The following is a 57671-nucleotide window of genomic DNA, read 5'->3' as shown; positions in this document are numbered from 1 at the left end:
GCCATTGCGCTCGGACTGACGCTCAAGGCGGACGCGCATTTCGCAGCGCTCGTGCCCGGTCTGATCGCGGTCAGTATCGGTGATGGCGCGATGTTCACGGCAATCTTCATCGCGGCCGCAACTGGCGTGCCCGATCGGCAACAAGGGGTGGCTTCGGGTATCGTTTCAACCGGGCAGGGCATCGGTGCGTCTGTGGGACTCGCGCTATTGGTTCTCGTCGCCAATACCGATGCGCCCGAGCTTGTCGGCGAGAACCTTCGGGTAACGGCAGCTGAGGGAATCGCCCGGTCCGCCTACGCAATCGCTGGCGGCATCCTTCTTACGCTTGTCCTGGTGCTCATCCTGCGACCGAAAACAAATGAGTAACAGCCAGGTGAGGCACCCGTCCTTCGGTAGGATGATCAAAGGCTCTCGAAACGGTGCCGATCGTGCGAAATCCGATGGTCTCAAGAGGGCGATGGCCGCTCGATTTAACTCCACAACGGCGTTGAACTGAATGGCCGCAAACCCGTGACAGCACGCCCACCCAACAATATGCGCACAAAGTTCGGCGCCAATCCCCCGACTTCGAAATCGCTCTGCAACAATGAAACTCGCTGTCGCGACATGCGCGCGAGGGCTCGGCCGATTTGCGCCCCAACCCCGAAGACCCCTCCTGCGACGAAGGCAAGGATCCGCGACGCGAAAGTTCAAGGTCGGCGGAATCGACTATGACAATGTCGTCCTGGCGCGCCAAGTCTGACTGTTTCACGTAATGACGCCTGGTTAGGAAAAGCTGGCTTGTTCGCCGCGGCAGGTGATCGTCCACCGCGGTCGATCCCTGGGCACGTCGGAGGGGAAAGGCAGTCGTCGGGGCAGGCCGGCGCGTCTGGGCGATGGCTGGACATCCGGCCTTTTAGGAATCCTGATCCGCGAAAACCTCAATGACATGAACCGGACCAGCGAGCCGCAGCCCACTCCGCAAGAAGCACTCGCAGTGCGGACGGATTCCCACATATTGCGGACTAACGCTCCGAATGCTGGCGGCCCATGTCGGAGTCGGTCGCCGCTCCAGAATTGTGCGTGGATTTACGACAAAGATGTGGGAACTTGCTGCGTCGTTGCGAGATTGTCGTCCGCTTTCAATCCTGCAGCGTGAATTGCTGCAATCACACAATCCTCATCGACGTCCGGCGTATCCCCAGACGCCCCGACGGCACCGACGAGTTCACCCCCCTCGCTGAATACGAGACATCCGCCGGCGGCTGGCACAAGACCCTGCAGGTGCATCGATCCCAACGAGGCAATAAACGCCGGACGTTCGAGCGCAATCTCGGCAATGCGTCGCGAGGACATACGAAGGCCGAGTGCGCCTGCGGCCTTTCCCGCTGCTATCGGCACCCTCAAACTGGATGCGCCGTCCTGACGGGCGCACAGTACGACATGGCCGCCAGAATCGAGCACTGCAATGGCCAATGGCCGTGCCTCGCGCATCCTTGCGTTAGCGAAAGCCGCATCAATGATCGTCGCCGCTTCAGAATACGTGATCGTGCTCACGACGCGTAGGCCGGGCGAAATCGTGTGCAGCTCGATCCGGTCATCGGCCGGAACCCTGTGACAGGGCAGTCTCCAGGCTCGTTGCGATCTCGTCGATCGCGTCTCGTCCAGCGGCGATCGTCTTGCCCATGTTGACGAATCCGTGAATCGTGCCAACGTAGCGGTGCAATTTAGTCGGTACCCCCGCCGATTTGAGCAAGCCGGCATAATCCTCACCATCGTCGCGCATGATGTCAAATTCGGGGACTATAATCAGAGCAGGTGGGAGCTTATCAAAACGCTTCGCGAGGATGGGCTGAACCCGCGGGTCGCGGAGTTGGGCCGCATCCTCGACGTATTGCGCATAAATCCAGGCCAATTCCGTTCGACTAAAGAAATAGCCTTGGGCGTACTGATCGACCGAACGACTATTCCCGCGCGTGCCGACGGCGGGGTAGATCAGCACTTGCAGCCGTAATCTGGGTCCGCCTTGGTCTCTCGCCATCTGCGAAATGACCGCTGTCATGTACCCACCCGCAGAATCTCCCGCGACCGCCATTCGGGATACATCCACTCCGAGCGCTGACCCGTGAGCGTGAACCCACAACAATGCGGCATAACTGTCATTCACGCCTTGCGGGAAACGGTGCTCGGGCGCGAGCCGATAGTCGACCGACACAATTGCGGCGCCCGCCTTGCTGCTGATCAACTGAAGCATCGAGTCGTACGTGTCGGTGCTGTTTGTCATCATGCCGCCCCCGTGAAAGTAGACGACCACCGGGAGGTCGGCCGTCTCTTTTCCGATCGGCCGAAAAATGCTGATAGGTATCGGGCCGTTCGGCCCTGGGATCATGCGCCGCTCTCGGCTTGCGACCTTTGGGTCGGGCAAGCTGAACTGCGCGAAGAACGCGTCAAAGCTCTCACGCAGCTGTTTGGGTGGAATCGTCCAGGGAGGCGGCCCCCCCCTTGCGGCAATCCGCTCGAGAACCTCGCGCGATCCGCCGTCGAGAGCAGCTTGCGTGAAAGGGACTAGCTCGGCGCGAGGCGTCGCCCCGCTGACCGGATTCAGCTTGGTAGCCGATTGCCCGAAAGCAATGCTCGAACAGACGACGCCGAGCAACAGCAGCAAGTTTGGAATGCGCATGCGAAGCTCCTCGAGATGAAACAGTCGCTCGAGACGATATTGGGGAATCCGATGCGCGCGCCCGTTCGAAAGTGTTGCTTCGCGACGCCATACTTAATGGCGGCGAGGTCACTCCGATCGTGGTGCACGGTACGTCAACTAACAGAGGAGTCCGAGGTGATCGACCCAATTGCGCTGACAAAATCGCTGCTCGCGTTCGACACTACCAACCCTCCCGGTCGCGAGGGAGAATGCGGGCGTTTCCTGGCTCGCGAACTCGAGGCGCTTGGGTTTGCCATAGAAACGCAGTCCTTTGGCGAAGATCGGTTGAATATCGTTGCGCGGTTGGCCGGAAGTGACGCGGCCGCCGCCCAACTCGTGCTCACGGGTCACATCGACACGGTGCCACTCGGCGATACGCAATGGTCCGTCGATCCATTTGCCGGCGAGATGCATGAAGGTCGGCTCTACGGTCGCGGCGTCACCGACATGAAAGCCGGCGTGGCAGCGATGGTCGCCGCGGCAAGTCGGTTTCTGGGACCGCGGCGGCCGCCGAGTGGACTGACGCTCATCTTCACGAGCGGGGAAGAGACGGGTTGCGCGGGAGCGCTCGCGTTTGCCGAAGAGAAGCTAACCGCTCTGGGAAAGGCGAGCGCGCTTCTTGTCGGCGAACCGACGGGCAACAGGATCTCCACCGCTCACAAAGGGTGCGTCGCTTTGCGTGCGAAGGCCCGTGGCGTGACTGCACATTCGTCGATGCCGGAGATGGGCCGGAATGCCGTGGTCGCCGCGGCCGGTGCGCTGCTGCGTGTGTCGGAATACGTGCCCTCAGGACTTGACCCATTGCTGGGCAGCCCGAGTTTGAACATCGGCATGTTCCACGGGGGGATGAACTACAACTCGGTTCCCGATTCAGCGGAGTTCACGGTCGATGTCCGGACGGTACCCGGAATGGCGCACGACGATGTGGAAGCGGCGTTAGCAGCAATCCTTGGGGAAGAGATTGACCGGGCGCGGTTCGTCGATATGCCCCCTGTAACGACTGACCCGCAGAGCGAGTTCGCCTTGACTGTCGCCGACGCGGTACGTTCTGTGATGGGGGAGGCAGCGGACCTCACGCCACTAGGCACGCCTTTCTTTTCGGACGCCTCGGTCTTTCAGCCACGGCTGCGCTGCCCGACGATTATCCTAGGCCCTGGCGAGCCTTCGCTTGCGCATCAGACGGACGAGTGGTGCTACGAATCCAACATTCGGGCGGCCGCCGATATATATACGGCGATCATCGACCGGTGGCGGCCGGGGTGCCCAGAGCAAACCTAGAACATTCCATTTGAATTGGCGCTTTTCGCGGGGACGTCTTGGATCACGTCCCAATGCTCGACCATCAAGCCATTCTCGAAGCGGAAAATCTCCACGATCGCCCTTCCGCGCGGCACATCCGAACCGTAGCGGTAGTGGCAATGCGCCCAGACCTCGTCGCCCTCCGCGATCACGCGTTTAACCTCAACCCCATAATCATCGAACTGCACGTCGAACTGTTCAACGAGACTCATCAGGCCGTCGAACCCATCCGGCACGACGGCGCTGTGCTGGATGTACTTGGCAGGATTGATCAGTTCCGCCATCCGCGCGCGTTTCTCCGCCGGAGAGCGACCCGGCGTGAAAGCGACCTTCAACAAATCCACGACAGCGCGCTTGTTATCTTCGATGCTCATTGGCGACATCCCCGGAATGCGTTGCGGCTTCGGACGTCGCTCCGCGACGGCCGAGTGACCTCGTAGAACGCGCGAGTTCCATTCGACCCATCCAAAGGTGTGGTGATGCTCGATCAGTTCGGGCGCATCGCGGACGGGTAATGGGTTGCAGGAGCGTCGCGATGATCAAGGTTACCATTCTATATCCGCGCGAGAAGGACAGCTGGTTCGACTTCGACTATTACCTCGGCACGCACATGCCGCTGTCGATTGAGCGATTGGGGTCGGCAATGGCGCGGATCGTAGTCGAGAGGGTGACGACCCCCGGCGTTCCATATCCGGAACCCAATCTCCACGCGATTTGCAGCTTCGAGTGCGAATCACGCGCGGTGTTCGAGACAGCCTTTTTTCCACACATGGAGTTCCTGCAGGGCGACACGCCAAACTACACCAACAGCCAGCAGATCGTACTCTTGAACGAGATAGAGATCGATCATTCGGCGGGGCAACCACATGCGTGACTGTCGACAGCATTACATAGACGGTCAATGGGTGGATCCGATCTCATCGGAGCCGCGAATCCTGGCGCTTATCGACCCAGTGACAGAGACGGCTAGCGGCTCGCTCGCGCTTGGCAGCGCGGAAGACGTCGATCGGGCGGTGCGGGCCGCAAGGCTTGCCTTTCCGGCGTGGTCTCGCACGAGCGCCTCCGAGCGGGCGGACCTGCTGCAGTCGCTCCTTGAGGAATATCGTCGACGCTACAATGACGTCGCAGACGCGATCACAGCCGAGATGGGCGCGCCCGGTGGTCTGGCGCGCGGTGCACAGGCCGGCATCGGAATCTCGCACCTCGAAGCCGCTATCGATGCCTTGGGCAGCTACTCGTTCGAGGAAGTTCGCGGCAGCACCAAGGTCGTTCGCGAGCCGATCGGGGTCTGCGGACTGATCACCCCCTGGAACTGGCCAATCAACCAGATCGTATGCAAGGTAGCGCCGGCATTGGCGTGTGGTTGCACGATGGTGCTCAAGCCGTCGGAGATCGCACCCTATTCGGCGGTGATATGGGCCGAAATCTGCGCGGCGGCGGGCGTGCCGCGTGGCGTGTTCAATCTCGTCGCGGGAGATGGGCCCATCGTGGGCACAGCGATCGCGGCGCATCCGGATATCGATATGGTCAGCTTCACCGGGTCCACTCGTGCCGGCATCGAGGTTGCTCGCGCCGCGGCGCTTACCGTCAAGCGGGTCCACCAAGAGCTCGGCGGTAAATCGGCGCACATCGTACTCGACGACGAGAGATTCGAAGAAGGCGTCCGCTGGGGCGTTGCTGCGATCGGGCTCAACGCGGGTCAAAACTGCAACGCACCGACGCGCATGCTCGTCCCCCGAATCCGACTAGACGATGCGGCAACAATCGCGGCGCAGGTGGCGGACGAACTGACGGTCGGGGCGCCCGCGCTCAACCCCGACATCGGCCCGGTCGTCAGCGAGACGCACTGGCGCCGCATTCAGGAGTTGTTGGAGGTCGGCATCAAGGAAGGCGCCACGATCGCAGCCGGGGGCCTCGGTCGTCCGCCCTTGCTGGGTTCAGGCTATTTCGTCAGGCCGACCATCTTTCGCGACGTCGATAACTCGATGCGCATCGCGCAAGAGGAGGTATTCGGTCCGGTGCTCGTCATCATCGCCTATGACGATTTGGAAGACGCGGTCCTCATCGCCAACGATTCTCCTTACGGCCTCGCGGCGTATGTCTCCGGCGCTGATCAGCGTCAGCTGCGGTGCCTTGCGTCGCAACTCAGGGCTGGTCAGATCGTAATAAACGGCGCCGCCCCCGACTTCGCGGCGCCTTTCGGCGGCTACAAGCGGTCCGGCAACGGTCGCGAGTGGGGCTGCCATGCGTTCGCCGAGTTCCTGGAGACCAAAGCGATGCTGGGGTTCATAGCCAAAAGCTGAATCTTATCGGTCGCTCTCCATACTTTCATACGGTGATAGGCCCCTTCCAACCGCCCATGGATTACTCAGGACCGGCAAAAACAATCTTCAAGCCGCGTCCTCAATGAACCGGTAGGGGAGGTTGATGATGCGACGCGACTATGGCCAATTCGTGTTGGCGGCGGCTTCGATTGCCGCCTTTGCAACTCCAGCGCAGGCGCAGACCGCGGCGTCAGGTCCGGCGGCCGAGGATAGCAACCAGCTTACCGACATCGTGGTGACCGCGCAGAAGCGGAAGCAGAGCGTAAACGACGTTCCGATCTCCATCACGGCTATCGACGGCGATAAACTCTCCGAACAGGGCGTCAGGCGATCGGAGGATCTTGCTAGGGTCGTGCCTGGCCTGTCCTTCACCGAAACGCAGTTCGACGCGCCGATCTTCACCTTGCGCGGTGTCGGGTATAACGAGAACAGCCTCGCGGCGAGCCCGACGGTCAGCGTCTACGTCGACGAGGTGCCCCTTCCCTACCCGGTCATGTCGCGTGGCGGGACGCTCGATCTGGAGCGGGTCGAGGTTTTGAAAGGGCCGCAGGGCACGCTGTTCGGCCAGAATTCCACGGGCGGGGCAATCAACTATGTCGCCGCGAAACCGACCGCGGACATCCATGCGGGTGGCGAGGCGAGTTTCGGCCGCTTTGCGACGTTCGACGGCAACGCGTTCGTCAGCGGCCCGGTCTCGGACACCCTGCGCGCGCGGTTGGCGATCAGCACGACGCAGAGTGGCAACTGGCAGCGAAGCACCACCCGGAACGACGGGTACGGCGCGCAGAATCTCGTCACGGGTCGGTTGCTGCTAGACTGGCGGCCAAGCTCCAACCTGAAGTTCGAGATCAACCTCAACGGCTGGAAAGATCGATCGGACAGTGCGGCCGCGCAGCTCGTCGGCCTCTTCTCGGCAAATGGCGGACCGCTGCCCCCTTCGATCACATCCGCACCGATCGTCCTGGCGCCGCGCGCGGCTGACTGGACGCCGGGCCTGCCGCTTCGCCGCGACAATGACTTCTATCAGGCATCGCTGCGAGGCGATTGGTCGATCTCCAACAGTGTCACGCTGACATCGATAACCGCGTATGAGCGCTTTCGGCGCGACTCGCTGATGGACGCCGACGGTCTCCAAGCGACGGATCTCCACCTGGGTCTCGGCGGCCGGATCAACTCCTTCTCGCAGGAAGTGCGCCTGGGGGGGACCGGATCACGGCTCAACTGGATCCTCGGCGGCAACTATCAGCGGGACAGCGTCCGGGACCTCCAGACCATCTTCCTGCAGGATTCACCAGCGTCCTTCATCGGACCGCTGCAGTTTCGCAGCATCATCAACGATGCCGATAACCAGCTGAGAACTTGGGCCGCATTCGGAAATGCCGAATTGACCGTGCTCCCCGGATTGTCGGTCCAGCTAGGCGCACGCTACACCAAATCGTCAATCGACTACCGCGCTTGCACCAAGGACACGGGCGCGGACGACATAGCGGCGATCATCCGGTTCGTGCAGGGCCTCGTCGGGGCGCCGCCGACTGCGGCCGCAGGCCAATGCGTGACCCTGTTGCCGAACTTCTCAACCGGACTGGTCTCGAACTCACTCGATCAGGACAATCTATCCTGGCGCGCGGGCGTCAACTACAAGCCCACGTCCGGAACGCTCCTCTACGCGAACGTCAGCAGAGGTTTCAAGGCCGGTAGCTTTCCAACGCTATCCGCTCAATCCTCGACACAGCTCGATCCCGTCACCCAGGAACAGTTGATGGCCTATGAGGTGGGTTTCAAGGTGCCATTGTTCGGCCGCTCCCTCCGATTGAACGGAGCCGCATTCTACTACGACTACAAGGACAAGCAGCTTTCTGGCCGCATCCAAACCCTGTTCGGTCAGCTCCAGAACCTGGTCAACATTCCGAGATCCAGCGTGAAGGGGGCCGAGCTGCAGCTTTCCTGGCTCCCGATTCGAGGACTGAACGTGAGCGGCGCGGGCACCTATCTCGATACGAGGATCCGCCGCAATCCGGACGGAACGTCGTTCCAGAACTTCGACCAGTTCGGCAACATCGTATCCTTAAGCGGGAATGCGTTTCCCTATTCGCCGAAATGGCAACTGAGCGGCGATATCCAGTATGACTGGCACCTCACCTCGAGCATGGGGGCCTTCGTCGGCATCGCCGCCAACTACAGAAGCGCGACAAAGGGCGCGCTCGAAGACGACGCGCGATTGGTCATCGGCGCGTATACGCTCGTCGACTTGCGGGCCGGCGTGAAGGGCGCTGGCGATCGCTGGAGCCTATCGCTCTACGGCCGCAACGTGTTCAACCAATATTATTGGAACAACGTGCTCCATATCCAAGACACGATCGTGCGCTACACGGGCCGACCGGCGGAATACGGCCTCTCGGTCGGCTTCCGTTACTAAAATGCCAGGCGGGGAGGAACCGCTCGCGCTGCTAGGATTATCGGGTAGTCTGCGCGTTGCGTCGTCGAACCGCAATCTACTCGATGCGGCGTCGATGCTGGCGCCTGCGCAGACCGTCGTAACGGTGTTCGACGGTCTGCGGGGCCTGCCCCATTTCGATGCCGACCTCGACGACGAGGAGAGGCTGCCGGCCAGCGCCGCAGCGTGGCGGCAGCAAGTCCGCGAATGTGATGGCCTGATCATCTCCTGTCCAGAATATGCAGGAGGCTTGCCGGGCGCGTTCAAGAACGCCCTGGATTGGCTGGTCGGCGAGCCGGGCTTCCAGGCGAAGCCGGTTGCAATCCTGAACGCATCTCCGCGGTCGGTTCTCGCGCAGGAGAGCTTGCGGATCGTCCTTCGCACAATGTCAGCGGATATCGTCGATGCAGCGGCTGTCACGATCCCTATCCTCGGAACCGCGCTAGATGCGCCCGCGATCACGGCGAATCAGACGTTCAGCGGCGCACTATCGAGGGCGCTCGCGGCGTTCGCCGAGCACATCAGAATGAGGAACGCCGACCATACTTTCTAGCGGACGGGGCGGGTGCGCACGGGGGCATGCTCACTCGGGCAATGAGAGGACGTACCTTTGACCGATAATCATGACGACCATGCGGGGATCGCGGACCGGTCGATGCTCGATGCCCAGACGATCGCGATCCTGGCGCGACTAGAGGAATCCCCGTTCCTGGATCCCGCGATGACACCGTTAGAGATGCGCGCGGCGTTCGATGCGTTTTACTCCGGTCTTCCCATTCCATCGGGCCCGATCGCGAGCGCGGACGACATGATGATCGACGGTCCAGCGGGACCACTCGCGCTCCGGATATACACTCCGGAGGGGCGCCCAGGCGCGGCCCGCCCGCTCGTCGCCTTCTATCATGGCGGCGGGGCGATGATGGGCGGGATTGAATCCTACGACGGGGTCTGTCGACGCCTCTGCGCCCAGTCGGGTGCGATCATTGCCGCCACGACCTATCGCCTGGCGCCCGAACACAAGTTTCCCGCAGCGACCGATGACGCCTGGGCGACCTTGAACTGGATCGCCGACAATGCGTTGGCGCTGGGCGCCGACCCGGATAAGCTGGTCATCATGGGGGAGTCCGGCGGCGGCGGTCTGGCGGCGGGCTGCGCGATCAGGGCGCGGGACAGCGGCGGGCCGCAGATCACGCTCCAGATACTGGTAAATCCAGCGCTCGGGACATTGGGTGCGTCCCGTTCGATGAAGCGATATTCCCGGGGCTTCTTCTTTGAGCCAGAGGCGCTCGATTGGATCTACAGCCAGTATCTGGGCGACCCGAACGACCTCTCCGACCCCCTGGTCTCCCCGATCCTGGTGCCGGATGTGGCGGACCTGCCCACCACGTTTCTCGTCATCGCCGGTCATGACATCCTGCGCGACGACATAGTGGGTTTTGCCGAGCGGCTCTCCGCGGCCGGTGTCGCAGTCGCAACGCGTTGCTATGATACGACGATCCACGGCTTCACCGTCATGGCCGGCGCGATCGATGCGGGACTCAACGCGCTTGACGCTTGCGCCGAGCGCATAAGAGCCCTGTGATAGCGGGTTGAGCGGCGCCTCGCGGGCAGAAGGTAGAAATCACCGCAGTCGTGCGTTCAGTGTTCGGGTTAACTCGGGACGGGCTGTCCACCGAGTGAAAGCTCTTCGAGTATCGGTATGATCGCCTCCCCATGGGCAGGATCGAACCGGACGATCAATCGACCGTCCGCCTCGTCCACGCGCCAGCCCGGCGGCGGCACAGACCGGTCGCCGAGGAGGACGCTCAAAACACGTTGCGCCGCGCGCCGACGCAATTCGGGCTTGTAGATTTTGCCCGCGCCGGTGATGGGCATGAAATCCACGACCTCGATGTATTTCGGCACCGCGGGAGGTTCGATATCGACTCGGAATTGAACTTCCAGTTCGCCGAGGTCCAAGGACATCGCAGGCTTGAGCTGCACGTACAGATATGGAATCTCGCCGGCGTAGGCATCCGGCGCCCCGACTGCGGCGGCCGCTTCCACGGCGGGATGCCGCAGCGCGATCTCCTCGATCAGCGCGGCATCGATGTTGTGGCCGCCACGGATAATGACATCCTTTGCCCGACCGGTGAGGAACAAGTTTCCTCCGGCGTCCATAGCGCCGTTGTCGCCGGTTATCAGCCAACTGCCAGGGTTGAACAGCGTCTCGTTGAGGCCACCATCCGTGTAGCCCGGGCCGATCGTCGAGCCGCTCGCCAGGATGTGCCCCTGGTCTCCGACTGGGACCTGCGAGGTTGCATCGGCCGGATCCCTGACGACCCGTATTTCGACGCCAGGGGCCGGCAGACCCACGCAACCGAACGGATAGACCTCTCCCGCAATGCGCGAGGTCAGGAAACCGGCGGTCTCGGTCATTCCGTACACCGCGACCAAGTCGATGTCCCAGCGACGCGAGAGCTCCCGTTCTACCGCCACTGCGAGTGGCGCCCCGCCAACCAGGATGACCCGCAGCGCGGGCGGCCGATCTTCGGGCATGGTAGCGACGGCACCGGCGATTATGGTAGGGACCCCGGCGATGGCGGTGACCCCATGGTGTTCAACCATTGACCAGAAATGGTCCCTGAACCCGGGCGAGCGGCCCCCGGAGGCCGTCGGTAGAAGTTGACAGGACCCACTTAGGATGGAGGCGAGTCCGACGCAGATCGCCCCGGCGACGTGGAAGAGCGGCAATGGGTTCAGGACGACGTCGCCTTCGCCAAGGCCGACACGGCTCGCGCAGGTCAGCGACGCGACCAGCTGATTTTGCTCTCGATGCAGCGCCAGCTTCGGAAGCCCGGTGGTCCCGCCGGTATGGAATGCGGCGACGGCGCGGCCAAGCTCCTGCGGCTGCCCTACTCGGTCATGATCGCGATAGTCGTCGATGTTGCCGAAGAGAGCGTTGTCGCCTTGGTCCAGCGTGAAGACATGACGAAGGATTCCTCGGTGGGCCGCAAGCGCGGCAGCTCTAGCTTCCGCGTCCTGCACAATCAGGATTGAAGCGCCTGCGCTTCTGAGAAGATGGCCGACATGCTGATCCGGTAGCAGCGGGTTGATGGGTACCGCGATGCCTGCAATCTCAGCCGCCAGGAAAGCCGCCTGACCCTTCGGCGTGTTCGGAACGACGAGCGCCACGATCGGGTCATTAGCGAGTGTTGCGAACCGACCGACCGCATGTGCTACATGCCGGTAGAGGTCGGCAAAGGTCATCTCCTCCACCGGCATGGCATCCGCCACGTGAGAAAGCAGCCGTAACGCGGGTCGATCGCCAGTGGCAGTGGCGCGCGCGCGAAGGCGCTCAAACAGGCCGGGCCGGCCGAGTGGATCAGCCGACGGCACGGTCAAGCAATCCTGCCCGTGCTTGTCGGTACTCGCGGCTAAAGCGCTCGACGAGCGCTCGCGCGGGAACGACCGCGTCGATCGGCGCGACACCCTGCCCGCATCCCCAGATGTCCCGCCACGCCTTTGTCGACGTGCTGCCGAAGTCCATCGCATTGGGATCGCTGCGAGGCAAATCGTCGGGATCGTATCCGGCCGCGACGATCGAAGATCGTAAATAGTTTCCATGCACACCGGTGAAGAGATCGGAATAGACGATATCCTTCGCTCTCGCATCAACGACACCTTGCTTGTGGACATCGCTCGCGCGCGCCTCGGCGGTGGCAATGAACGCCGAACCGATGTAAGCGAAATCAGCTCCCATCGCCTGCGCGGCGAGGATCGCACCGCCGCTGGCGATGGCGCCCGAAAGGGCCACGGGCCCGTCGAACCATAGGCGAATCTCCTGCATCAAGGCGAAGGGCGACAGCCGGCCAGCATGTCCACCGGCGCCGGTGGCAACAGGTATAAGGCCCGTCGCGCCCTTCTCAATCGCCTTCCGAGCAAACCTGTCATCGATCACGTCATGAAGCGTCACTCCCCCATAGGAAGCGACCTCGCGGTTCAAATCTTCCCGCGCGCCGAGCGACGTGATTACGATGGGAACCTTGTGTTTCGTGCAGAGCATGATGTCCTGTTCGAGGCGATCGTTCGAGCGGTGCACGATCTGGTTGACCGCGAACGGTGCAGATGGCTGATCAGGATTTCGAGTGTCCCATGCCGCGAGCGCTTCACCTATCTCCGCCAACCATTCGTCGAGCTGGCTGGCGGGACGCGCGTTCAAGGCAGGAAACGATCCGATGATCCCGGCCGTGCACTGCGCGATCACGAGGGCGGGACTCGAAATGATGAAAAGCGGTGCGGCGATTACGGGGAGCCTGAGAGGCCGCGCAAGGGGTCCGTCGGGTAGCATCGTGCTTCTCCGAGATGAGATTGCGGTTGCATGGATCGGCGCCGAATTGTCGCAAGTGCCGACCAGTCATTGGTCGTCCGCGCTGCTACGCGGCACCTGGCCTAAATGGGCCGTTGAAAAGTATGGCCGCACAGCGAGCCCGTTGGTGGCCATACTTTCGTGGGGGTCGGCGCCTCGCGTCCATGCTATCGTGGCGGCAAGGTGGACACGTGAGCAAGATCGTCAGCTTAAAGATTGCGGATCGGATCAAAGCGCCGGAAGCGAGATCTGCTTTCCGTGGGATGTCGCGACCGAGACTGACCGGGATCCTCAATAATGCTGATGCACCCCGCGCGACGCTGCTGCATGCGCCGGCGGGATACGGTAAGTCTTTCCTGCTTCAGCAGATCAAAGATGAGCAAGCGGCCGCAGGGATACAATGCCGGGGGATCACGCTGGGCGAGCACGATCGGGATAGCGGGCGTCTCGAAGCGTGGCTGAGCACTGCCTTTGGCCCGTCAAGCGGATCGGCCGACACGCCTCTGATTGCGCTGGTCGATGGGTTAGAGCGCGTCGGTGGGCACCTTGGCGAAAGAACCATACTGCGTCTGATAGAGACCCTGCCACCCAACACGCGTCTGCTTGTCGCGTCGCGAACGTATCCCTCCCGCGGGACAGCGCGCTTGAGGCTTGGTGCGCACCTTGCGCTCATAGAGGCCGAGGACTTGTGCTTCTCCGCCGCAGAATTACGCGAATGGCTTGAAACAAACGACCTGCACTTTACCTCCTCTGAGATCGCGGAGTTCATGAGGTTAACCAACGGTTGGCCAGCCGCCGTCGGAATGGCGACGATAGCGCTTACAGCTTCGCCAACCAAATCTGCCGACTTCATGGCCGGCGACATCGCGGCTTGGCCGTTGCTCCAGACCTATGTTGCTGAGGAAATACTTGCGCCTCTTCCGAGCGAAGTGCGCGAGTTCGCGCTCGAAGCTGCATCCCTCGTCCGATTTTCCGCGGAACTAGCGGCGACCGTCACCGGAAGGGCGAACGCTCTGGATCTGACCGCCCAACTCGAACGCTCCGGCATCGTTGTGAGAGAATCGAATGAGCATGCGACACGGGGCTGGCTGCGCTACCAGCCTCTGGTAGCGCAGTGCATGGAGCAGGAACTAGCTCATAAAAACCCGACCCGTTGGGCGGAGCTGCACCACGCAGCCATGGTGCATCACAAAGCGGAAGGCCGGCTCAGCGACGCAATACGCCATGCCTTTGCCGCCGCAGATCCAATCGCGGCCTCCGACTTGCTAGATGCCGCAAGCCGCGAGCGTCGCCGGCTCGGTCGAGCAAGTGCCGACCCCGAATGGTCGCGGAGGCTTCCGGACGAAGGTTTCGACCGCAATCCCAGCCTCCACGTAGATGCGGCGTGCTCCCTTGCGTCGCGCTTCGAACTGGAAGCGGCCCGGTCACATCTGGCGACGGCGCGACGGCATTTTCAGGATTTGGAACCGGCAGTTCGCGACGATCTGTACGCCGTTGACGGAATGATCGCACTTTATGGAGATCGGCCGGAGCAATGTCTGGAGACTGCGGAGCGCGGCTTGAGGGAGTGTCACGACGCTTCGCCCTATACGCTGGGTACCCTCCGTTCGATAGCCGCCATCGGATGGATTTCCCGCTCCTCACTTGATAACGGGCGGCGAATGGCTCTCGAAGCCATCGCCGACAACAAGCGCGCCGGCAGTTCGTTCGGCGCTGCGATCGCTCAGGCGCTGGTTGGTCTAACCGACATGATAGGTGGCGGCTGCACCACCGCTCTCGAGACGTGGGCACTGGCCGAGCGAATGATGCAGGGCGAAAAGACCGAGAAAGCGGCGTCAAAGATCGCCTTCGCCTACGTTCCCGCGGCACTCTATGAATCTAATCGGATCGGCGAAGCGGAGGACTACATAGAGCGGTGCCTCAGCGGTCCGATGGAAATCGTGCTTCCAGACATGCTGACCTCATTCATGATCACCGAGGTCCGGTTGGCCTCGTTGAGCAGCAACCCGGTCAGAATAGAGCGCGCGCTTGGACAGGGCGACCGCATCGCCGCCCAAATGGGCTGGCCTAGGCTCGGTGCCGCTATGGCGTGGGAACGTCTGCGAATAGCGGTTCTCGCGGGGGACGGACAGAAGGCAACGCGCCTCCACACCGACATCGTCGGGCAGAAGTTGTTTGAGGAGCCAGCGGGCATAATCACTCACGCGTTGGAAACAGAAGCGAACCTCGTTGGGGAACTAAGATTCCGCACCTATTTCGCCCTCGACCCAAGTATTGTGTCGCGCGCATCTGCGGCCGCTGCAAAAGCATTGGCTTCAAATCGTATGATCCGTGTAATCAAGTTGCTCACGATTGAGGCCATCTGCCGCGACGCGCTTGGGGACAGGTCGGCGGCCATCCGAACAATGCGGCGCGCAGTGCTACACGCCGCGCCCGGCGGGATTGTCCGGTCGATAGCTGACGAAGGGCCGAGAGCGCTTGCCTTGGTGAAAGCAGTCGCGGCAACCACGGCCCTAGATGAGGTACCAAGATCCTATCTCGACGCGCTGTGCGCAGAGGACCCGATGGCGCTGCCGCGGCTTGCCGAAACCCCTGTACAGATAGAGGCGCTGTCAGATCGCGAGCGCGAGATCTTGCGCTTGGTGTTCGATGGACACAGCAATGCGCAAGTCGCCCGCAATGCGAGCTTGTCTGAAAATACCGTAAAATGGCATTTGCAGAATATCTATTCCAAGCTGGGCGTGGGCAACAGGACGAGTGCGGTGGCGGTCGCCCGCAGCCTGGGACTGTTTCGTTAGCAGAATTAGCCCACTCTTTCTGATCGGAGGCGGCGACTGGCGAGGTGACGGCGGTATCGCGCCCCGCCTCAGTCGCCCCGCGGCCTGCGCATATTTCATTGGTTTGAGAAAAAGCGCCCTCGGCTCACTCGTGGCGAGAAGCCGCCAGACCCCAGCGGCCCGATCTTCCGGAGCTATGACCTCTTGGTTACATCGAGAATGTCAGCGGTCGAATGTCCGAAGCCCCCCCCACCGGCGCTTTGGGGGTGGGCGTCCGCGAGATAGGTGAGGATGGCTGGCACCTCGGTCAGTGAACTTCCGGCGAACGCCAGCAGGGGAACGCGGCCCTTGGGATTGATCGCCAGACAGGCGGGCGTGCTGGTCTCACCTTCTAGGACGGAGACGCGGTGGAGTCGGAAAAAAACACTGATCTCGAGCAGCACGGCGTGGACCGCCATGGAGCAGGCGTTGGGCGAGTGGTAGAGGTCGTACATCACGGACTCCCGAGGATCGCCGTTGACGACAGTGTCTGGTCACGACGTTCCCCCGCGCCCAGTCATGCGATCATCGAGGCATGTCGCGCGACCAACGACGTCAAGTGTCCCCACTCCGTTTCGGCGAACGTCGAACCGGCCAGTGGTGCGGCTGCTGTGGACCGCCCAGTGGCTCGCGGCGGGGCGCGCCGCGGATCGACAGTTTGCTCACGACGAATCCGCTCATTGTCGAGAGACGTTACGTTCTTGGGCTCAGGCGCCTCCACGGTAGGGTCTGCCGTCCCGGTGGAGCTCTCCGCCTTCGGGCGTCCAGACGAGGTCGATGTCGCTGTATACGACCTTGGACGTCTCAGGCTTGCTGACCGCCACCAGAACGAGCGGGGCGTCGCTCTCGTTGATGAGCTTATGTCCGTTGCCGTCGCCCTTTGGAAAGACGGCGACGTCGCCGGCCGTCATCGGGTGTCTCCCCACGTCGTCCACGAGGACCGCGTCACCGGACAGGATGACGACGAGCTCATCCTCGCCCTCGTGCCAGTGCCGCTGGGACGACCAGCAGCCCGGTGGCACGGTCACGTGGTTCGCGTTGAAGTCTATCAGGCCGCCGGCCCTCGCCACGCTGCGCGCCTCCCGCCCGGCGAGCGGCAGTTCGAAGGGATGCGGATAATCACTGCCCCGCTTGGGTTCGATCAGGTCGAGGTCGATCTTGGGCACGTCGGTCTCCTGTTTATGCCGTATCGGCGACGAGCTGTGGAAGCTGTCCATTCACGTCGATGAGTGCCACTCCGCTGCGTTGAGCGACGCCTGATGAGCGCCGAACTGCGGTGCGGAGCGACGGACCCTCATTGCACCAGATATGATCACTCAAGGTCGTCCTGAAGCCAGTGGTTCTTTCGCCGCGATCCACCGGGAGAATAGGATCGCAGCTGCAGCGCCCACCGACTGGGCGATGATGAACGGCATCACGTCGCCAAGGGTTATGCCCGCCGCCGTGTCGGTGAATGATCGGGCGATGGTCAGGGTTGGATTGGCGAAGCCTGACGCGGTGAACCAGAACATCGCGCCGACGTACGTGGCGGCGACTGGAGCGGTGGCCGACGGCCGCAGCAGCGACGTCGTCCATATCGCGCTGATTAGGCCGAAGGTCGCAACTGCCTCACCCAGCAGGTGGGCCATTCCACTCCGTTGCACGGCGGCCAGCGTCATCGCCGGATGGCCGCAGAGCTTGTTCGCGACGAGGGCCCCGAGGACAGCGCCTCCGAGCTGCGCGCAACAATACGCGATTGCGCGGCGAGCAGACATTTCCTGTCGCATGGCGAATGCGAAGGTCACCAGTGGATTGAAATGGGCGCCGGAGATGGGCCCGAGCCACTCAATGAGCGCGAATAGCGCGGCAGCGGTGGTCAACGCGCCGATCAGGATCGCAAGCGCTGGCTCCGCGGTCGCGAGATCGCCGGCCAGACCTGCCGACCCGACCACGGCGATCGACAGGAATGCCGATCCGACGACCTCCGCGGCGACGCGGCGCGACATTGAGAAGGCGTGGCGCGTAGTTTCAAGGGGAGCGAGCGAGGCTTCCAACACGCGGGCATCGCTGGGCACTTCGACCAGCACGTCAGTCAACCGAGAACACCTTGTAGGCGATGCCGCGGTCCACGAGATAGCCGATGCCGACGCAGACCACGTCGTTGAGCCACGCATACTTGCTGGAGCCCGTCTCGAAGAGCGGGTTGGTCCGGAAGTAGTATCGCGCGGGATCGACCGCGAGTCGGTCGACGGGATCCGCCAGCGCGGCCTGGACGTCGGCCGGGCGGACGAACCGCCCGCCGTAGGTCATGAATACAAGTTCGCCGTCATCCGTCCTCAGGCTGAGACGCACGTCGAGTGTCATCACCCCGGTAGAACGGAACAGCGTCCAGTCGCCCCCGCCGGGAAGCACCTCGCCGCGCAGGCGCGCGCCCTCGAAGACCCCGCCGGCCGAAGCGAACAGCACCCGGCGGCCATCCGGGCCGTCACCGAAAGATACAGGCTCCTCAAGATTCACTATCATGTCGAACAGCGGGGTCGTGCCGATGCTTCCGACGTCCTTCACGCGTGCGTCCACCACCATGTCCGTATCTCCTGGTTCGAGGTTTCAGGCGGCGATCGCGACGGCGGGTGTTGGGTCGCCGAACAGGCGGCTCCTGACCATATCGGTCGAGATGCCCGACTGGGCGCACAGCTGCGAGAGGTCGAAAACGAAGCGCTCGCTCGCGATGAGGTCGTCGCGGAAGGTGAACTCGATGAAGACCGGAAGCTCGGCGCGTTTGCCGTTGGGTGCCGCGCCGAACCTGTCGCCGGTCATCGTCATTCGCGCGGTGCCCCAGCAGATAAGTGTGGTGCCGTCGTCCGCGTGGCCGTCGAGCTCGACATGGTAGTCCGGGAACGTCGCGAAGAACCGGCCGAGCACCTTCTCGTTCTCTTCGCGACCGCGGGCCTCGGTGCCGAAGGCAGGCGTCACCAGGATCATGTCGGGATGGAGGAGAGGGATCGAGGTGGCGAGATCTTGGCGGCTCTTGGCCTCCGCGAGGTCCGATGCGAGCTGAAACATCCTGTCACCGTCCACCCGAGAATCTCCTTCGTGAAGCTGTTGCCGAGTTGTTATTACGACCGGTCGTGCTTTTATACAAGCGAGTACTTTTCCCTGAGCCTCTGCGATCAATCAAGCGGAAACCTATCTTGATCCGACCGGTCGTGCTATTCCCCGCTGATGAAGGGTTCTGCTACTAAGGACGCGATTGTCGCGGAGACGCTCCGGCAGGTGACGCTTGTGGGCTTCGAGGGGTTGTCCCTCGCGCCGCTCGCGAACTCCCTGGGCCTGTCGAAGAGTGGGCTCTTCGCGCACTTCAAGTCGAAGGATGCGTTGCAGCTCGACGTCTTCGAGGAGGCGACGAAGCGCTTCAGGGCAAGCGTCATCGAGCCAAGCCAAGCCCGACCGGCCGGCGAGGAGCGTCTCGCGTCACTCTTGGAGAACTGGCGCAGATGGCTTCGCGGGTCGCCGGACGACGGCGGCTGCTTGTTCATGGCGATCGCGCAGGAATGCGACGACCAGCCTGGTCCGATGCGGGATCTGCTCGTCGCGTCGCAACGGGAGTGGCGGGCGTTATTGGCGTCGGTGGTGCGCGACGGCGTCGCGCACGGTGCCTTCCGCCCCGAAACGGATGCGATGCAGATAGCCTTCGAGCTGATCGGCGCGGCGCATGCCTATCAGCACGCGCTTCGGCTGCTCGGAGACAATAAGGCGAATGTGCGCGTGCAGGCTATGCTTGAGCGGATTGTCGCCTCCATCCGGATCTGATCTGTTTTCAGACGCAGCGCATCCTGGTCCAGCGCCGGGACGTTGATCCGGTGCCTGGGAGGTTGGCAATCAGGATGGCGAACGGCACGCGTCGATAGGTCAACCGTGTCGTACGCGGTCGTAGAGGAGGCAAAAGCCTTCAGTGAGGCGCCTACCGACTAGGCAACGGACTGCGTCTCTCCGCTCCCCAGCTCAGGATCACTGCCAATCAATTGCTTTCGGAATCGGCCAAGTGAGCCCTAGCAACCGGATTCGGACGCGGAGGAACCGACCGGTGACCTGAGCCAGAAGGCGCTTTCCATAGCGGGATATAAGAGAGAGCGCGCCCGCGCGCGCCCTCCCTCGTCACGCCGCAGCGCCGAACTTTGAAATCAAATCGGTGAGACTCATTGTTCCGCTTAGAGCGCCTGAACCCGGTACCATGTCGCCTGCTTCGATGCTGGTCGCGAACTGGACGGCCAGATCGCCTTCGAGCGCGGACCGCAGCCGGGTAGTCCGAGGCCAACGGCCTGGATCCCCAAGCCCATGGAAATCAACCCATCTCGCAACGCCGATGAAGATGCCGTCGGCGAGGGTGGGTCGGTCGCCGACAGCATATGGCGAATGATCGAGTAGCTGCTCTAGCTGATCATGTCGCTTGCACACGAGCTGCGCCCCAAAGGCTCGTAGGGTTACCTTCTCGGCCTCTGGCATCTGGCCCTCCCACGCGGCCCAGAGCGGCGCGAATGCGCCAGTGAACCCCGTATTGATGAATGCTGCAACTTGCCGCATTCGATCCGCCTCGGCAGATAGTGGATCAAAGCTCACGCGACGTTCGAGGTCGCGCGCTTCGAGCCACCCCGCGATTGCCATAGTTTCAGTAAGCACCCGGCCGCTGTCAGTGACTAGGATGGGCGTCTCGTGCCGCGGGTTCAGCTTTGCGTAGGTAGATTGCTGCATCTCACCAAGCATGTCGACACGCGTTATTTTGTAAGGCTTGCCCAGCCACTCCAGGACCGCGAGCAGGCCCATCGAACTTCCCGCCGGGAAGCCGCAAACAAGGATTGGTTCCATTTTTCATCTCCGACAACAGGTTTGGCTGAACAGTTGGAGATGCCTTACTGCGACTAAGTCAGGCGAGGAATTACGCACATTTTTGTAACCAGGGACTACGCCGGAATCGCGGTGTCCGTCGGCGACGCTCGGCTGATCCACCACTCTCCCATCGCGTCGATGAGCGGCATCAGTCGTTCGCCGGAAAGCGAAAGTTTATAGTCGACGCGGAGCGGATAGCCGTTCGCTTCAAGCCGGTGCACCACGCCTGCCTCTTCAAGCTGCTTCAGGTGGTGGCTAAGGATTCTGTGGGAAATCGCAGGGTTTGCCCGGCGGAGGTCGCTGAATCGCTGGGGTCCTTTTTTTAAATGGTACAGGAGGAGAGCGGGCCAGCGGCCGCTCAGGAGCATCATCGCATTTTCAATCGGACAGGCCGACACCAGGTCCTTCATAGTCGAGCTCCTTGTTCATGGATCGGCGGGGACGCGACTCCTAGCGAGTGTCGCGTGTTTGGTGGCATGGTAGTCGGTTTGATGCCCAGAGACCCCTGATTTACTTCTGCGTGGGACACCAGCAAGCCCCCCATTGGGTTACGGCCCTTCAGCCACAGCCACAGCCGCGACTGCGCCGGCGCAGTGCAAGATGCGATCGACGCACGGGGTTGAATTCAAACCGCCGTCGCACTGCCGACGTTAGGGGCGACGTAAACCGAAGCTGCCATCTCTCACGCGACTGGATTTCTGGGCGGTGGACGGGCAAGGCGGCGCCTCCCATCAGGGTTGGAGTGACATAGAGCATGGCTAAGTGGAACCGGTCGGGCGACAGGACAGCCATCCAACCGCGAAACCAGCGCTCGCACTGGGCCGCGGCGATGAGCATGCTGACCATTCTATGCACCTTCCACGTCCCGCAAGCCTCAGCCTCAGACCGGGCGGCCGTCTCGCTACTACGCGCCGCGATGGAGGCTCAGGGAGGCGAGGCGGTACTCCGGTCCGTGCACTCACTACGAGTGGTCAGTGACGGATATCGCAATATGCTGGAGCAATCGGAGCGACCCGAAGGACCCTTCATCGTCGAGTTTCAACGCGAGACGGTCGAACTGGATACGGTGCAGTATCGCTGGCGTCGCAAGGTGGAGAGTTCGATTCCACCCTTTGCAAACTCCGTGTCTGAAACCGTTGCCGACCGGGCTGCGGCGATGCGCGTCTCCGGAGGCAACCGCGTGGTCGGCACCGCGGAGATGTTGGCGAGTGCGAACGAAGCGATGGCGCTCTCTCCGTCCCGTCTGCTGCTCACTGCGATCAGCACCGACGATGTGCGCCTGGCCCCTCCGACGACCATGCAATCCGTCTCGCAGGATGTCGTCACGTTCACCCTCGATGGGGCGCAGGTGCGCCTCTTTCTGAACCACTACACGCATCTCCCGACGGCGGTCGACTATGGCGGTCCACTGGCGCGAGCGGGTTTCTGGCGTTTCGCGGGGGACACCCCGATGCGCACCTATTTTTCGTCGTGGAAGCTGGGGGAGAGAGGGCTCCGACTCCCCATGCAATCCGACGTCGAGCGCGACGGAGTGCATGAGGCCACCTACATGGTCCGGTCGCTCGTGCTGGATCCCCCGCTCAGTGAAGCCGACACGGTCATCCCGGAAGCCATCAAAGCCCAGTTCGCGACCGTTGCCTCGACCCCGGCCACCGTGCGCCTCGGCTTAGCTGGCAATCCAGCGAGCGACCTGGCGACCGGGGTCACCTTCATCCCGGGCCAGTGGAACGTGACAATCGTTCGTCAGGACGACGGGTTGATCATCTTGGATGCCCCGATATCTTCTGCCTATTCCGAGCTTGTGATTTCTGAAGCTGCGAAACGCTATCCGGGCATGCCAATCAAGGCGGTGGTGAGCACGTCCGACGCCTGGCCGCATATCGCTGGCCTTCGCCCGTATGTCGCCCGCAGGATTCCGATCTATTGCCTCGGCATCAATGCGCCCGCGATCCAGCGCATCATCGGCGGTCGCTTCGAGACACGCCCCGACGCGCTCGGGACCAGAAAGCGATCGGCCATTCTGAAGGTGGTTTCGTCAGCGACCGTGCTCGGTTCCGGCGCCAATCGGCTCCTGCTGTTTCCTGTGAGGGGCGACACCAGCGAGCGGCAGATGCTGGCCTACTTCCCGGAACTGAAACTGCTCTATGGGAGCGATGTCTTCCAGCAGGGACGCGATGGCAAGCCCAGCAACACCCAGACGGCCAGCGAACTCGTCGATGCGGTGACGCGGGAGAATATCTCGCCCGATCGGTATTTCATGATGCATGTCGATGTGGCCGGATGGAAGGATCTCGTTTCAGCGATAAGAGATCAACCCGGGTCATTTCCGAAAGAGGTCGCCCCGTGATCTCACGAGGCGGCCGATCCAGTCCGAGCGCATAGTGGGATATTTCTTCCTATCCGGCAACGTGCAGCGGCACAGGGTAAAAGTTTGGGGATCAACTTCCAAGCGACGAACTAACGCCGGAATAGGCCCTTCGTTCAATTGCGATCTAAGCCTCGCCAGCGTCCCTTTTTTTCAACGGGCAAAGGCACTCCCCCATGGAGTTTCGGCAAGCTGTTTGTGTGAATCGCAATGCAAGATACCTCGGCTTCGATCGGACGGGACTGTGACTGTTGCGGGTTCGAATGGGTTTGGCCAATGTGGCGTAGGAGGCTGGCGGGAGATTGTGGCGGTTGCGGCGGGTTGCGCCCGCAGTCTCGCCGTCAAGGCAGGTGGTGCTGTGATGGCGATAGGCGACAATAGGTATCATCAATGTAACGTGGGCGCTTGGTGTTGCATCTCAGTTGCCGCAAATACACCCAAGGGACTTTTATCTAGTTCGAAATTTCCTGCCAAGGCCTTGCGCAGATGTCGACAAAGGGAGCGGCGCTGAGCCGCATGATCGATTCAGGCGGGGAACGGCAGGGAAACGCGCGTGACAAAGCCGTCTGTTGGCCAGAGGAAAGTGATATCGCCGCCGTGCCCACGGACGATATCGCGACTGATGGAAAGACCCAGTCCCGACCCACCGGTCGCACGGCTTCGCGATGATTCTAGGCGGACGAATGGCGCGAAGGCCCGGTCCACTTGGTCTGGTGGAATACCAGGTCCAGCGTCCCTGATATCGATCACCGCAAAATGCTCCGCAGCACGCAACGTTAACTGGACCGAGCCGCCATATTTTACGCCGTTGCCGACGAGGTTTGAAAACGCGCGTTTGAGCGCGAGCTGGCGGCCCGGAAGATCGCAATGGTCGGGTCCTGAATAAACGATGTTTTCGCCCAAATCTCCGAATTCATCTGTGATGCTGATCAGTAGGGCGGCAATATCCACGGTCTCGCTAGCCTCCCGGCGCACCTCGCCGCGCATGAACGCCAGGGAATCCGTCACCATGACTTCCATTTCGCCGACATTGGCGAGCAGTTGCTCGCGTTGCTCCGGCGTTTCCAAGTATTCAGCGAGGAGGCGAAGGCGCGTGAGCGGCGTTCGAAGGTCGTGCGAGATCGCAGCCAGCATGCCCAGGCGCTCGTCGATAAAGCGGGAAAGCCGCAACTGCATCGTGTTGAACGTTTCCGCGATGGCGGAGTATTCGGGGACGCGCATTCCGTCCACGACGGTCGCTTCGCCGCTCCGCCCAAGACGTTCTGCCGCGTCCGCCAGTCTCCGGAGCGGGCGGACAATGCTGCGTGCCATCCAGATAGAAAAGGCGATCGCAATCAACAGGTAGCCGGCGATGCCAATGCCAACGCGCGCATAATGCTGCCATGGCTCAGCGAGATTTCGCTGCGTCACAGTCAGCCAGCGGCCGTTCGCGAGGTGAACCACGATATTGAAGTCCGCCAGGACGCTGCTTTCGCGACTAGCGAGCGTATCGGCGGTGAGCATGGCAGGTAGCTTGGGAACGATAACCAGAACAGTTCTCACCGTCCGTTCCGTGTAGTTCTGATCGTAGGGCGCACTCGACACACTGACCAGGCGCGCTGATCCGCCCAGTCGTTGTGCAACAGAAAGGCGCAGATGCTCCGCGAGCGCCGAGCTCGGCACTCCGGCTGCGCGAGGAACGCTGCGCGAGATGGCAAAATCCAGGAGCGCCGCCTGTGGCAATTGCCCGAAAGCGCTCTTGTCCGCTTCCCTTGGGGCGCTTTCGGTAACGCGAACGCCATCGGCAACGGCCTCGACGAGCCAGTTCCGCTCGACGATCAGGAACGGAGGTGGCGGGATGATAGTGCGCAAGACCTGATTGAACAGATAGGCGGCGACGATGGTGAGCAAGATGGCGATGACGATGCGCGGCGCCAGTCGCAAATGTGTCAGCCGCTGCAGACGGGCGATCATCGGACTGCTCCTTCCACGGCAGCGGCGAAATAATAGCCTCCGTTGCGCACGGTCTTGATGAACTGGGGATCGTGGGGATCGCTCTCGATCTTGCGGCGCAGTCTGCTGATTTGAACGTCGATGCTGCGATCGATGTTGTAGTTGCTCCGACCGTGTACGAGATCCAGCAATTGATCGCGGCTGAGCGTGTGCTGCGGGTGGAGGACGAAGGCACTTAGAAGGTCGAACTCACCGGTTGTCAGGTCGACATGGGAATTCTTAGGCGATGTCAGTGCCCGCCTTGTGACATCCAACGCCCAGCCCGCGAACCGAAAGACATGATTTTGCCCGATGGATGTCTGCTCTCCGGCCATTGTCGCGCGCCGCAGGGTCGCACGTATCCTGGCCAGCAACTCGCGTGGATTGAAGGGCTTCGACACATAGTCATCAGCGCCAAGCTCCAGCCCGACGACGCGATCGGTTTCGCTATCCCGCGCGGTCAGCAATATGATGGGTACGTTGCTATCCGACCGTAGTCGCTGGCACAGGGTAAAACCATCGTCCCCCGGCATCATCACGTCGAGTATAACGATGTCAAAGCGTCCGGCTGTCAGCAGTTCGGTCATGTCGCGACCGTTCGCGGCCATCGTCACGCGCAGGCCATGGTCGCGCAAATAGCGGGCAAGCATCGTTCTGATCTGGCGATCGTCATCGACAACAAGAACATGTGCGGGCCCGGTGGTCGACATGCGTGGCAGCGATATCGAAGTCGGAATTGCAAGTCTGCACCTGTAACACATCGTAATATCTCGACATCGCGCTGTCGTCTCCAGCGGCGGCCGAGCGACTATTGGACGGGGCGATCCGATCAACGGTGGAGCGCCAAATGACGATGTTCAGCCCCTTTTTTCCCATCCGGTTTCGACCGTTCCTCAAGCGGCAGGTTTTGCGGCTTGCCGTTTCGACTGCGGCCGTCGCAACCTTCGTCCTGTCCTTCGCCGCGCACGCGCAGGAAGCCCAAGCACAGCCGACCGGCAATGCCGAGCGAAAGGGATGGGACGCCACAATCGGCGCCGGCGCGCTCTGGGTTCCAAAGTTTGAAGGTGCAAACGATTACGAAATCGCACCATTGCCATATCTGTCGATCCATTACGGCGACCTCTTCTATATCGAGGGCAATGAAATTGGCGTCGATGTCGTCCGTTGGCAGTTGTCCGACCGCATCAAGTTTACGCTTGGCCCAGTCGCCCGATATCTGCGGGACAGGCCGGACGATCGCAGCAAGGCATTGCGAGGACTTGGTAATGTGGGCACGTCGGTGGAAGCGGGTGCGGCTGCCAAACTCGCCATCGATCCGGCGTGGATCCGGATCAGTGGCGGAAAGGACGTTGCGGATGGCCATGACGGCACCGTGGTGCAAGCCGAGCTGGGCGTGGGTTTCGACCTCGCACCTCGCCTTGGCGTTTCCGTCGCTGCCCGAACGACTTGGGCGGACAGGACGTATATGAATGCCTTTTTTGGCGTCACTGCGGCCCAAGCCCTGAAAAGCGGCTTGCCGATGTTCCGAGCGAAGGACGGCATGAAGGATGCCGGCGTGGCGGCGAGCCTAAACTACCGGCTGAGCCCTCGGTGGAGCATCGCAGCGACTGGTGGCTACACCCGGCTGATCAACGATGCGAAGGACAATCCGCTCGTCCGGTTGCGCGGATCGCCGGATCAGTTCCAAGCCGGTGCCTTTCTTGCGTTCAGCTTCTAACGCTCAACCCTGTGCATCGCCGCGCTTGCCGCCGGGGTCCGTCGGGAAGTGACGAGCGCCACGTTTTCAGAGGATAAAATGGCCTTGTCCAACTTCCTGCCCATCGAACGACGCGCACTGTTCGGCGGTGTGCTCGGCGGCCTGCTGTTACCCGTCGCCGGCGGCAAAGCCTTGGCCTCCGTGAGTGCCGGTACCACCGATAACCGTCCCTGGTATGATCTGGACCTGATGTCCGACCCGGTCATGAACAGCCAGCTCCTTCACGTGCTTGGCGCAACCTATGGCGGACTTGCCGACGTTGGCGAGGTTCTCGATACGGCGACCCGTATCGACCCTCGCGACGAGTGGAGCTGGCCTCGCCAGTGGACCGCGACCGCCCGGCGTATTGAGGCCATGGCCGAGCTTTCACTTGCGCGAGGAAAGCGGATCAGCGCTGGCAAGGCCTACCGGCGCGCGGCGATGTATTACCGTGCGGCGCTCCTGCACCATCCTGATGCGGCAGACCCGAGCGATTTGGAAATCGCCCGTAGCGCCGCCAACGCTTATCACAATGCGATAGGCGCACTCGATATCGCTGCTGTTCCGATCCGTGCGCGGTATGAGGGCGGACATCTTCCGGGCTATTTCATGCGCTCACCACACGCCCGTGGCGACGCACCGTTATTAATCCTCCAGCAGGGGCGTGATGCATGGCCTGAGAGCGCCGCGCACCTGCACGACGATGCATTGGCACGGGGCTACCACGTCTTGTTTGTTCACTCGCCTGGCCAGGGTCTGGCGTTGCGACAGTGGGGTTTCGCTTTCCGGCCGGACTGGGAAAAGGTGATCTCGCCGATCGTCGATGTGGCGATACGTATTGCGGGGGTGGACCGAAAGCGGATCGCATTGTTGGGCTGGAGCATGGGCGGTGCGCTTGTCCCACGCGCTGCTGCGTTCGAGAAGCGCATTCGACTCGTCGTGGCCAACCCGGGCGTGCTGGACTGGGGAAGCTCGACGTTCGCGCAATATGAGTCTTATTTCCCTGACCTGCTCCCACTGCTCGATAGGGATCCGGACCGGTTCGATGTGGAAATGCGCAAACACATGGCGACCGACCCGCTCGTTCGTTGGTATATTAAAGATGCGATGGCAAAGCATGGCGTCGCAACGCCGTCGCAGTTGCTCTACGAATTGCGCCTCTACACCAACGTTCCAGTCGTCGAGAAAATAAGGGCACGCACCCTGGTAATGGATGGGACGGGTGAAATGTTCTCCGTTGGCCAGGCGCGCGCGTTATTCGACGCACTGCGATGTCCCAAGGATTATATCCTGTTTGATGCGCGCGATACCGGGTTGCTCCATTGCCAGGAGGCGGCGGGAGCGGTGTCTGACCATCGGCTGTTTGACTGGATCGACGAATATATTTGAGCCTCATTCTCTCGCCGTCGAAACACCGCGCAAGTGCAAAATCACCTGTTGAAGCGCGGTTAAGTGGCTGCGGGGGACGGCTGAAAACGCCGAGGGTCTGGAGACATAACTGTTGATCGCGCGCTCGCCGATAAGGTTGAAAGGCTCCAATATTTTTTCGCAAAAAGAGAGCTCCGCGGGCGCGTCCTACAGGTGAAACGTCAGTTACGGTTATGATACGGCTGGTGCACAACCGATATGCCTGGCCGGATCGTTGACTTGCACCAGGCGCGGGCACTCACAGCTCCTCGTCGATCTGCGCGGGCGTGCTGACCGCGACGCCGTGATCAGTTGGTCAGTGGCGGTCGTCACACGCGATTGGAACGAAGCCGCGCGCTAGCGAGGCCAATCGCGTGCTCGCCTCGAAATACTCTCCCTCCAGGCGCGCAACCAGTTGCTCGACCGTCGTGATGGCTCTCAGCGGCGCGATGCCCTGCCCGCAGCCCCAGATGTCGCGCCAAGCCTTCGCAGCGACGATCTCGCCCGATTTGAAGTTCATCGCCGAGCTGTCGGAGGTCGGGAGGTTGGCGGGGTCCAGGCCGGCCGCGACGATCGACGGGGTCAGATAGTTGCCGTGGACCCCAGTGAAGAGGTTTGACTGGGTGATGTCATCGGAGGTCGAGGCGACGATCATCTCCTTATATCCGATATCGGCATTCGCTTCGACTGTCGGGATGAACGCCGACCCGATATAGGCTAGGTCGGCACCCATCGCCTGGGCGCTGAGAATGGCGCCGCCGGTCGCAATTGCGCCCGATAGCGCGATCGGGCCGTCGAACCACGCGCGCAACTCCTGGATCAGCGCGAAGGGCGACAGCGCTCCCGCGTGACCGCCCGCCCCTGCCGCGACGGGGATCAGGCCGTCCGCGCCCTTCTCGATCGCCTTGCGGCCAAAGCGGTCGCTGATCACGTCGTGCAGCACGACGCCGCCGCTGGCATGCGCCGCGTCATTCACGTCCTTGCGTGCCCCGAGCGAGGTGATGATGATCGGGACCTTCCATTTCGTCGTGATCTCGACGTCGTGCTCGAGGCGGTCGTTGGATTTGTGCACGATATGGTTCACCGCGAAGGGCGCCGATAGGCGATCGGGATTCGCCCGGTCCCAGGCGGCGAGTTCCTCTGTGATGCGGTGAAGCCATTCGTCGAGCAGGGTCGCGGGACGCGCATTGAGCGCCGGGAACGAACCGATCACGCCCGCCTTGCACTGCGCGATCACGAGGTCCGGGTTCGAGATGATGAAAAGCGGGCTGGCGATGACGGGTAGGCGGAGGCGGTCGCGAAATATTGCGGGAAGCATGAAGTATCCTTGGTTCGTGGCACTGATCGTCCGGGAAGCACGCGCGACGCCGAGGGGGCTATTGGCCCCGCTCGATCCGCGATTCGAAAAGATGGGCGGACAACACCCCAGCTATGCTCTGCTCGATGGCGGTCGGGCACCGCGGGGCGACTGTCACTACCACTGCCAGCCGGCCAGACTCGTCGAGCGCGACGTCGAGCGCGTCGATCATGCCGTCGTCAAGATACTGTGCCAGTTCGGCTTCCAGCGTGCTTTGAGCGGCGATCCGCCGCAGCTCTGGCTTGAAGATCTTCCCGATCGCCGTGACCGGGAGCGCATCGAGGATGAAGACGTTTCGCGGAAGCGCCGGCCGCTCGGAAACCCGTTCGGCCAGGAACTCGCGGATCGCGTCCGGCGCCAATCCGCCGTCGGGGGACGTAACGACGAACAGGGCTGGCACCTCACCGGCATAGCGGTCCGGTTGCCCGACGGCAGCGGCCAGCCGGATCGCCGGGTGCTGCAGGGCGGCGTTCTCGATCAGCGCCGGATCGATATTATGGCCACTGCGAATGATGACGTCCTTGGATCGGCCGACGACATGGAGATGTCCCTCGGGATCGATCCGCGCCAGATCGCCGGTGATGAACCATCCGTCTGACGTGAACGCGGCCGAGTTCAGCGCCGGGTTGTGGTAGCCCGGAAAGACGTTGGGTCCTTTGACCAGCAGCGTGCCCACGTCGCCGGGTTCGCAGTCGGTCGTCAGTGAACCGTCGGCAGACGCGCGACGCGTGACGACTTGTTCGTAGGGCAGTCGCAACCCCGAACTACCCGGTCGGTGAACCCCGTGGCGCGGCGAGACGGAAAGGACTCCGCCCGTTTCGGTCATGCCGAGCATCTCCCTCACCGGTAGACCACTGGTGCGCCGAAACGCGTCCGCGACTCCGCCGGGAAGGCCAGCCGCACCGCTCGTCGCGCTGCGCAGTGACGAAAGGTCGCATCCCTCCGCGTCCACCGCCGCAATGGTTGCGATCGCGGTCGGCACGCCGCCGACGACGGTCGCGCGAAGGGCCTCCACGATCTTCCAATAGTTCGGAGCGACTTCAGGGTTTCGCATCCCTGTTGGTGTCAGGATCGCGACCGCGCCGCCGAACGCGAAGACCGACAGGCTGCAGATGATCGTTCCGCCGACATGGAACAGCGGCATGCCGTTGAGCATGATGTCGTCGGACCGGTACCCGGCCAGAAGCCCGCCGGCCCAGGCTGCGTGCGCTTCGTTCAGATGCGTATGCAGTGCGAGCTTGGGCTCGCCGGTGGTTCCACCGGTGTGGAACGCCGCCGCCACATCGTCTGGTTCGATCACCCGGCCCGAGATCAGGCGATCGCCGGGTTGCTGCGCGATCGCGAGGTCGAACGGAATGGCCTCGACGATATTTGGGCGTGCGCTTCCAACCACAACGAGATCGCGCAGCGATGGCACGCGGTCGACGAGCGCCTGGACCTTCAGCCACAGCCCCGGATCGCCTTCCGGCCCCGGTACCACCAGCAACTTCGTGTTCAACGCGCTCATCAACGCGGCGAGATGGTCGACGGACAGTAGAGGGTTCAGCGGGTTGGCGATACCGGCGGCCTGCGCGCCCCACAGCGTGTAATGCGTCTGTGGTAGGCTGGGCAGCATGTAGGAAACGACGTCGTCCTTGCCGATGCCCAGCGTCGTGAAGAGATTTGCGGTCTGGGTGACCCGTGCAAACAGGCAATTGTGATCTATCCGGACGACCGCGTCGTCGACGCTGGCGTTCGGCAGGTGGATGATCGCGGGATTGGCGCCGAACTCGGCTGCGGACTTGAGCAGCAGGCCGTAGGTGCTGTGGAACGGCATGCGCTCGGCGAGCGGTCGGCGTTCGATCCGCTCGATGTCGGCGAGCGTCGCGATCTGATCCGTCACGCCGCCGCCTCGGTACCGAACACGAGGACGCGCGACCCCCTGCCGAGGTCCAGCCTCTTGGCCAGGTCCTGGTCCTCCATGATCTCGCAAAGCCCGGCGAAGCCCGCAGCGCCCGAAACCCCTACGTCAAGTCCGGGACCGCCCTTGTCGCGCGTAGAAAGCCGGTCGCGGGCCTTGAGCGCGGCCCCGTCCGGGATCGTGACGAACAATTCGGCGCGTCGTTGCAGGATCGGCCACGCCACGGGCGATGCCTCGCCGGTGGACAGCATCTCCATCGCGGTCAGCAAGTCACCCCCGACCTTGGCCGGCCTCCCAAGCCGGGCGCTTTCCAGTAGGCACGCCGCGGAGTCCGGCTCGACGATGACGATCGCCGGGCGGCGCTGGCCGAATTGCTCGGCGAGCAGCCCCGCGACGCCTGCGGCGAGCCCGCCGACCCCGCCTTGGAGGAAGACGTGCGTGGGCGGCTCCTCGTTCTCCAGCTGGTCCAGGATCTCGAGGACCATGACGCCGTAGCCCTGCATCACGCGCCGGGTCGTCAGATCGAATTCGTCGGCGCTCGTATCCGAGACGAGCAGCCAGCCTTTGAGAGCCGCCTCCTGTTGGGCCACACGCACGGAATCGTCGTAGGTCCCGGCGACGCGCACGACGCGGGCGCCCAGTGACTCGATGATCGCCGCTTTTTGCGAAGACGCGTGCTCGTGCATGAACACGACGCAATCGCACCCGTGCCGACGCGCGGCATAGGCCACCGACCGGCCGTGGTTCCCGTCGGTCGCGCAGCACAGCGTATGAAGCACCGCGGGATCCTCGTGCGCGAGCCGTAGCGTGGCCGCGTAGGCGCCTCCCAGGATCTTGAAACTGCCTTGGTCGAGCCGCGCCGATTCGTCCTTGTAGAGCAGCGCAGCGAGACCAAGTTCCGCCGCGATCTGGGGCAGCGACCGGAGCGGGGTGGGCACGAAACCGGGCCAGGTCTTGATCTCGTCTAGGGCGGTCGCCGCCTTGTCCAGCGAGACGACGTGCCGCTCTCGTTCCGAGTAGCCTTCGCGCGTCGCGCACAGATTCCATTCCGATGCCATGAAGGTGCCTCAGCTGATGTGCATTACCAGCGAAGCTACAGTTGGGACGTGGCGAAATTCGTCGAAGCCCGGCCGATCCGGCTGGTCTGCGCCGCATTATTCGGTCGTAAGATGCAGGAATTCTTCGCCTGCGCCCCGAACGCCTGAAATGGCAGCGATCGAACCGCTGCTGTCGGCAGGGTGATATTCCGGCCAGTTATTTCTCGCAACTCATCGTGACGAAATCAGTCATGCGCTGTTCGATGATTGCGAATAATCGTCGCCGCGACGTCTCATATTGACGAACCCTGTCAACTTTTCGGGTGCCCAATGACCGCTAGATAATCATAACGGAAATAGGGGAGGCTGACATGAAGAGCAGAATCTGGGCACTGTCTTGTGGGGCGGCGATCGCGGCGATCAGCGGACCGGCGTTCGCCGCGCCACAGTCGGACGGCCGCAAGGCCGAACCGGCGCCCCAGGATCAAACCGACCCCCGTGATGTCCCTGACATCGTCGTGACCGCCCAGAAGCGGAGCGAGCGGCTTCAGGACATTCCCGCCGCTATCTCTGCGATCGGCGAGGACACGATAAAGAATGTCGGCGCGACGCGCCTGTCCGACCTCACCGCATATGTCCCGAACGTCACGATCTACGGCAACACCAAGACGCAGGAGGTGCGCATCCGCGGCGTGGGTGCGAGCAGCGCCAATATCGGTTTCGATGCGCGTGTTGGCGTGTATATCGACGGCGTCTATTCGGGCACGAGCGGTGGGGTCGATCAAGAACTGGTCGATGTGTCACGGATCGAGGTGCTGCGGGGCCCGCAGGGCACGTTCTTCGGCCAGAACACGGTGGCCGGCGCGATCAACATCATCACCAAGCCTCCGACCAAGGATCTCTCAGGCCAATTCTCGGTGCGCGGCGGCAATTTCGGCGCCCTGCAGATTGCCGGGCGCGTCAGCGGGGAACTGACCGATGGGCTGACCGCGTTCGTGTCGCTCAACCGAAACAAGCGCGACGGATATGTGCTGAACACCCGGCTCGGCACGAAGGAAAACAATCGCGACGTCGTCTCTTGGCGCGGTGGCCTGCGCTATCAGGTCAGTGACGCGTTCGAGATCGGCGTGACGGTGGACGGCCTGCGCGCACGCGAGGCGGACAATCACGGCCAGCTCAGCGCCTTCGGCTTCGTCTACCTCAACGCCAAGCCGAACGTGATCGACGCCAACACGCCATCGCTCGACCGCCGCGACAATCTCGGCGGGGCGGTCGATGCGACGCTTGATTTGGGCGGCGGCATCCGCGCGCGGAGCATCACCGCTTATCGCGACACGAAGTCGAACTCCTTCTTTGACGCCGACTTCACCAATCTCGACATCCAGCGGTTGAGTTATGCCGATCGATACCGGACGTTCAGCCAGGAACTTCAGATCCTCTCGCCCACTGGCGGGAAACTGGACTGGCTGATCGGCGGATATTTCTCGCGCACAAATGCGCGGACCGCCCGATTCATCGAAGCCGGCGCAGATGGAGGCCTGATCGGGCAGGCTCCCGGCACCCAGAGCCGTAGCGTAGCGACGACGACAGCGGAGGTATGGGCGTTGTTTGGCAACCTGACCTATAAATTCACCGACAGACTGAGCGCCAACGTCGGCGCACGTTTCTCGTTCGACAGAAAGTCGGTCGACTGGACTGAGGTGTTCGGACTTCCTCCGACCAACCAGTCGATCTCGGTCAAAGATTTCTCGCCGGCCGTGACGCTTAACTACAAGATGACGCCCGACCGGCTGATCTACCTCCGCTACGCGCAAGGCTATAAGAGTCCCGGCTTCAACGTCGATTTCGTGGACCCGGCGACCTATCCCAACCAAATCTCGTTCGGCAAGGAAAAGGCCCGCAACTTCGAACTGGGCTTCAAGAACGAGAGTCTGGGCGGTCGTGTGGTGATTAATGTCGCTGCCTTCTACACGATCTACAACCAGTTCCAGTTCGAGCAGCTGTTGCCCGGAGGCGGCCTTGGCATCGGCAACGCGGCCGAAGTGGTCACCAAGGGGATCGAGGTCGAGATGGCGGTAAGGCCCGTCCGCGGCCTCACGATCAGCCTCAACGCAGCCTATCTGGACGCCAAGTTCACCAAGGACATCCAGGGATTCGGCGTCTTCGGCGGCGTCGACGGGAAGGGCAACAGCTTGGTCCGCGCGCCTGAACTGCAGGGGGCCGCAATGATCGACTACGTCCATCCCGTGGGCTCCCGATATGTCGCGCGCTATCATGTCGGGGCGACTTATCAGGCGCAGTCCTTTAGCACCGTCGACAATTTCCGCAGCTTCGGCGCCGGCTTGCCCGGCGGCATCCTGCCGGAGGTCGCACTGGTCGACGGACGGCTGGCCTTCGGGCCGTCGAACGACCGATGGGAAATCGCCGTCTGGGGTCGCAATCTCACTAACCGGCTCTACAAGACGCAGGATGCGGTCTCCAGCCTCGGCGCGTTCGCGTTCGGTGTTCAGTTCGGCGAGCCTCGGACATACGGCGCCGAGCTGCGGGTGAGGTTCTAGCAATGTCGATGACCGTGCCCCCGCTGATCGCACAAGACGGCATGACGCGGGGGACGCACATTGCAAAGGGTTGGACGCGAAGCCTGATGATCGCCCTCGCGCTCCTGGCCGCGGTCCCCGCGACCGGCCAGGCCTTGCCCGGCCTGCCCCGCAACCTGCCAGCGCCCATCGCGGCGGCGATCGCTGCCGACCTGCAGGACGCGCTCCGTATCTACGAGGACATCCATCAGCACCCCGAGCTTGGCTTCGAGGAACGGCGGACCGCGGCGACGCTGAGCCGCGAGATGCGCCGGCTCGGCTTTCGTGTCACCGAGAATGTGGGCGGGACAGGTCTCGTCGCGCTATACGAAAATGGGGCGGGCCCCGTCGTGATGGTGAGAACCGAACTGGATGCCCTGCCGCTCGAGGAGAAGACCGGCCTGCCATATGCGAGCAGGGCCACCACTACATGGAACGGCCGCAAGACATTCGTCGCGCACAGCTGTGGGCACGATCTCCACATGGCGACCTGGCTCCTGACCGCCAAAGCGATGCTGCGGCTGAAGGACCAGTGGAGAGGGACGCTGATGTTCGTGGCCCAACCCGACGAGGAGGGTGATCGTGGCGCCAGGGCGATGCTGGCGGACGGGCTGTTCACTCGCTTCAAGCGCCCGGACTTCGCCCTCGCACTGCATGTGGGACCCTTCGCCTATGGCAGCGTGGGTTATCGCGCAGGCCCGATGATGTCGTCGTCGGACACCTTCCGGATCGACTTCAAGGGACGGGGGGGACACGGAGCTGCCCCGCAATCGGCGATCGACCCGATCGTGATCGCCGCGCGTTTCGTGGTCAACCTCCAGACCGTGATCAGCCGCGAAAAAGACCCGAGCGCCTTCGGGGTGGCGACGGTAGGGGCGATCGAGGGCGGGACTGCGCCCAACATCATTCCCGATCACGCCGTCGTGCGAGGGACGCTGCGGTCGTATGATCCAGCGGTGCGAAAACTGCTGGCTGACGGGGTGAGGCGTATCGCCTTGGCAAGCGCGGAGATGTCGGCCGCTCCAGCGCCGGAAATCGTGATCGACGATGGACTCCCGTCAGTCGTCAACGAAGGCGCGCTGAGCGCTCGTCTCTCAAAGGTGCTGACGGACGCGTTCGGTGACCGCGCGGCCGAGATCCCGCCGCTGACCGCGAGCGACGATTTCGCGCTATACGGGGCAGCGGGCGTTCCATCGTTCTACTTTTTCGTCGGCGGGCTTGATCCATCGGTGGTCGCGTCAGCGCGAAAGTCCGGCACCATTCTGCCTTCCAACCACTCGCCCGAATTCGCGCCTGTCGCCGGACCGAGTCTCGCAGCGGCATCCGCCGCGTTGATCACGGTGTCGCTGGAACTGCTGAGGCGCTGATTGCTTGCCGGCTCCCGAACTGCGCTACTAAGCTCGGAAAAGGCTCGCAGATTGCGCGCCGTGGCGTGGGGATCCTATGACAACCGATACGGCTGGAAGCACCGGGCTGGACGCCTTCGACGTTCGCATTCTCGATCTGCTACAAGAGAACAACCAGCGAACCAGCGAGGAACTCGCAACGCTGGTTCATCTCTCGCCCGCCTCATGTCTGAGACGTGTGAAGAAGCTGCGCGAGAAGCGCGTCATCGTTGGCGATGTGTCAATCGTCGCTCCTGAACGGCTCGGTAACCAGATGACGATGATCGTGCTGGTCTCGCTCGAGAGTGAGCAGCATCATCTCATAGACGCGCTCAAGACCTCGATGAAGCGAACGCCGAACGTTCTCCAATGCTATTACGTCACCGGGGCAGCCGACTTCGTGATCGTCGTCTCCGTCAAGGACATGGCCGAGTACGAACAGTTCACCCGGGACTTCTTCTTCGAAAACCGCAACGTCCGGCGCTTCGAGACGCTGGTCGTGATGAATGCGGTTAAGCGGCAGCTCGACATCAAGGCTTCCGAGGTCATAAGGATCGACTGAAGTGGCAACTGCCCCATGCCTTGGGCTATTGAGCTGGCGCTGAGCCTACGCGCGGAATTCCTTCGAAAGCTCGGCAACGTGCGATCAAACCCCGCACGACGGGGGTCACAATTGGCGATTCCGCTCACACCGAAGCGCTAGCATGAACGTTGGCGATTGTCGGGAGTGGGTGATGGTGCATGTATTTCGGAAATGTCTGATGCTGTCCGCGGCGATCCTCGTGCCGTCCGCAGGCAGCACCCAGACAGCCGCCGACATAACGAAGCGTGAGGTCGGCGGCCTCATGCTGCAGAACGTGCCCGAGACGACGCCGGAAGTCAGGACGAAGCTGGAGCGGTACGAGAACGCCAGGTCCGCCACCTTCCAGGACTGGATGGCCGACGGGTCGATGCTGATCACCACGCGCTTCGGCCAGACGGCGCAAATCCACCACGTGAAGGTGCCCGGCGGCGCGAGAACGCAGGTAACGTTCTTCAAAGAGCCGATCGGCGGCAACGAGTGGCCGTCGAGCGTTCAAGTGCAGCCTCTTTCCAACGACAAGTTCATCTTCGCGCGCGACGTCGGCGGCGGCGAGTATTATCAGGGATACTATGCCGGCCTGACCACGCCGGCTCAGGTCTTCACCGAGCCGAACACGCGCAACGCCGCCAATGAGGACGGCAGGATCTTCTACATCTTCTCACGGGACGGCAGGACCGTCGCGTGGAGCCGGATCAAGCCCGGCTCGGGTGACTACGACATCATGACGATGGTGCCCGGGGCCCCTGGGACCCGGAAGGTCGCGCTAAAGGGTGCCGGCGCACTAGAACCGGTCTCCTTCTCGCCCGATGGGCGAACGCTTCTCGTCAGCCGGGTGATCTCCAATGCGGCGACCCGGCTATTCCTGCTGAGCCTCGCTGACGGATCGACGCGGGAGCTCAACCCAGGCGCGGCACCAGCGCTCTATTACGGAGGGCAGTTCACGCGCGACGGAAAGTCGATCTTGATGCTGTCCGACGCAAACGCAGAGGTGCGCAGGCTCGTGCGCTACGACATCGCGACCGGCAGGACGACCACAGTCACGGCTCCTGACCTGAAATGGGAGGTTGAGGCATTCGACCTGTCGCCAACCGAGGATCGGCTGGCGATGTCGCTGAACGAGGACGGAATCAGCAGGATCGTCATGACCGACCTCGCGGGACGCAGGACCAAGGTCCAGCCGAAGCTGCCGACCGGCGTTCTGCGCGCGCTGAAATTCTCCCCCGACGGGCAGCGGCTGGCAATCGGCCTCACATCGACCCGGACCCCGGGCGATGTCTGGTCGTGGGATATTGGAACGGGCAGGCTCGACCAGTGGACCAACAGCGAAACGGGCGGGATCGACATCAGTCGGATCGCCGACCCGGAACTAGTCCACTTCCCCTCCTTCGATGGCCGGATGATCCCGGCGTTCGTGCACAAGCCCTTGGCGAGGACATCGCCCTCGCCAGTCATCATCTGGATCCATGGCGGCCCGGAAAGCCAGGAGAGGCCGACCTTCAACCCAAACATCGCCTTCTGGACGGCTGAACTAGGCGCCACAGTCATCACTCCGAATGTCCGTGGCTCGACCGGATACGGCAAGACTTGGCTTAGCCTCGACAACGGCACGAAGCGCGGCGACGCGATCAAGGACATCGGGGCTTTGCTCGACTGGATTAAGACGAGGCCCGAGCTGGATTCCCGCAGAGTCATCGTGATGGGCGCCTCCTACGGTGGATTCATGACGCTCGCCTCGCTGTCCAATTATGGCGACCGACTGGCCGGCGGTATCGATATCGTCGGGCCATCGAACTATGTCACCTTCCTTGAGAATACCGAAGGGTACCGCCGGGACCATCGCCGCGCCGAATACGGCGACGAGCGGGATCCGGCGACCAGGGCCTATCTGGAGAGCATCGCCCCAGCGAACAATCTCGCAAAGATGAACAAGCCGCTGCTCGTCGTCCAAGGCGCGAACGATCCGCGTGTCCCTCGTAGCGAGGCCGAGACGATCGTTAAGAACGTCAGGTCTCGTGGCGCGGACGTCTGGTACATTCTCGCTACCGACGAAGGCCATGGCTTCGGCAAGAAGGAGAATATCGACACGACGAACGAGGCCATCCTGATGTTCCTGACCAAGATCTTCGGACCCGCCCCGGCGGGGGGGGGCGCCGAAGTGAGGTTCCGGCAAATCGCGAAATGGGCGACCGTCTGCGGCATCGCGTTCTGCAGCGGCGGTGTCGCTGCTGGCCCCCCGACAGTCGACGGGATCTGGCGGTCGCGTGGGTATGGCATGATCGGGGAAGTGGCGAACGGCACGGTCACGCTTTACAATGTGACGAAGGAGAGTTGCCAGAAGCTGCCTCCGGTACCCGGCATCACTGACGCACTTTTCGACCGCAAGTCCGCCACCGTGGATGGCCGCCGACTGCTCACCAAGGCACCATGGGGCCTGACCAAGCTCTACTTCGATCGCATCGATCAACTGCCCGCGGCTTGCCGGACGACGCCCCCGAAGGCCACCGACCCCCTCTACAACTTCGACGTCTTCTGGAACACGTTTGACGAACAATACGCCTTTTTCGCGCAACGGGGGGTGGATTGGCACGCACTCCGGGATGAGTATCGCACCCGGATCAATGCCAACACGACCGATGCCGAGCTGATCGAGATCATCCGGGCGATGTTCCGGCAGCTGCAGGACCGCCACGTCAGCCTCTCAGTCGGCAAACTTCGCGTCAACGCCGGGTTCACCGAGTTGCTCAACCGCTGGTATGCGGAATATGCAGAGCGGCCCGTTGGCACCCGCAGCGAGTTTCTCAGACGGCAGGTGGTAGAGTATCTCACGCCGTCATGGTCTCGCAACCTGGATCGGAATTCCGTCCGGCCAATCTCGTCGAACGTCGCCATCGGCACAGCGCTGAACGGCACCGTCGGTTACCTTATGGTCGCAGCGGAGTCGGGCTATGCAGAGACCGACGACCTCGAACCGGACAAGGCGGCGGCGATTGCCCAGCTGGACCAGGCGTTCGGCTCGCTGGCCGACAAGAAGGCCATCATACTGGACCTGCGGATAAACTACGGTGGCCATGACGATGTCGCACTGGCGCTTGCCGGACTGCTGGCAGCGAGGGAGCGGCCGGGCTTTAGCAAGTGCGCTCGCGACGGCACGGGCTACACGCCGACACAGACAACGAAAATCCGTCCCAGGCCCAATGCATTCACCCGGCCCGTCATCGTTCTGATTTCCGCGATGAACTGGAGTTCTGGTGAGAATCTGGCGATGATGATCAAGGACTTTCCGAATGTGGTGCTCGTCGGGGATCGGACGGCTGGCGTGCATAGTGACACGCTTGTGAAATTCCTGCCCAATGGATGGCGCATGACGCTGTCGAACGAGGTCTTCGGCGCGCCCGACGGGACGATGTACGAGACCATCGGCGTTCCGCCGGACATCTTGGTGCCGATCGAACTGGACGAGATTCGTCGCTCGGGAATCGACCCCGCGATGGAGAAGGCGCTGCACATCCTGTCGCGTCAGCCATCGCCGGCTGACCTCGCCCGCCTGAAGGTTGGAGGCAGCCGAGGCCGCTACTTCCCCTGCCCGACTCCCAAACGCTGATTTTAAGCACCCGTGACGCCGCGGGGTCGAACGTGGAGCGTTCCCAGCAACGTGAGGTGATAACAATGCGCAGCCGTGCCAGCTTCTATCGCGGTCTGGCCGAGGATCTGGCGGCGATGGAGCTTGACGGCCTGCTCAAGCCCAGCCGCGTGCTGACGTCGCGGCAGGGAACAGAGATCCGGGTCCGCACGGCGGACGGCGAGAGAGATCTGCTGAACATCTGTGCCAACGACTATCTGGGACTCGCGGCGGATCCCCGGGTGATGGAGGCGGCGCGCGAAGCGACCGTGCGATGGGGTTCAGGTACGGCGTCGGTACGCTTCATTTGCGGCACGCTGGCCATTCATGAGGAGCTTGAGGCAGCGATCGCCCGCTATGTCGAAAAGGAGGATGCGCTTCTGTTTGCGGCGTGCTTCGACGCCAATGGCGGTGTGTTCGAGCCGTTGCTGAACGAGCAGGACGCGATCGTCTCCGACGCGCTGAATCATGCCAGCATCATTGACGGCATCCGCCTGTGCAAGGCGAAGCGCTACCGGTATGCGCGAAGCGACCTCGACGATCTCGAGCGCCAGGTGAAATCGGCGCGGGACTCCGGCGCGCGCACCGTTCTGATCGCAACGGACGGGGTCTTCTCAATGGACGGGCATGTCGCGCGCCTGGCCGAAATGGCGAAGATCGCCGACAGGTTCGAGGCCCTGATGTTCGTCGATGATTGCCACGCGACCGGTCATCTCGGGCCGGGCGGCCGGGGCAGCGGGGCGTTGCTAGGTGTCGCTGGGTCCATCGACATCCTGAGCGGTACCTTCGGGAAGACGCTCGGTGGCGCGATGGGCGGCTGGGTCGCCGGTCCCCGGTCGGTGATCGACACTCTCAGACAACGCGCGCGGCCCTATCTGTTCTCGAACGCTCTCGCCCCTGGCCCCTGCGGCTCCGCGCTCGCAGCCATCGAAATCGCATCAAGTCCGGAAGGCGATTTGCGGCGCGAGACGTTGATGAGGAACGCTACCACCTTTCGGGCGGGGATGGAGCAGGCCGGCTTCGACCTGCTTCCCGGCGACACTCCGATCGTGCCGGTGATGTTCCGCGACGCGCCGGTCGCGGTCGCCATGGCCCAGGCGCTTTTCGCGAACGGCGTCTTCGCCACGGCGTTCGCCTACCCGGTGGTCCCGCTCGGCGAGGCGAGGATCCGCGTCCAGCTCTCCGCCGGACATAGCGAAGATCAGGTCACGCAGGCGATTTCCGCCTTTGTCGCCGCGAGGGAAATGGCATCATGAAGGTGGGAAGCGGATTCGAGGGAAAGGTCGCTCTCGTGACGGGTGGCGCTAGCGGAATCGGGCGCGCCACGGCGCTCGCGCTCGCGCTAAACGGCGCAATGGTGGCGATCGCCGATCTCGACGCGGACGCCGCGGAACGGGCGCGCGACGAGATACTCGGCGCGGGCGGCAGCGCTGCGTCCTTTCGCGTAGACGTCGCCGACAGTGCGTCCTGCGATGCGCTGATCGCGGATGTCTGCGAAAGCGCGGGAGGGCTGCACATATTGGTTCACTCTGCCGGAGTCGGCATCGAGCGCCCCTTTCTCGAAACCAGCGACGCGGAATGGGATCGGCTCATCGCGATCGATCTATCGGGCTCGTTCTACTGCGCACGCGCCGCCGGTCGCGTCATGTCGGTCGGCGGATATGGCCGGATCGTCCTGCTCTCATCGACCGCCGGCGTCGCCGGTGGGACGGGACGGGCCGCCTATGGGGCGGCGAAGGGCGGCGTGATCATGCTGACCCGCGTTCTTGCCGTCGAACTCGCGGAACTTGGCGTCACCGTGAACGCGCTCGCTCCCGGCGCGATCGAGACCGAACTGGTGGCAGCCATGCATTCGCCCGAGACGCGCGCGAACTACACCAGGTCAATCCCCGCCAACCGCTACGGAACGCCGGAAGAGGTCGCGCATGCCGCGCTGTTCCTCGCGTCGGACGGCGCGAGGTACGTCACCGGGCATGTGCTCGCGGTCGACGGTGGCTTCCTCGCGGCCGGCGTGATGGCGCACCGGCAATAATGGAGGTGCCTGAACAATGGACCTGATTTGGATAGGCTCACTGGCGATCTCGGTCGTCACGGCGATCCCAGTGGCTCTCCAGCTGCGGCATCATCCGAAAGGTCTCGCCACGCTGTTCTTCCTCGAAATGTGGGAGCGGTTTTCCTACTACGGCATGCGCGCGTTGCTGATCTTCTACCTCACGCAACACTTCCTGTTCGACGACGTGACGGCTCAGGGTCAATATGGCGCGTTCACCTCGCTCGCATATCTCCTGCCGCTGGTTGGCGGCATGGTAGCCGACCGACTGTTCGGGCTGCGCAAAACTGTCATGCTCGGCGCGTCGCTACTGCTCGCGGGCCATGCGCTCATGGCGATTGAGAGCCCGGCGTCCACGCAGATCATCACTCATAGAGGCGTCGAGTATTCGATCGAACGCTCGACTGACGGCCCGAGCGCCGGCGCATCGATCATCGTAAAAAGCGCGCGCTATCCGCTCCGCGCGACACCCTCGGGTGGATTGGAGATCGACCGCCTGCCCCCGAATTCAACGCTGCCGCGCACAATGGCAAAAGGCGAATACGCGCTATCGACCCACTCCGCGAATGACTTCGCCGCGCCCCTGCTGTTCCTCGCGCTCGCCTGCATAGCGGTCGGCGTCGGCCTTCTCAAGCCGAACGTCGCGGCTATGGTTGGCTCACTCTACGCCCGCGACGACCCTCGCCGCGATCAAGGGTTCACGCTCTATTATTACGGGATCAACCTCGGCGCGTTCTGGGCGGCGATCGTGTGCGGATGGCTTGGTCAGACGGTTGGATGGTGGGCCGGCTTTGGCGCCGCGGGGCTCGGCATGTTCATTGGGCTGATCGCTTTCCATCTTGGGAGATCGAGCTTCGGCGCTGACCGCCAAGGCTCCGCCGAACCCCCAAAAGCGGCGCCTCGGACCAACGTCGCGGTGTGCGGACTGACGATTGTCATCGTCGCGCTGGTCTGGTTCGTATTGCAGCACAATGCGATGGTCGGGGCCGTGCTTACTGCCGGGTCTCTGGCGATGATCGTCTATATAGCGTGGTTCGTGGTACGGCGTTGCTCGGCGGAGGAGCGGCAGAGCATTCTACTCGCTGTGACGCTGGTGTCGACGGCCGTTGTGTTCTTCACCCTGAACGAGCAGGCGGGCTCGTCGCTGAATCAGTTCGCCGAGCGCAACACGCAGCTCGGACTGGGAGTCGCCGGTGCGATGACCGCCGCCCAGACCCAGTCGATCAACGGGGCTTTCCTGCTGATAGGGGCTCCCGCATTCGCGGCGCTGTGGACCTGGCTAGGCCGGCGGCGGTCCGAGCCTGATCCGCTGGTCAAGTTTGGGATCGCGATGATCTTGGCTGGTGCGGGCTTCTATGTGCTGAGCTGCAGTGCGCCCTTCGCCGATGCGGAGTCGCGGGTGCCGCTTCTGTTCCTCACCGCGACCTACCTCCTGCTAGCCGTCGGCGAGCTTTGCCTGACGCCGGTCGGCCTTTCGCAAATGACGCGTCTTGCGCCGGCGGCACTGGGTGGCACCATGTTGGCGGTCTGGTATCTGTCGCTATCCTGGGCGCAGTGGCTGGGCGCTAAGCTCGCAACGCTGACCGCAGCAGATACGATCGCTGGGCAGGTCACCGACCCGCATCTGGCCCTGACGAACTACGTCAGGGTGTTCTCACGTGTCGGACTCGTCAGCGTGGCGATCGGCTGCACCCTGTGTCTGGCGATGCTGGCCTATCGTCGGTACGGACGCGGAAGCCATGGAACGGCGGCATAGGGCGCAGGCGTCAATCCGGCATCGTCGCCGAGCCCCGGAAGGCGATCGCCTCGACTTCGACCAGATAGCCGTGATGGAGTTCCGGGACTGGCACCACTGTGCGGGCGGGCCGGTGCTCCCCGAAGACTTCGGCGTAGACGCCGTTGAACACGGGCCAGTTGGCCACGCCGACGATGTAGGCGGTGACGCGCAAGACCTGCTCCGGGCAGCTTCCTGCCGCCTCGAGGATCCCAACCACGTTGGCGAGCGCTTGGCGAGCCTGCACCTCGAAGGGTTGATCAGCGGTATGCGATCCATCCGCGCGCGGCGCGAGCTGCCCTGAGACGAACAGCAGGTCGCGCCAGGCGACCGCTTGGGAATAGTGCCCAGCGGCGGCGGGCGCGGCGGTGGTTGAGATGCGCTCGATCGAATTCGTCATGTCTGAACTCCCTTACCAGCCGTTGATGCGGGGCCAGCCCGCGGTTACGCGGCCGAAGCCATCGAGGATGTGATAGCGATCATGCTGCGCGCCGGTCGCGCAGGCATGGTTGGGAAGGATACGCACGCGGGTGCCGATGGGAAGTGCCGGCAAGGGTGCCAGCGAACCCGCGCGCAGCGCGATGACGCCATGCTCCTGGTTCGCGTCGGCGACCAACAGGTCGGGATACGGCTCGCCCGATAGGTCGCAGACCACTCCATATCCCTGATCGACCGACTGTCTGACGGTGCCACGGTCGCGCGACAACGCCATCCAGCCGGCATCCACCAGAATCCAGCCCTTGGCCCGTTGATGTCCGATCACGGTGGCAAGAACCGACAACGCGATATCTCCCATGTCGACCGCTCCGACACCCGCCTGATAGAGGTCGCCGAACATGAAGACGCCGGCCCGCACTTCCGTCACGCCCGTCAGGTCGCGAGCGAAGCGCGCAGTGGGCGTCGAACCGACGCTCACCACCGGACAGGGCAGGCCCGCAGCACGCAGGGCATCGGCCGCGTGCACGGCGGCGGCCCGTTCCTGCTCAGCCGCCGCGGTCAGGTCGGCTGGATCGCTGAGGGCATAGCTTCCCCCCGCGTGGACCAGCACACCGCGCAGTGCGGCTCCGCCCTCATCCAGGCATCGACCGATCGCCAGGAGCGTGTCCACGTCGCCCGGCTCGACACCGGAGCGGTGGCCATCCGCGTCGAGCTCAATAAGCACCGGGATCGCATCCCCGTTGGACCGGATATGCGCCACGACCTCTTCCGCCTGTTCGATGCTGTCGAGGATAACCGCGAGATCGACGCCGCCGGCGCGGATCGAGGAGACGCGCGCTAGCTTTGCCGGGTCAATCCCGACGCCGTATATGAGATCGCGGACGCCGCCCTGGGCGAAGTATTCCGCCTCGCGCAAGGTGGAGACCATTGCCGGCCCCTCGGCGGTCGTCATGGCGATGCGCGCCACATGGATCGACTTCGCGGTCTTGAGGTGAGGACGCAGCGTCACCCCGAGACCAGCCAGATGCTTTCGCATCCGGCGAACGTTCGCCCGAACCTTGGTCTCGTCGAGAAGCAGGCAGGGCGTCGGCAGCCGATGCAGAGTCCACTCATCCCGCCGTAGCTCTTCATCGATGGCGAGTGAGGTTGCTGTCATGTTCGGCCTGATTAGTTGCGGACCTACGAGAGCATGGATTGTCGGAGAGGGATATTAACTCACGCGGGGTTTTCGATTAAGGTCGTCCTTAATGCTTACCTCAGAGGATATCCGGTTCTTCGCGGTTGTCGCGGCCGAACGTTCCCTGGCGGCTGCAGCTCGGACGCTCGGTGTCTCGCCCCCCGCCGTCACGCAGCGATTGCGAGCTCTCGAGCAGAGGACAGGCGCGCATCTAGTCGATCGCACCGGACGACTCCTCTCGCTGACCGCCGAGGGCGAACTGCTCGTCGAGCGCGGGCGCGAGGTGATCGAGGCGATCGGCGAACTCGACGAGGCGTTGATCGAACGGCGCGGACAGGTCGCCGGATTGTTGCGCATCATCGCGCCTTTTGGGTTTGGCCGCCGCTACGTGGCACCGGTCGCGGCGGCATTTCAGGAGCGTTATCCGCAAGTCACGATCGACCTGACCCTTTCGGACCGGCTCGGGGTGGCGCCGGCAGGCGCATGGGACTTGGCGATCCACGTCGGGGAGACCCACAGCGCGGCGCCGAACCTGATCATGCGCAACCTCGCCCGGAATGCGCGCTTGGTCTGCGCTGCGCCGGCCTATCTCGAGCGGCACGGAGTACCGACGAGTCCCAAGGACCTCAGGGCGCACGCCTGCATCGCGCTGCGCGAGAATGACGACGACGTGACGCTGTGGCGCTTCCTGTCCAACGATGGTGGTCCGGAGCAGCGCGTCAGGATTCAGCCGCAACTGGCGAGCAACGACGGTGAGGTCGTCCATGGCTGGGCGCTGGCCGGGCGCGGGATCATCGTGCGATCGGAATGGGACGTCATCGACGATCTGCGGAGCGGGCGGCTCGTTCAGCTGCTGAAGAACTATGCAATGCCCGATGCACCCGTGGTCGCACTGCTCGGTTCCAGAAGGGCGTCTCGCGCCTACCGCACCGAGCGGTTCCTTGATGCGCTTGCCACGGCGCTGAACCCGGCGCCGTGGAGCAAATCCCCGAAAAGCGATTTCTAGTCTGAGGGATGGCTGCGCACCCATGATGATGAAGAAGCGGACTGCCAGAATTGCGCACGATCAGAATGAGGCGGGCCCTTCCCCTTGCCTAGCGGCAGAGGCGAAAACGGCCGGGTCCTTTTGCTGCCCGTCCGAACGCTGGGTGACAAAATTCGGTCGCCCAGCGCTGGGAATCCTCAGTCGGCAATCTTGACCGCGACCTTGCCCCGATGCGCCCCACTGCGCAGCCGGTCGAATGCCGCATCCGCTTCCTCAAATGGGAACACTTCGTCGATGATCGGGCGAATGCCCGATCTAAGGGATATGGACAGATCGGCGACTGATCCGACGTAGACGCCGCGCAGATTGATGGCCTTCATCAGGATTGCGCCCGTGCTTACTTCGCCACCAAAGCCAGTCAGCACTCCGACGAGCGCCACCTCGCCACCGGGTCGGACCGCCTGCAGCGCCTGGTTGAGTGTGCCGGAGCCGCCTACCTCGACGATATGGTCGATGCCTTCGCCGCCAGCGATTTCTGCAGCCCGGGTACCCCAATCTGGCGTTTCCAGATAGTTGATGCCCTCGTCCGCCCCGAGCGCTTTGGCCTCAGCCAGCTTGGCATCGGACTTGGATGTCACGATCACTCGTGCCCCGGCGGCGTGCGCAAACTGAAGGGCAAAGGTCGAGACGCCACCGGTGCCCTGCACCAGCACCGTGTCACCAGGGCGAATGCCGCGACCGCCGAACAAACAGTTCCATGCCGTAACCCCGGCGCAAGGATACGCCGCGCCCTCGGCAAAGGACCAGTCGTCAGGCAGCTGTGCTATGCCGTTTGCCGACACGACGATCTTCTCCGCCAGCACGCCATCGACGAACCCGCCGCCGAGTGCACCGGCCTGCTTGGCAGCACTGAACGACCCCTCGGTCCAGTTCGGCATGAAGCCGATGGCCACGCGTTCGCCGATGCGGTGGGGAGATACACCGTCACCAACGGCCGCAATGACGCCTGCGCCATCCGACAACGGAACCAGATCAGCGCGCAGTTCGCCGCCGTATCGCCCCTCGCGGACGATCATGTCCCGGTAGTTCAGCGTTGCAGCCTTCAGTCCGATCAGCACCTGCCCGGGACCGGGAGTTGGATCGGCTTCCTCGACCGGCTGGAGTGGGTGGTTCGCTCCGTTCAGACGATAGGCACGCATGAAGATTCTCCGGGTTATGCTGTTCCGGGGTGGACGTAGTCGTTCATAGCAATTAGCGTAAGTACGCACAAAAAGGACATGTACGCACATGAATGATAGTGTGAGGGGTCCACGCCGCCGGGCGACCAAGACGGGATGTGCTGTCGAGGCGACCATGAGCGTGGTCGGGGGGCTTTGGAAGCCGGTGCTGGTGTTCCACCTTCTTGAAGGTCGCGTGCGGTTCAACGCACTTTGTCGACTGACGCCTAACGCGACGCCGAGGATGATTACGCTGCAGCTGCGCGAGCTCGAAGATGACGGGGTCATCCGGCGGATCGTCTATCCCGAGGTGCCGCCGCGAGTGGAATATGAACTGACGCATTTTGGACGGACGCTCGAGCCGCTGCTGGTCAGCCTCCGGGAATGGGGGGAGGCCTTTCAGGCGCGCGGTGCGCCAGCCTCGCATGAATGAAGGGCAGCTTACCTACCGCACCGAGCGGTTTCCTGACGCGCTTGCTACGGCGCTAAACCCGACGCCGTGAAGCAAATCCCCGAAAAGCGACTTCTAGTCTGAGGAAGGGTTGCGCAGTTTATTGCTCTGACCCGATTTATCATCACGTCCGGCATGAGAAGCAGCGCGCGCCGGCGGCATGACCTAAATCAACCGCCGCCGACCAACGTGAGGCGGTTCAGGCTCACCTTGAAGCGGCCGCCTCCTTGACCAAGGCGTCGACATAGCTCTCCAACGTCGTCGTGCCACGCTGCGGCGCGTCGGGACTGTCGTAATCGCCATCAAGCGTAATCCCGGTCATCCGGGCATAGGAATCAGCTGCCGCGTCGGAAAAGCCCAGCTTCTTGAACTGCGCGGCCCAATGGTTGCGCGGCGCCACCGTGACGACGACTTCGCGATCGAGGCTCGCTGAAAAGGCTCGAGCCACGTCCCCTGCACTGTAACGCCGAGGGCCTTCGACATAGCGTATCGTTCCCGATGGCTCCGGATTTCTGAGCAATTCTGCGGCGGCCGCGCCGAGGTCCCGCGGCGCGACCGTCGGCAACGCGAATTCGACGGGAAACATCGAGTTCACCACGCCTTCATTCCGTGCAGTGGCAAGTGCCATGTCCCAGTTGCTCATGTAGTAGGCGGCGCGGATGATCGCGTGGGGGATCGGCTGTTCGGCCAGCCCCGCCTCCATAGCATGAAGCGTGTTGAGATCGCCCTTCCGCTCGCCCGGCTGCGCTCCGTAGGTCGACTCAGCGACGATCGCCTCGAGGCCGGAACCGTCGAGGGCCTCGATCATCGCGGCGACCGTCTTGCGCTCTTCGACATCGGTGTCGGTCGTCGGCGCCGCGGGGGGATTTAGCATGAACAGTCGCCTGCCTTGCTTGAGCACCGCACGGAGCGCCTTGACGTCGAGGACATCGACGACTGCAGCGGTCGCCCCGCGCTTCTCGATCTCGGCCGCCTTGGCCGGGTCGTGGGTGACGATCGTCACGTTCTGACCAAGTGCCAGCAAATCGCGCGCCGCGACTGAGCCTACATGCCCTGTTCCGCCCATGATGATGAACATGATAATCTCCTCGAAGGTCCTGTTTTCTTTAGGCTAGGGTCGCGACAGTTTCTGTCAGGAGGATCAGAAGTCCACTCCTGGCTCGGTTCGTTGCCATTCTGCGACGAGCACTCTGCGCGGTGCCGGCAACCGCTCGTTGGTGCCCTCGGCGGACATCATGCGGTCGAGCCGAAAATTGCGGATGGAGGATCGCAGTTCGCAATGGGCGACAAGTACCTCGACCTCCTCGAAAAAGCCCAGCACGAGCGGCCACACGCGCCGTTCGCTGACCACTCCGGACGCGTCCTGGTAGGTGATTGCCAGCTTGCGTTCCGCATCGAGCGCTCGCCGTACACACTCGATTATCGTCGACCTGTCACGCCCGCGTGGCGCTACCGCAAGGCCATTCAGCTGCACCTTTCGTCGCAGTTCCACCGGCAGGACCGCTTCGACCTTTGACTTGGCACTGCGCGCCGCGTCCACCATCGCCGCATCGCCGCGCCGCATGGCGTAGCGCAAGCCGAACACGATTGCGTCTGCTTCGGCCGCGTCGAGCATCATCGGCGGCAGAAACGTATCTTCGCTCAATACGAAGCCGACGCCTGCTATGCCTTCCGCCGCGATCCCCTGCGCGGCAAGTGTCGCCAAGTCGCGATAGATCGTCCGCTCCGACACGCCGAAGATTTCAGCCATCTCGCTCGCGGTTGTCGGGCGGCGGCGTCCTCGCAGAAACGCGAGCAGATCGAGAAGCCGGGATACTCGCGTCACCTTGATCGAACCAGCGACGTGATTGGTCGTTCCCGGATCGGCCAGCTGATCTGTCGACTTGCACAGGTGGGCGCGTGCGGGAATGGAATGGGCGGGCGAGACGTCCTTCGGCGTTTGGCGTTTGCGGCGCGACCGACGCGGATCGGCTTGGCCGGGGCATGGCAACGTGGAAGATGGTCGGTAAGGGTCATTGCGCCAGTGGATCCTGGAACACATGAACGCTAGGAGTGTAGCGAGAAGCGAATGGGGAGCGCGCCCTCCCAGAGGGCACGCCGGCCTATCTCCGCCAGATGTTCGTTTCCCCTAATTACAGTCATGAAATGGTTGCCCACGAGTGGCCCGAACTTACTTGCGAACCGAACCTCGCCGTAGGCCAACAGGATTTCGGTTTCGCTGATGCCGCCGGGATAGAACAGAAATTGGCCAGGCGCAGGCGCTAGCCCGTGGTTTTCCCAAGGTAGATTCTGATGCGCATCCCCCATCGGGATCCAGCAGCCCTCCCCGCTCCAACGGACGTGGATCAGGCTGTCTTCGAGCGGCAACGAACGATGGAAGAACGCCGAAGTGAGCGGAGCACGTTCGATTTCCAGCCGCGCCGTTAAGGCAAAGGGACCTACGGCGACGTCAATTAGCGAGATTTCGGGCCTCCATGAGTTAAGTGGGTAAGCGAGCATTTGCGCGCATCTTGGTGCGGGCGACCTTCACGGGGCCGCTCAACTCAAAGCGCAAGACGGGCGTCATCGTAAGCACCGGCAAGTGGTTTTCCGGCCGCGAATGTCGTCAGGAGAAGCAACAACGAGGAGGGCTGCCGCGTCGAGAGCCTTTCCTCGCCCTTGACCTCGAAGCGGTAGAGGCCGTGTTCCACATCAGGATAAACAGCGATTGAGATGCGATGCCCCGTATTCTTCAGGGCCATGAGCCGGCGGTTGGTCTCGAGATAGGGCGCATCAATGTCCTCCCCGCCGAGGACCCAGAGTTGCGGGGTCTTCAATCTGCGCAGAACCGGCATCGGATCATAGTCGGGGATGATGCCGGCGAAGACACGAGGTCCGCGCTCGCGTAGCTCCGCTTCCGGCATCCCGATGACGATTCCGGTCAGATTGCCCCGGACGAATGGAAACCAGGGCTGAGTCTTGTACTTGCCGATCACCTGACGAAGCGCGCCGTAGCCGGATTGAAAACGATTTCTGGCAACCGATTGCGCGGCGGTGCCTATTTCGAGCGCCTTGGCGATCTCCGTGCGACCGAATCCGTGACGCGTCATGTCGAGAACGAGCGCTTCGCGATCCTCCTCGACGGGCGAGACAGCGAGTCCGTATCCTACGATTATGAAATCGGCATGGACCAGTGTAGCCGCAAGCGGAGCAGTCCAACCGCCCTGGCTCGTTCCGTAGAAGCCGATACGTCCAGCCCGCGGCCCCGCCAGCGACTTCGCCTCCCTCAGTGCTGCGCTTGCGTCGGCGGCCAATTGACGCAGGTCGTGCGTGAATTTTCCGGTGGAGGCTCCCGTACCGCGCTTGTCGTAGACGAAAACGCCGACGCCTCGGGCCGGGAGGAGCCGTTGGAGCGCATATGTGTGCAATGCCGAGCTGTCTTCGGACCCGTGCACCAGGACCACGATGGGAACGGCATCGCGTCCTGCCGGCAACACGAGCCGGCCTGCCAGCCGAGCATCGCCGCTCGCGAACCGCACGTCCGTCGCGTCGAACCGGACGCGCTGCCCGACAACTCCGGAAAACCGGACAGCGCCCCGTTCGCACTCAGATAGGTCCACCACGTTGCCATCGTCGCGCGCCGTCCAGCCCAATGTGCTTGACCACTTGCCGTCGTCCCGGCGGGACAGCAGCCCAGACGTACCGTCTTGTCGACGCCACCGGAAATGGCCGTCCGTCGATGGCGCTATGTCTACGCCCGAACCATCGGCAAGCTGGTAGTAGCCCGTCAAGCAATCGACCGCAGGCGCGTCAGCCGACGCGCTCCCGGATCCCGGAAGGACAGCCGCTACGGCCAAGACGAGCAGGTGCCTGATCATCCAGAACTTCCTGTCTGATGATCGCCTTTGTCGCAATCACGCTCGACAATCCGCTCCAGCAACGTTTTGACGCGCAGAGCCTCCAGCGCGTCGTCGAGAACAGCCACGAGATTCACCCCCGTCTCCTCGAAAAGCGCCTCCATGGCCCTCGCATGCGTCCCTAGAGCGGCGCGGATGGTGAGGGACTCGGAACGACCCGATCTCGTCAGGTTGTAGGGTCGTCGCCTCGCGTCATCCGGATCGACAGTCCGCTCGATTAAGCGCAGCCGCTCCAGCGGTTTGAGTCTCGCCGACAGAAGTTGATGCGACTGCCCGTCCGTGCGGGCGATCTCTGAAATGGTGGCGGGTCCCCTTGCGAGCAGAAGGAGCAAGACCGAATGGGTTCGTATCGGCGCCCGCAAACCCGCAGCGTCGGCAAGGGCCTGGGTCGAAGCGCACAGCACGTCGGTCAGACGCTCCGCCAGATGAGCGACGAAAGCCGGCCTCGTATCGCCGAGAAATTCAAGCGCGCGCGCCACGTGATATTATCCAAATATTTGCGCAATCTCTTGCATAATGCCAAGGGCGTCGCAAGGGCGGTGAGGCGGAAGGAGTGATGGCTACGGTGTTTTCGGCTTACGGACGGGGTTCCCGTGCATGAGATGTCGTCGCCTGTGGGGCGGGCGGCGCCCGTAGTCGGCCGGCGTCGCCGCTGGTCTCTGCCGGTCACGATATGAACACATCGCCCGTCGCCAAAGGACATCTCATCCTTTGACGGAATATTGGCTTGCAGGCACACGAAAAGTCAGCGCGCGTGAAGTTGCATGGAAGCCCAACACGAAGCTCAGAAAAACTGCTGGCGCATGACCCCGGTTAGACCGCCTACATATGGATGAAGCCATGATGCTATTTGAACATATCGCAGCTTTCAAACGACTTGCGTGGAGGAACGCGACTGCGCCCTTGGTTGGGCTGGTTGCTCTCGGCGCAGTGCCGGGTGCCGCGAGCGAACCACCGGTTCAGCCTGCTCAATCGACCGGTATCTACCGTATTCCCTACGCCGATGGGACCAATGTCTCAGTGTTCGATGACGCGGCGAGCCATCGCCCAGTCGGCGCAGTCGACCTGGTGGGTGAGCCACGTGACAGCCGGACGCACAAGATCGTGGCGGCGGCGCCCGGCGTCGTGATGGCTATTCGCGACAGCTACGGGGAACGCCAAACCGGGCGAGCAGCGGCGCTCTGCCGCAACAATTTTGTCTGGTTGGCACACCCGAATGGAGAGTGGACGCTATATGGACACATGCGTCAGGGAAGCACTCGTGGAGCCGCCAGGTTGAAGGTGGGCGAGACCGTCAAGGCCGGTCGGTATCTCGGCGATGAGGGTGAGGTCGGTTGTGCGATGCTGTCGCATCTGCACTTCGAGGTAGCGGTGCCGGCAGCCGCCGGTCCGATCGATGCGCAGGGGTTCGTCAACGACAACCTAGATCGCCAGCGCACCCGGGTTCCCCGCTTCTGCGGCATTGACGGTGCGGGCGTTCGGAAGGGCGCGATGTACACCGCAAAACCGTGTCCCAAGTGACAAGATGGTTCGCCACGCCAATGCTGGCTCCGGCCCGACTTGGTGTCGAGGACGGCTTCAGGAAATTCAGTAGGAAGCTGCAACCGACTTTATGAGCCAATCCTTCACGATCGCCACTGCGCCGCAATCTGCTGAATGTGGAGCGCAGACGACATGGTAGCCCGCGCCGGGCAATACGGTCTCGAAGGGCTGCACGAGCAATCCCGACCCGATTGCGTCGGCGGCCAACAATAAGCTGACCAGGACCACGCCTTGTGCAGCGATGGCTGCTTGAACCGCGTTCAATCCGTTGGTGAAGCGCGGGCCGGCATCGATGTTCGCGAGCTCAATGCCGGCAGCCAAGCACCAACGTCGCCAATCAGGTGGCGGCAGTGGCGTGGTCCTGCCGTCGATGTGAATGAGGTCGATACCTTCCAGGTCCGCGTGGGAAGTCAGGCCGAGGCGAGGACTGCAGACGGGAGCGTACGTGTCCTCCCGTATTAAGGTGCCTCCCACGAAAGGGCCCTTTCCATAGCGGACTGCCAAGTCGACTTCGCCCCGACGCAGATCGACGACGGCATCCGCGGCATGGAACCGTATATCGACCGTGGGCAGCAGGCTCCGAAGTTCACTTAGCCGAGGCACGAGCCACTGGCTGAGAAAGGCGGCTGTGGAGGATAGCGTGACGACCTCGTTTGCGTCACGTTGTTGTATTCGCGTGGCAGCGCGGCTCAATCCGTCCAGTGCCGTCGTTGCTGCTTCGAACAGGATTTTGCCGTCGGGCGTGAGGCAGATCGGTCGGGGCGATCGAACGATCAGGCGGACGCCTAGATGGTCCTCGATCTGCCGAATCTGATGACTGATGGCCGTTGGGGTGACGAACAATTCCCTGGCGGCATCCTTGAAGCTGGCCAGGCGCGCTACTGCCTCGAAGGCGCGCACCGCTGAGAGAGACGGGAGGTTCTGCCGAATGTTCATGAGCTGAGTTCATCTCATACATGACAAATTCGATTTTGAACAAGCATGGCGGTTGCGGCAAAACTCCGGCCACGAGCAAGGCACTATCAAATTCCTGATGAGCTGGAGTTAAGTCGTGAGAATTCTGGAAGTCGGTATTGTGGACGTTTTCGCGTCGCAGCCTTTGAGCGGCAATCCGCTCGCCGTGGTCGAGGGTGGCGAACAAGACGACGATGAAACGCTGCGACTCATATCGCGTGAATTCAACCAAGCTGAAACCACATTCATTATGCCGAGCAGCGTCGCGGACTGGAAGCTGCGGTCGTTCACGGCGGCCGGATCGGAAGTCCACGGGGCCGGCCACAACGCGCTCGGCGCTTGGCTCTGGCTGGCCTCCAAAGGAGCCTTGGGCGACCTCGAACGACCCACGACCTTCCATCAGGAGATTGGTGGCCGAGTGTTGCCCATTGTCCTTGAACGGCTTGAAGGACGAACCCATGGCCGTATGCAGCAGGCGCCTTTGCGGTTGCTACCTGTTTTCACCGACCACGCGGCCCTCGTGGAAGCGCTCAAGTTGAAACTGACCGACTTGGTTTTACGCCCTGGGCCACGCGTCGCCGACACCGGCGCTGCTCATCTTATGGTGAGACTGGCCGATCGCATCGCAGTGGATCGCGCCGAACCGGTCGGCAAGGAATTGCTCCCCGTTCTCGTGGCCGCTCAGGCAGAGGGCTGCTACATCTATGCTTTTGATGAAGCGGGCGGCAATTCAGCTTATGCCCGTTGCTTCAATCCCACGATCGGCTTGTGGGAGGATGCCGCGACCGGCACCGCCGCCGGTCCGCTCGCCGCGTATCTGGCGAGTGAGGGCCTGATTACCGGCGATGCGCTGGTTGTCGAGCAGGGGACGCGCATGGGCAGGCAGAGTTTCCTGCATGTCGCTGCGGGCCCGGTGCCCGAACTGTCCGGCTCCGGCGTCATCGTCATGCGGGGCCAGATCGAACTCCCCTGCGAAGGCTAAAAGTTTGGTTCTGCGGGTCGTGGAGCCTCTCGCCGTCGCTTGGCCAACTGCACTATGCGAACCCACCTGCGAGAACTGCGAGCAGCTTATGCGTCGTGAGGATCTCACCGCCAGCCTTGAGGCCGATACAGCGGAACGCGAGAGGCGATGGGCAACGTTCAAGGCGGGGTAGCACGACCGTGCGTTTCTGACGCCCCTGACCCGCGGAGCGCACGATCATAGGGCTTGTCTCGCCCGGTACAACCTATCGATCAGCCTTCGGCGCAGGTCGAAGCTCGGTCGCCCACTTCCTAGAAAGACGGCGTGACACGCCGTCTCAGCATCTGCCGGACTAGCGCGGCATCGCTGTCCCCGAGCCGACCGCCGGTCGCGCACAGGTAGAGTCGATTGGGGCAGGACCTTCCGATCGCCAACAAGCCAAACGCGCGCGCGGCATCCGCCGGCGCGATAGTCACCCCCCGTCCCACCGCAACGCTATGCAGGGCTTCCTCCAGCTCGTCGCAGTGATCGTGACGCACCAACGCCTCGGGCTGGCGGCCATGGATTGCAGCGAACCAGCGCGCGAAGACATATTCATGCTCTTCGTAGGTGATGAAACGCAGGCGCTCGATCTCATCCATTGTTCCGGCGACGGCCGCCGCGCCGACAAGTACCAGATCCTCTTCGGCGATCACTTCACTTTCGACCTGTACTATGTTGACGGTGCGATACGTCAGCGCCAGTTCGATGTCTCCGCGCACCAGTTGCGCGGTCATATCGTCGTGCGTCCCCATGCGCAGTGATATAGGCCTGTCGATCAATACGCTGCGGAACAGCATGGGCGCCAAGCGATAGCGCCCGAAGCCGGTCACCGCGCCAATGCGCAGCGGTAACACACGCGGATCTGCCTGACTGACATGTGCGCTCATCCGCGCGATCTCATCGAGCGCCCGCGCAATCGTCTCGTGCAACAAGCGCCCCTCAATGGTTAGCTGGAGCCCGCGCCCGACCCGCTCGGTCAACGGCGCACCGACTTCGCGCTCGAAGCGGCGCAAATCGCTGTGAACCGCAGGAGCCGACTTGCCTATCGCTCGGGCTGCACCGGCTATTCCGCCCGCCGTTGCAACGGCATGAAACACCGCCGCGCGGCGCAGATATGCTCCGTCCACTCTTCAGCTCCACAGAATGGTTGCCTGTCAAACTGCAAATAGTTGAACTTTAAGATGGGCGCTACCGGGAGGCGAGAGGAGACTGATCATGCGTCTGACGAAGTGCATCGCTGGCATAGTGCTGGCATTAAGCGGATCGATGGCAATGGCGGAAGAACCTGGGACCGCACGCCTGTTCTCCTACACGCTGATAGACCGTCCGGCGTTCGAAGCGGGTTACCGCGCGCATCTTCGCTGGCATTCGGAGCATCACGACCGCCTCGTCTGGTACGCCTGGTACGTGACCAGCGGCGCCCGCAGGGGTACTTTCGTCGATGGCACATTCGGCACGACGTTGGCAGGCTTGGACGCACGACCG

At 62.7% G+C, this 57671-nt stretch carries 51 protein-coding genes and 1 pseudogene (2 of these 52 cut by a window edge); 24 read left to right on the top strand and 28 right to left on the bottom strand.

The annotated features are described in order from the left end of the window. Positions 1-366 carry the final stretch of an MFS transporter gene (locus ACVWZA_RS03415; RefSeq protein WP_457309737.1) on the top strand. Its footprint begins 1038 nt before the window's first position, so 366 of the gene's 1404 nt are visible here — the last part of the coding sequence; its start codon lies off the left edge, out of view; the stop codon is at positions 364-366. Between the two features lie 90 nt (positions 367-456). Here the strand turns inward: ACVWZA_RS03415 and ACVWZA_RS03410 are convergent. The 3 genes and pseudogenes from ACVWZA_RS03410 to ACVWZA_RS03400 form a co-directional block, all read right to left on the bottom strand. Then, a pseudogene (locus ACVWZA_RS03410) lies at positions 457-693 on the bottom strand (GNAT family N-acetyltransferase); the annotation flags it as partial. Positions 694-1068: 375 nt separating this feature from the next. Next, positions 1069-1536: a GlcG/HbpS family heme-binding protein gene (locus tag ACVWZA_RS03405; protein WP_457309736.1), complete on the bottom strand. Its 468-nt coding sequence runs from the start codon at positions 1534-1536 to the stop codon at positions 1069-1071. A 40-nt stretch (positions 1537-1576) separates the two neighbouring features. After that, on the bottom strand, positions 1577-2659 hold the full coding sequence (locus tag ACVWZA_RS03400; RefSeq protein ID WP_457309735.1) for an alpha/beta hydrolase fold domain-containing protein: 1083 nt from the start codon (positions 2657-2659) through the stop codon (positions 1577-1579). Between the two features lie 156 nt (positions 2660-2815). Between ACVWZA_RS03400 and ACVWZA_RS03395 the strand changes: the two genes are divergently transcribed. Next, positions 2816-3958 (top strand): M20 family metallopeptidase, encoded by a 1143-nt coding sequence (locus ACVWZA_RS03395; protein ID WP_457309734.1) that lies wholly within the window; start codon positions 2816-2818, stop codon positions 3956-3958. Here the strand turns inward: ACVWZA_RS03395 and ACVWZA_RS03390 are convergent. Continuing rightward, complete coding sequence (locus ACVWZA_RS03390) at positions 3955-4353, bottom strand: nuclear transport factor 2 family protein (RefSeq protein ID WP_457309733.1); 399 nt, start codon at positions 4351-4353, stop codon at positions 3955-3957. The genes ACVWZA_RS03395 and ACVWZA_RS03390 overlap by 4 nt on opposite strands. Positions 4354-4514: 161 nt before the next feature. Between ACVWZA_RS03390 and ACVWZA_RS03385 the strand changes: the two genes are divergently transcribed. From ACVWZA_RS03385 to ACVWZA_RS03365, 5 genes are all read left to right on the top strand, one after another. Further along, complete coding sequence (locus ACVWZA_RS03385; RefSeq protein WP_457309732.1) at positions 4515-4853, top strand: EthD family reductase; 339 nt, start codon at positions 4515-4517, stop codon at positions 4851-4853. A gap of 31 nt (positions 4854-4884) precedes the next feature. Further along, complete coding sequence (locus ACVWZA_RS03380) at positions 4885-6282, top strand: aldehyde dehydrogenase family protein (RefSeq protein ID WP_457309731.1); 1398 nt, start codon at positions 4885-4887, stop codon at positions 6280-6282. A 124-nt stretch (positions 6283-6406) separates the two neighbouring features. Next, entirely contained in the window at positions 6407-8719 is a 2313-nt protein-coding gene (locus ACVWZA_RS03375) for a TonB-dependent receptor (protein WP_457309730.1), read from the top strand. 1 nt (position 8720) lies between these two features. Next, positions 8721-9290 carry an NADPH-dependent FMN reductase gene (locus ACVWZA_RS03370; protein ID WP_457309729.1) on the top strand — a complete coding sequence of 190 codons (570 nt, stop codon included), beginning with the start codon at positions 8721-8723 and terminating at the stop codon, positions 9288-9290. A 57-nt stretch (positions 9291-9347) separates the two neighbouring features. Next, positions 9348-10319 carry an alpha/beta hydrolase gene (locus ACVWZA_RS03365; RefSeq protein WP_457309728.1) on the top strand — a complete coding sequence of 324 codons (972 nt, stop codon included), beginning with the start codon at positions 9348-9350 and terminating at the stop codon, positions 10317-10319. 68 nt (positions 10320-10387) lie between these two features. Here ACVWZA_RS03365 and ACVWZA_RS03360 read toward each other — a convergent pair whose 3' ends face one another. Next, positions 10388-12115, bottom strand: coding sequence for an AMP-binding protein (locus ACVWZA_RS03360; protein ID WP_457310057.1), 1728 nt, complete (start codon positions 12113-12115; stop codon positions 10388-10390). After that, positions 12102-13067, bottom strand: a complete 966-nt coding sequence (locus ACVWZA_RS03355) for an NAD(P)H-dependent flavin oxidoreductase (protein ID WP_457309727.1) — start codon at positions 13065-13067, stop codon at positions 12102-12104. Before ACVWZA_RS03355 ends, ACVWZA_RS03360 begins: the two co-directional genes overlap by 14 nt. A 209-nt stretch (positions 13068-13276) precedes the next feature. Here ACVWZA_RS03355 and ACVWZA_RS03350 point away from each other — a divergent pair, with 209 nt between their 5' ends. Next, positions 13277-15883, top strand: a complete 2607-nt coding sequence (locus tag ACVWZA_RS03350) for a LuxR C-terminal-related transcriptional regulator (RefSeq protein ID WP_457309726.1) — start codon at positions 13277-13279, stop codon at positions 15881-15883. A gap of 173 nt (positions 15884-16056) precedes the next feature. Here the strand turns inward: ACVWZA_RS03350 and ACVWZA_RS03345 are convergent, their stop codons facing one another. The 5 genes from ACVWZA_RS03345 to ACVWZA_RS03325 all read right to left on the bottom strand — a co-directional run bounded on the left by ACVWZA_RS03345 (position 16057) and on the right by ACVWZA_RS03325 (position 18958). Further along, on the bottom strand, positions 16057-16356 hold the full coding sequence (locus ACVWZA_RS03345; RefSeq protein WP_457309725.1) for a glutathione S-transferase N-terminal domain-containing protein: 300 nt from the start codon (positions 16354-16356) through the stop codon (positions 16057-16059). 252 nt (positions 16357-16608) lie between these two features. Further along, complete coding sequence (locus ACVWZA_RS03340) at positions 16609-17067, bottom strand: cupin domain-containing protein (protein WP_457309724.1); 459 nt, start codon at positions 17065-17067, stop codon at positions 16609-16611. A gap of 150 nt (positions 17068-17217) precedes the next feature. Then, a complete protein-coding gene (locus ACVWZA_RS03335; RefSeq protein WP_457310055.1) occupies positions 17218-17967 on the bottom strand; it encodes an aquaporin in 750 nt (249 codons plus the stop codon). Position 17968: 1 nt separating this feature from the next. Further along, complete coding sequence (locus tag ACVWZA_RS03330) at positions 17969-18463, bottom strand: DUF3237 domain-containing protein (protein ID WP_457309723.1); 495 nt, start codon at positions 18461-18463, stop codon at positions 17969-17971. A 24-nt stretch (positions 18464-18487) separates the two neighbouring features. Next, on the bottom strand, positions 18488-18958 hold the full coding sequence (locus ACVWZA_RS03325) for an ester cyclase (RefSeq protein WP_457309722.1): 471 nt from the start codon (positions 18956-18958) through the stop codon (positions 18488-18490). A gap of 144 nt (positions 18959-19102) precedes the next feature. Here ACVWZA_RS03325 and ACVWZA_RS03320 point away from each other — a divergent pair, with 144 nt between their 5' ends. Then, positions 19103-19690, top strand: coding sequence for a TetR/AcrR family transcriptional regulator (locus ACVWZA_RS03320; protein WP_457309721.1), 588 nt, complete (start codon positions 19103-19105; stop codon positions 19688-19690). A 345-nt stretch (positions 19691-20035) separates the two neighbouring features. Here the strand turns inward: ACVWZA_RS03320 and ACVWZA_RS03315 are convergent, their stop codons facing one another. After that, a complete protein-coding gene (locus ACVWZA_RS03315; protein WP_457309720.1) occupies positions 20036-20743 on the bottom strand; it encodes a glutathione S-transferase family protein in 708 nt (235 codons plus the stop codon). 95 nt (positions 20744-20838) lie between these two features. Further along, positions 20839-21174, bottom strand: coding sequence for a winged helix-turn-helix transcriptional regulator (locus ACVWZA_RS03310; RefSeq protein ID WP_457309719.1), 336 nt, complete (start codon positions 21172-21174; stop codon positions 20839-20841). A 581-nt stretch (positions 21175-21755) separates the two neighbouring features. Here ACVWZA_RS03310 and ACVWZA_RS03305 point away from each other — a divergent pair. Continuing rightward, positions 21756-23111: a hypothetical protein gene (locus ACVWZA_RS03305; RefSeq protein ID WP_457309718.1), complete on the top strand. Its 1356-nt coding sequence runs from the start codon at positions 21756-21758 to the stop codon at positions 23109-23111. A 543-nt stretch (positions 23112-23654) separates the two neighbouring features. Here the strand turns inward: ACVWZA_RS03305 and ACVWZA_RS03300 are convergent. Together ACVWZA_RS03300 and ACVWZA_RS03295 are read right to left on the bottom strand one after the other, a co-directional pair. Further along, positions 23655-25082 carry a sensor histidine kinase gene (locus ACVWZA_RS03300; RefSeq protein ID WP_457309717.1) on the bottom strand — a complete coding sequence of 476 codons (1428 nt, stop codon included), beginning with the start codon at positions 25080-25082 and terminating at the stop codon, positions 23655-23657. Further along, positions 25079-25810 carry a response regulator gene (locus ACVWZA_RS03295; protein WP_457309716.1) on the bottom strand — a complete coding sequence of 244 codons (732 nt, stop codon included), beginning with the start codon at positions 25808-25810 and terminating at the stop codon, positions 25079-25081. Before ACVWZA_RS03295 ends, ACVWZA_RS03300 begins: the two co-directional genes overlap by 4 nt. A 137-nt stretch (positions 25811-25947) precedes the next feature. Between ACVWZA_RS03295 and ACVWZA_RS03290 the strand changes: the two genes are divergently transcribed. Beyond that, the gene (locus ACVWZA_RS03290; protein ID WP_457309715.1) at positions 25948-26817 is read left to right on the top strand and encodes a MipA/OmpV family protein; all 870 of its coding nucleotides are present in this window, start codon (positions 25948-25950) and stop codon (positions 26815-26817) included. A 78-nt stretch (positions 26818-26895) separates the two neighbouring features. Next, positions 26896-28224 (top strand): alpha/beta hydrolase family protein, encoded by a 1329-nt coding sequence (locus ACVWZA_RS03285; RefSeq protein WP_457309714.1) that lies wholly within the window; start codon positions 26896-26898, stop codon positions 28222-28224. Between the two features lie 334 nt (positions 28225-28558). Here ACVWZA_RS03285 and ACVWZA_RS03280 read toward each other — a convergent pair whose 3' ends face one another. The 3 genes from ACVWZA_RS03280 to ACVWZA_RS03270 are packed head-to-tail and all read right to left on the bottom strand — an operon-like array spanning position 28559 to position 32557. Continuing rightward, a complete protein-coding gene (locus ACVWZA_RS03280) occupies positions 28559-29560 on the bottom strand; it encodes an NAD(P)H-dependent flavin oxidoreductase (RefSeq protein WP_457309713.1) in 1002 nt (333 codons plus the stop codon). A gap of 58 nt (positions 29561-29618) precedes the next feature. Then, positions 29619-31481: an AMP-binding protein gene (locus ACVWZA_RS03275; RefSeq protein WP_457309712.1), complete on the bottom strand. Its 1863-nt coding sequence runs from the start codon at positions 31479-31481 to the stop codon at positions 29619-29621. Continuing rightward, a complete protein-coding gene (locus ACVWZA_RS03270) occupies positions 31478-32557 on the bottom strand; it encodes a diaminopropionate ammonia-lyase (RefSeq protein ID WP_457309711.1) in 1080 nt (359 codons plus the stop codon). The genes ACVWZA_RS03275 and ACVWZA_RS03270 overlap by 4 nt, the downstream gene beginning before the upstream one ends. A 350-nt stretch (positions 32558-32907) precedes the next feature. Between ACVWZA_RS03270 and ACVWZA_RS03265 the strand changes: the two genes are divergently transcribed. From ACVWZA_RS03265 to ACVWZA_RS03235, 7 genes are all read left to right on the top strand, one after another. Beyond that, entirely contained in the window at positions 32908-35094 is a 2187-nt protein-coding gene (locus tag ACVWZA_RS03265; protein WP_457309710.1) for a TonB-dependent receptor, read from the top strand. Between the two features lie 8 nt (positions 35095-35102). After that, the gene (locus ACVWZA_RS03260; protein ID WP_457309709.1) at positions 35103-36479 is read left to right on the top strand and encodes an amidohydrolase; all 1377 of its coding nucleotides are present in this window, start codon (positions 35103-35105) and stop codon (positions 36477-36479) included. A 76-nt stretch (positions 36480-36555) separates the two neighbouring features. Continuing rightward, a complete protein-coding gene (locus ACVWZA_RS03255) occupies positions 36556-37059 on the top strand; it encodes an Lrp/AsnC family transcriptional regulator (RefSeq protein WP_457309708.1) in 504 nt (167 codons plus the stop codon). 172 nt (positions 37060-37231) lie between these two features. Further along, the gene (locus tag ACVWZA_RS03250) at positions 37232-40681 is read left to right on the top strand and encodes an alpha/beta fold hydrolase (protein WP_457309707.1); all 3450 of its coding nucleotides are present in this window, start codon (positions 37232-37234) and stop codon (positions 40679-40681) included. 65 nt (positions 40682-40746) lie between these two features. Next, positions 40747-41955 carry a glycine C-acetyltransferase gene (locus tag ACVWZA_RS03245; RefSeq protein ID WP_457309706.1) on the top strand — a complete coding sequence of 403 codons (1209 nt, stop codon included), beginning with the start codon at positions 40747-40749 and terminating at the stop codon, positions 41953-41955. After that, positions 41952-42731: an SDR family NAD(P)-dependent oxidoreductase gene (locus tag ACVWZA_RS03240; protein WP_457309705.1), complete on the top strand. Its 780-nt coding sequence runs from the start codon at positions 41952-41954 to the stop codon at positions 42729-42731. Before ACVWZA_RS03245 ends, ACVWZA_RS03240 begins: the two co-directional genes overlap by 4 nt. Before the next feature lie 16 nt (positions 42732-42747). Further along, positions 42748-44505 carry a peptide MFS transporter gene (locus ACVWZA_RS03235; protein WP_457309704.1) on the top strand — a complete coding sequence of 586 codons (1758 nt, stop codon included), beginning with the start codon at positions 42748-42750 and terminating at the stop codon, positions 44503-44505. A 10-nt stretch (positions 44506-44515) separates the two neighbouring features. Here ACVWZA_RS03235 and ACVWZA_RS03230 read toward each other — a convergent pair whose 3' ends face one another. Together ACVWZA_RS03230 and ACVWZA_RS03225 are read right to left on the bottom strand one after the other, a co-directional pair. Beyond that, positions 44516-44923 (bottom strand): RidA family protein, encoded by a 408-nt coding sequence (locus tag ACVWZA_RS03230; RefSeq protein WP_457309703.1) that lies wholly within the window; start codon positions 44921-44923, stop codon positions 44516-44518. A gap of 12 nt (positions 44924-44935) precedes the next feature. Beyond that, positions 44936-46117 (bottom strand): DSD1 family PLP-dependent enzyme, encoded by a 1182-nt coding sequence (locus tag ACVWZA_RS03225; RefSeq protein WP_457309702.1) that lies wholly within the window; start codon positions 46115-46117, stop codon positions 44936-44938. Between the two features lie 91 nt (positions 46118-46208). Here ACVWZA_RS03225 and ACVWZA_RS03220 point away from each other — a divergent pair, with 91 nt between their 5' ends. After that, positions 46209-47144 (top strand): LysR substrate-binding domain-containing protein, encoded by a 936-nt coding sequence (locus ACVWZA_RS03220; RefSeq protein WP_457309701.1) that lies wholly within the window; start codon positions 46209-46211, stop codon positions 47142-47144. 176 nt (positions 47145-47320) lie between these two features. On the opposite strand, the gene ACVWZA_RS03215 is transcribed toward ACVWZA_RS03220, so the two are convergent. Continuing rightward, positions 47321-48241: a zinc-dependent alcohol dehydrogenase family protein gene (locus ACVWZA_RS03215; protein WP_457309700.1), complete on the bottom strand. Its 921-nt coding sequence runs from the start codon at positions 48239-48241 to the stop codon at positions 47321-47323. A 235-nt stretch (positions 48242-48476) separates the two neighbouring features. Between ACVWZA_RS03215 and ACVWZA_RS03210 the strand changes: the two genes are divergently transcribed. Continuing rightward, complete coding sequence (locus tag ACVWZA_RS03210; protein WP_457309699.1) at positions 48477-48773, top strand: winged helix-turn-helix transcriptional regulator; 297 nt, start codon at positions 48477-48479, stop codon at positions 48771-48773. A gap of 223 nt (positions 48774-48996) precedes the next feature. Here the strand turns inward: ACVWZA_RS03210 and ACVWZA_RS03205 are convergent, their stop codons facing one another. The 5 genes from ACVWZA_RS03205 to ACVWZA_RS03185 form a co-directional block, all read right to left on the bottom strand. After that, a complete protein-coding gene (locus ACVWZA_RS03205) occupies positions 48997-49869 on the bottom strand; it encodes an NmrA family NAD(P)-binding protein (protein WP_457309698.1) in 873 nt (290 codons plus the stop codon). A gap of 63 nt (positions 49870-49932) precedes the next feature. Further along, the gene (locus tag ACVWZA_RS03200; protein ID WP_457309696.1) at positions 49933-50832 is read right to left on the bottom strand and encodes a helix-turn-helix transcriptional regulator; all 900 of its coding nucleotides are present in this window, start codon (positions 50830-50832) and stop codon (positions 49933-49935) included. A gap of 5 nt (positions 50833-50837) precedes the next feature. Next, positions 50838-51290 carry a DUF3830 family protein gene (locus tag ACVWZA_RS03195; protein WP_457309695.1) on the bottom strand — a complete coding sequence of 151 codons (453 nt, stop codon included), beginning with the start codon at positions 51288-51290 and terminating at the stop codon, positions 50838-50840. Positions 51291-51334: 44 nt separating this feature from the next. Beyond that, complete coding sequence (locus ACVWZA_RS03190) at positions 51335-52561, bottom strand: alpha/beta hydrolase family protein (RefSeq protein WP_457309694.1); 1227 nt, start codon at positions 52559-52561, stop codon at positions 51335-51337. 83 nt (positions 52562-52644) lie between these two features. Next, a complete protein-coding gene (locus ACVWZA_RS03185; RefSeq protein ID WP_457309693.1) occupies positions 52645-53166 on the bottom strand; it encodes a MarR family winged helix-turn-helix transcriptional regulator in 522 nt (173 codons plus the stop codon). Positions 53167-53527: 361 nt separating this feature from the next. Between ACVWZA_RS03185 and ACVWZA_RS03180 the strand changes: the two genes are divergently transcribed. Beyond that, complete coding sequence (locus ACVWZA_RS03180) at positions 53528-54208, top strand: M23 family metallopeptidase (RefSeq protein ID WP_457309692.1); 681 nt, start codon at positions 53528-53530, stop codon at positions 54206-54208. Positions 54209-54274: 66 nt separating this feature from the next. Here ACVWZA_RS03180 and ACVWZA_RS03175 read toward each other — a convergent pair whose 3' ends face one another. Next, positions 54275-55165 carry a LysR substrate-binding domain-containing protein gene (locus ACVWZA_RS03175; RefSeq protein ID WP_457309691.1) on the bottom strand — a complete coding sequence of 297 codons (891 nt, stop codon included), beginning with the start codon at positions 55163-55165 and terminating at the stop codon, positions 54275-54277. A gap of 115 nt (positions 55166-55280) precedes the next feature. On the opposite strand from ACVWZA_RS03175, the gene ACVWZA_RS03170 reads away from it, so the two are divergent. Further along, a complete protein-coding gene (locus ACVWZA_RS03170) occupies positions 55281-56165 on the top strand; it encodes a PhzF family phenazine biosynthesis protein (RefSeq protein WP_457309690.1) in 885 nt (294 codons plus the stop codon). Positions 56166-56455: 290 nt separating this feature from the next. On the opposite strand, the gene ACVWZA_RS03165 is transcribed toward ACVWZA_RS03170, so the two are convergent. Continuing rightward, positions 56456-57313, bottom strand: a complete 858-nt coding sequence (locus ACVWZA_RS03165) for a LysR family transcriptional regulator (RefSeq protein ID WP_457309689.1) — start codon at positions 57311-57313, stop codon at positions 56456-56458. A gap of 88 nt (positions 57314-57401) precedes the next feature. On the opposite strand from ACVWZA_RS03165, the gene ACVWZA_RS03160 reads away from it, so the two are divergent. Then, positions 57402-57671: the 5' end (the start) of a hypothetical protein gene (locus ACVWZA_RS03160; RefSeq protein WP_457309688.1), read on the top strand. It continues 453 nt past the right edge of the window; the window shows 270 of its 723 coding nt (coding positions 1-270); its start codon is at positions 57402-57404; its stop codon lies beyond the right edge, outside the window.

The organism is Sphingomonas sp. UYAg733 (genome assembly GCF_054057355.1).
The sequence above is the reverse complement of the archived record's forward strand: the minus strand, read 5'-3'. Positions and strand labels throughout refer to the sequence as shown.

Excerpts from the sequence above, each read along its gene's own strand:
- ACVWZA_RS03300 (WP_457309717.1), bottom strand. The coding sequence starts at position 25,082 with ATGATCGCCCGTCTGCAGCGGCTGACACATTTGCGACTGGCGCCGCGC.
- ACVWZA_RS03270 (WP_457309711.1), bottom strand. The coding sequence starts at position 32,557 with ATGGCATCGGAATGGAATCTGTGCGCGACGCGCGAAGGCTACTCGGAA.
- ACVWZA_RS03260 (WP_457309709.1), top strand. The coding sequence starts at position 35,103 with ATGACCGTGCCCCCGCTGATCGCACAAGACGGCATGACGCGGGGGACG.
- ACVWZA_RS03355 (WP_457309727.1), bottom strand. The coding sequence starts at position 13,067 with ATGCTACCCGACGGACCCCTTGCGCGGCCTCTCAGGCTCCCCGTAATC.
- ACVWZA_RS03385 (WP_457309732.1), top strand. The coding sequence starts at position 4,515 with ATGATCAAGGTTACCATTCTATATCCGCGCGAGAAGGACAGCTGGTTC.
- ACVWZA_RS03400 (WP_457309735.1), bottom strand. The coding sequence starts at position 2,659 with ATGCGCATTCCAAACTTGCTGCTGTTGCTCGGCGTCGTCTGTTCGAGC.
- ACVWZA_RS03315 (WP_457309720.1), bottom strand. The coding sequence starts at position 20,743 with ATGGAACCAATCCTTGTTTGCGGCTTCCCGGCGGGAAGTTCGATGGGC.
- ACVWZA_RS03175 (WP_457309691.1), bottom strand. The coding sequence starts at position 55,165 with ATGAACATTCGGCAGAACCTCCCGTCTCTCTCAGCGGTGCGCGCCTTC.
- ACVWZA_RS03265 (WP_457309710.1), top strand. The coding sequence starts at position 32,908 with ATGAAGAGCAGAATCTGGGCACTGTCTTGTGGGGCGGCGATCGCGGCG.
- ACVWZA_RS03320 (WP_457309721.1), top strand. The coding sequence starts at position 19,103 with ATGAAGGGTTCTGCTACTAAGGACGCGATTGTCGCGGAGACGCTCCGG.
- ACVWZA_RS03375 (WP_457309730.1), top strand. The coding sequence starts at position 6,407 with ATGATGCGACGCGACTATGGCCAATTCGTGTTGGCGGCGGCTTCGATT.
- ACVWZA_RS03220 (WP_457309701.1), top strand. The coding sequence starts at position 46,209 with ATGCTTACCTCAGAGGATATCCGGTTCTTCGCGGTTGTCGCGGCCGAA.
- ACVWZA_RS03330 (WP_457309723.1), bottom strand. The coding sequence starts at position 18,463 with ATGGTGGTGGACGCACGCGTGAAGGACGTCGGAAGCATCGGCACGACC.
- ACVWZA_RS03210 (WP_457309699.1), top strand. The coding sequence starts at position 48,477 with ATGAGCGTGGTCGGGGGGCTTTGGAAGCCGGTGCTGGTGTTCCACCTT.
- ACVWZA_RS03370 (WP_457309729.1), top strand. The coding sequence starts at position 8,721 with ATGCCAGGCGGGGAGGAACCGCTCGCGCTGCTAGGATTATCGGGTAGT.
- ACVWZA_RS03255 (WP_457309708.1), top strand. The coding sequence starts at position 36,556 with ATGACAACCGATACGGCTGGAAGCACCGGGCTGGACGCCTTCGACGTT.
- ACVWZA_RS03250 (WP_457309707.1), top strand. The coding sequence starts at position 37,232 with ATGGTGCATGTATTTCGGAAATGTCTGATGCTGTCCGCGGCGATCCTC.
- ACVWZA_RS03245 (WP_457309706.1), top strand. The coding sequence starts at position 40,747 with ATGCGCAGCCGTGCCAGCTTCTATCGCGGTCTGGCCGAGGATCTGGCG.
- ACVWZA_RS03235 (WP_457309704.1), top strand. The coding sequence starts at position 42,748 with ATGGACCTGATTTGGATAGGCTCACTGGCGATCTCGGTCGTCACGGCG.
- ACVWZA_RS03280 (WP_457309713.1), bottom strand. The coding sequence starts at position 29,560 with ATGCTTCCCGCAATATTTCGCGACCGCCTCCGCCTACCCGTCATCGCC.
- ACVWZA_RS03230 (WP_457309703.1), bottom strand. The coding sequence starts at position 44,923 with ATGACGAATTCGATCGAGCGCATCTCAACCACCGCCGCGCCCGCCGCC.
- ACVWZA_RS03205 (WP_457309698.1), bottom strand. The coding sequence starts at position 49,869 with ATGTTCATCATCATGGGCGGAACAGGGCATGTAGGCTCAGTCGCGGCG.
- ACVWZA_RS03295 (WP_457309716.1), bottom strand. The coding sequence starts at position 25,810 with ATGTCGACCACCGGGCCCGCACATGTTCTTGTTGTCGATGACGATCGC.
- ACVWZA_RS03225 (WP_457309702.1), bottom strand. The coding sequence starts at position 46,117 with ATGACAGCAACCTCACTCGCCATCGATGAAGAGCTACGGCGGGATGAG.
- ACVWZA_RS03305 (WP_457309718.1), top strand. The coding sequence starts at position 21,756 with ATGCTGGAGCAATCGGAGCGACCCGAAGGACCCTTCATCGTCGAGTTT.
- ACVWZA_RS03345 (WP_457309725.1), bottom strand. The coding sequence starts at position 16,356 with ATGTACGACCTCTACCACTCGCCCAACGCCTGCTCCATGGCGGTCCAC.
- ACVWZA_RS03200 (WP_457309696.1), bottom strand. The coding sequence starts at position 50,832 with ATGTGTTCCAGGATCCACTGGCGCAATGACCCTTACCGACCATCTTCC.
- ACVWZA_RS03285 (WP_457309714.1), top strand. The coding sequence starts at position 26,896 with ATGGCCTTGTCCAACTTCCTGCCCATCGAACGACGCGCACTGTTCGGC.
- ACVWZA_RS03180 (WP_457309692.1), top strand. The coding sequence starts at position 53,528 with ATGATGCTATTTGAACATATCGCAGCTTTCAAACGACTTGCGTGGAGG.
- ACVWZA_RS03390 (WP_457309733.1), bottom strand. The coding sequence starts at position 4,353 with ATGAGCATCGAAGATAACAAGCGCGCTGTCGTGGATTTGTTGAAGGTC.
- ACVWZA_RS03240 (WP_457309705.1), top strand. The coding sequence starts at position 41,952 with ATGAAGGTGGGAAGCGGATTCGAGGGAAAGGTCGCTCTCGTGACGGGT.
- ACVWZA_RS03310 (WP_457309719.1), bottom strand. The coding sequence starts at position 21,174 with ATGAAGGACCTGGTGTCGGCCTGTCCGATTGAAAATGCGATGATGCTC.
- ACVWZA_RS03195 (WP_457309695.1), bottom strand. The coding sequence starts at position 51,290 with ATGCTCGCTTACCCACTTAACTCATGGAGGCCCGAAATCTCGCTAATT.
- ACVWZA_RS03290 (WP_457309715.1), top strand. The coding sequence starts at position 25,948 with ATGACGATGTTCAGCCCCTTTTTTCCCATCCGGTTTCGACCGTTCCTC.